43 protein-coding genes, 10 tRNA genes, 6 rRNA genes and 1 other annotated feature (2 of these 60 cut by a window edge) are annotated in these 57671 nt (G+C 45.6%); of the genes, 54 read left to right on the plus strand and 5 right to left on the minus strand.

The genetic code is table 11. The annotated features are described in order from the left end of the window. From ptsG to ERJ70_RS19605, 4 genes are all read left to right on the plus strand, one after another. Nucleotides 1-2040: the 3' portion of a glucose-specific PTS transporter subunit IIBC gene (gene ptsG, locus ERJ70_RS19590; protein ID WP_209366379.1), read on the plus strand. It extends 3 nt beyond the left edge of the window; only the last 2040 of its 2043 coding nucleotides appear in the window; its start codon lies beyond the left edge, outside the window; it ends in the stop codon at nucleotides 2038-2040. 197 nt (nucleotides 2041-2237) lie between these two features. After that, nucleotides 2238-3848: a putative polysaccharide biosynthesis protein gene (locus ERJ70_RS19595; RefSeq protein ID WP_209366380.1), complete on the plus strand. Its 1611-nt coding sequence runs from the start codon at nucleotides 2238-2240 to the stop codon at nucleotides 3846-3848. Next, the gene (yabN, locus tag ERJ70_RS19600) at nucleotides 3832-5277 is read left to right on the plus strand and encodes a bifunctional methyltransferase/pyrophosphohydrolase YabN (RefSeq protein WP_209366381.1); all 1446 of its coding nucleotides are present in this window, start codon (nucleotides 3832-3834) and stop codon (nucleotides 5275-5277) included. Before ERJ70_RS19595 ends, yabN begins: the two co-directional genes overlap by 17 nt. A 29-nt stretch (nucleotides 5278-5306) precedes the next feature. Then, a complete protein-coding gene (locus ERJ70_RS19605) occupies nucleotides 5307-5564 on the plus strand; it encodes an RNA-binding S4 domain-containing protein (RefSeq protein WP_026568993.1) in 258 nt (85 codons plus the stop codon). 51 nt (nucleotides 5565-5615) lie between these two features. On the opposite strand, the gene ERJ70_RS19610 is transcribed toward ERJ70_RS19605, so the two are convergent. Beyond that, nucleotides 5616-6275, minus strand: a complete 660-nt coding sequence (locus ERJ70_RS19610) for a type 1 glutamine amidotransferase domain-containing protein (protein WP_209369578.1) — start codon at nucleotides 6273-6275, stop codon at nucleotides 5616-5618. A 269-nt stretch (nucleotides 6276-6544) separates the two neighbouring features. On the opposite strand from ERJ70_RS19610, the gene rsgA reads away from it, so the two are divergent. After that, the gene (gene rsgA, locus ERJ70_RS19615; protein WP_209366382.1) at nucleotides 6545-7591 is read left to right on the plus strand and encodes a ribosome small subunit-dependent GTPase A; all 1047 of its coding nucleotides are present in this window, start codon (nucleotides 6545-6547) and stop codon (nucleotides 7589-7591) included. Between the two features lie 186 nt (nucleotides 7592-7777). Here rsgA and ERJ70_RS19620 read toward each other — a convergent pair whose 3' ends face one another. After that, the gene (locus tag ERJ70_RS19620) at nucleotides 7778-8329 is read right to left on the minus strand and encodes a DUF4871 domain-containing protein (RefSeq protein WP_209366383.1); all 552 of its coding nucleotides are present in this window, start codon (nucleotides 8327-8329) and stop codon (nucleotides 7778-7780) included. 342 nt (nucleotides 8330-8671) lie between these two features. Here ERJ70_RS19620 and yabP point away from each other — a divergent pair, with 342 nt between their 5' ends. The 4 genes from yabP (at nucleotide 8672) to ERJ70_RS19640 (ending at nucleotide 10436) form a co-directional block, all read left to right on the plus strand. Beyond that, a complete protein-coding gene (gene yabP / locus ERJ70_RS19625; RefSeq protein ID WP_209366384.1) occupies nucleotides 8672-8974 on the plus strand; it encodes a sporulation protein YabP in 303 nt (100 codons plus the stop codon). Then, entirely contained in the window at nucleotides 8971-9570 is a 600-nt protein-coding gene (yabQ, locus tag ERJ70_RS19630; RefSeq protein ID WP_209366385.1) for a spore cortex biosynthesis protein YabQ, read from the plus strand. The genes yabP and yabQ overlap by 4 nt, the downstream gene beginning before the upstream one ends. A gap of 8 nt (nucleotides 9571-9578) precedes the next feature. Continuing rightward, complete coding sequence (locus ERJ70_RS19635) at nucleotides 9579-9959, plus strand: FtsB family cell division protein (protein WP_209366386.1); 381 nt, start codon at nucleotides 9579-9581, stop codon at nucleotides 9957-9959. A 72-nt stretch (nucleotides 9960-10031) separates the two neighbouring features. Next, the gene (locus ERJ70_RS19640) at nucleotides 10032-10436 is read left to right on the plus strand and encodes a S1 domain-containing RNA-binding protein (protein WP_209366387.1); all 405 of its coding nucleotides are present in this window, start codon (nucleotides 10032-10034) and stop codon (nucleotides 10434-10436) included. Nucleotides 10437-11060: 624 nt separating this feature from the next. On the opposite strand, the gene ERJ70_RS19645 is transcribed toward ERJ70_RS19640, so the two are convergent. Then, a tRNA-Met gene (locus ERJ70_RS19645) sits at nucleotides 11061-11134 on the minus strand. A gap of 159 nt (nucleotides 11135-11293) precedes the next feature. On the opposite strand from ERJ70_RS19645, the gene ERJ70_RS19650 reads away from it, so the two are divergent. Beyond that, nucleotides 11294-11872, plus strand: a complete 579-nt coding sequence (locus ERJ70_RS19650; RefSeq protein ID WP_209366388.1) for a histidine phosphatase family protein — start codon at nucleotides 11294-11296, stop codon at nucleotides 11870-11872. A 118-nt stretch (nucleotides 11873-11990) separates the two neighbouring features. Here ERJ70_RS19650 and ERJ70_RS19655 read toward each other — a convergent pair whose 3' ends face one another. Further along, complete coding sequence (locus ERJ70_RS19655) at nucleotides 11991-13523, minus strand: DHA2 family efflux MFS transporter permease subunit (protein ID WP_445190369.1); 1533 nt, start codon at nucleotides 13521-13523, stop codon at nucleotides 11991-11993. Further along, nucleotides 13520-13960, minus strand: coding sequence for a MarR family winged helix-turn-helix transcriptional regulator (locus ERJ70_RS19660; protein ID WP_209366390.1), 441 nt, complete (start codon nucleotides 13958-13960; stop codon nucleotides 13520-13522). The genes ERJ70_RS19655 and ERJ70_RS19660 overlap by 4 nt, the downstream gene beginning before the upstream one ends. Nucleotides 13961-14375: 415 nt before the next feature. On the opposite strand from ERJ70_RS19660, the gene spoIIE reads away from it, so the two are divergent. The 44 genes from spoIIE to ERJ70_RS19880 form a co-directional block, all read left to right on the plus strand. Then, complete coding sequence (gene spoIIE / locus ERJ70_RS19665; RefSeq protein ID WP_209366391.1) at nucleotides 14376-16820, plus strand: stage II sporulation protein E; 2445 nt, start codon at nucleotides 14376-14378, stop codon at nucleotides 16818-16820. Between the two features lie 132 nt (nucleotides 16821-16952). After that, entirely contained in the window at nucleotides 16953-17687 is a 735-nt protein-coding gene (locus tag ERJ70_RS19670; protein WP_209366392.1) for a VWA domain-containing protein, read from the plus strand. Continuing rightward, complete coding sequence (gene prkT / locus ERJ70_RS19675; protein WP_209366393.1) at nucleotides 17656-18609, plus strand: serine/threonine protein kinase PrkT; 954 nt, start codon at nucleotides 17656-17658, stop codon at nucleotides 18607-18609. The genes ERJ70_RS19670 and prkT overlap by 32 nt, the downstream gene beginning before the upstream one ends. A 126-nt stretch (nucleotides 18610-18735) precedes the next feature. After that, nucleotides 18736-20127: a tRNA lysidine(34) synthetase TilS gene (gene tilS / locus ERJ70_RS19680; protein WP_209366394.1), complete on the plus strand. Its 1392-nt coding sequence runs from the start codon at nucleotides 18736-18738 to the stop codon at nucleotides 20125-20127. Nucleotides 20128-20138: 11 nt separating this feature from the next. Then, complete coding sequence (gene hpt, locus ERJ70_RS19685; RefSeq protein WP_209366395.1) at nucleotides 20139-20681, plus strand: hypoxanthine phosphoribosyltransferase; 543 nt, start codon at nucleotides 20139-20141, stop codon at nucleotides 20679-20681. A 125-nt stretch (nucleotides 20682-20806) separates the two neighbouring features. Continuing rightward, the gene (gene ftsH / locus ERJ70_RS19690) at nucleotides 20807-22786 is read left to right on the plus strand and encodes an ATP-dependent zinc metalloprotease FtsH (protein WP_209366396.1); all 1980 of its coding nucleotides are present in this window, start codon (nucleotides 20807-20809) and stop codon (nucleotides 22784-22786) included. Nucleotides 22787-23195: 409 nt separating this feature from the next. Continuing rightward, the gene (hslO, locus tag ERJ70_RS19695; RefSeq protein ID WP_209366397.1) at nucleotides 23196-24074 is read left to right on the plus strand and encodes an Hsp33 family molecular chaperone HslO; all 879 of its coding nucleotides are present in this window, start codon (nucleotides 23196-23198) and stop codon (nucleotides 24072-24074) included. A 309-nt stretch (nucleotides 24075-24383) separates the two neighbouring features. Further along, entirely contained in the window at nucleotides 24384-25313 is a 930-nt protein-coding gene (gene cysK / locus ERJ70_RS19700; RefSeq protein WP_209366398.1) for a cysteine synthase A, read from the plus strand. 139 nt (nucleotides 25314-25452) lie between these two features. Further along, on the plus strand, nucleotides 25453-26292 hold the full coding sequence (gene folP / locus ERJ70_RS19705) for a dihydropteroate synthase (protein ID WP_209366399.1): 840 nt from the start codon (nucleotides 25453-25455) through the stop codon (nucleotides 26290-26292). Then, nucleotides 26285-26650, plus strand: coding sequence for a dihydroneopterin aldolase (folB, locus tag ERJ70_RS19710; protein WP_209366400.1), 366 nt, complete (start codon nucleotides 26285-26287; stop codon nucleotides 26648-26650). Before folP ends, folB begins: the two co-directional genes overlap by 8 nt. Further along, a complete protein-coding gene (gene folK, locus ERJ70_RS19715) occupies nucleotides 26647-27159 on the plus strand; it encodes a 2-amino-4-hydroxy-6-hydroxymethyldihydropteridine diphosphokinase (RefSeq protein ID WP_209366401.1) in 513 nt (170 codons plus the stop codon). The genes folB and folK overlap by 4 nt, the downstream gene beginning before the upstream one ends. Next, nucleotides 27129-27377: a helix-turn-helix domain-containing protein gene (locus ERJ70_RS19720; RefSeq protein WP_209366402.1), complete on the plus strand. Its 249-nt coding sequence runs from the start codon at nucleotides 27129-27131 to the stop codon at nucleotides 27375-27377. The genes folK and ERJ70_RS19720 overlap by 31 nt, the downstream gene beginning before the upstream one ends. Nucleotides 27378-27714: 337 nt before the next feature. Beyond that, the gene (gene lysS / locus ERJ70_RS19725; RefSeq protein WP_209366403.1) at nucleotides 27715-29199 is read left to right on the plus strand and encodes a lysine--tRNA ligase; all 1485 of its coding nucleotides are present in this window, start codon (nucleotides 27715-27717) and stop codon (nucleotides 29197-29199) included. A gap of 402 nt (nucleotides 29200-29601) precedes the next feature. Continuing rightward, nucleotides 29602-31167, plus strand: a 16S ribosomal RNA gene (locus tag ERJ70_RS19730). 357 nt (nucleotides 31168-31524) lie between these two features. Further along, a 23S ribosomal RNA gene (locus tag ERJ70_RS19735) occupies nucleotides 31525-34442 on the plus strand. A gap of 384 nt (nucleotides 34443-34826) precedes the next feature. Then, nucleotides 34827-34942: ribosomal RNA gene (gene rrf / locus ERJ70_RS19740) — 5S ribosomal RNA — on the plus strand. 4 nt (nucleotides 34943-34946) lie between these two features. After that, nucleotides 34947-35022, plus strand: a tRNA-Val gene (locus ERJ70_RS19745). A gap of 3 nt (nucleotides 35023-35025) precedes the next feature. Next, a tRNA-Thr gene (locus ERJ70_RS19750) sits at nucleotides 35026-35101 on the plus strand. A gap of 46 nt (nucleotides 35102-35147) precedes the next feature. Beyond that, a tRNA-Lys gene (locus tag ERJ70_RS19755) sits at nucleotides 35148-35220 on the plus strand. A gap of 127 nt (nucleotides 35221-35347) precedes the next feature. After that, nucleotides 35348-35428, plus strand: a tRNA-Leu gene (locus ERJ70_RS19760). 5 nt (nucleotides 35429-35433) lie between these two features. Beyond that, nucleotides 35434-35508: transfer RNA gene (locus ERJ70_RS19765), tRNA-Gly, on the plus strand. 15 nt (nucleotides 35509-35523) lie between these two features. Further along, nucleotides 35524-35609, plus strand: a tRNA-Leu gene (locus tag ERJ70_RS19770). A 6-nt stretch (nucleotides 35610-35615) separates the two neighbouring features. Next, nucleotides 35616-35692: transfer RNA gene (locus ERJ70_RS19775), tRNA-Arg, on the plus strand. A gap of 4 nt (nucleotides 35693-35696) precedes the next feature. Next, nucleotides 35697-35773 (plus strand) — tRNA-Pro (locus tag ERJ70_RS19780). An 8-nt stretch (nucleotides 35774-35781) separates the two neighbouring features. Continuing rightward, nucleotides 35782-35857, plus strand: a tRNA-Ala gene (locus tag ERJ70_RS19785). Nucleotides 35858-35944: 87 nt separating this feature from the next. Beyond that, a 16S ribosomal RNA gene (locus ERJ70_RS19790) occupies nucleotides 35945-37510 on the plus strand. A gap of 357 nt (nucleotides 37511-37867) precedes the next feature. After that, nucleotides 37868-40785: ribosomal RNA gene (locus tag ERJ70_RS19795) — 23S ribosomal RNA — on the plus strand. A gap of 386 nt (nucleotides 40786-41171) precedes the next feature. Continuing rightward, nucleotides 41172-41287 (plus strand): 5S ribosomal RNA (gene rrf, locus ERJ70_RS19800). Together the 16S, 23S and 5S rRNA genes with 9 tRNA genes alongside form the textbook arrangement of a ribosomal RNA operon. A 270-nt stretch (nucleotides 41288-41557) precedes the next feature. Beyond that, nucleotides 41558-42208: an MgtC/SapB family protein gene (locus ERJ70_RS19805; protein ID WP_209369580.1), complete on the plus strand. Its 651-nt coding sequence runs from the start codon at nucleotides 41558-41560 to the stop codon at nucleotides 42206-42208. A gap of 187 nt (nucleotides 42209-42395) precedes the next feature. After that, nucleotides 42396-42854 carry a CtsR family transcriptional regulator gene (locus ERJ70_RS19810; protein WP_209366404.1) on the plus strand — a complete coding sequence of 153 codons (459 nt, stop codon included), beginning with the start codon at nucleotides 42396-42398 and terminating at the stop codon, nucleotides 42852-42854. An 18-nt stretch (nucleotides 42855-42872) separates the two neighbouring features. Further along, a complete protein-coding gene (mcsA, locus tag ERJ70_RS19815; RefSeq protein ID WP_209366405.1) occupies nucleotides 42873-43424 on the plus strand; it encodes a protein-arginine kinase activator protein McsA in 552 nt (183 codons plus the stop codon). Then, nucleotides 43421-44485, plus strand: coding sequence for a protein-arginine kinase McsB (gene mcsB, locus ERJ70_RS19820; RefSeq protein ID WP_209366406.1), 1065 nt, complete (start codon nucleotides 43421-43423; stop codon nucleotides 44483-44485). The genes mcsA and mcsB overlap by 4 nt, the downstream gene beginning before the upstream one ends. A 24-nt stretch (nucleotides 44486-44509) precedes the next feature. Further along, nucleotides 44510-46963, plus strand: coding sequence for an ATP-dependent protease ATP-binding subunit ClpC (gene clpC / locus ERJ70_RS19825; RefSeq protein ID WP_209366407.1), 2454 nt, complete (start codon nucleotides 44510-44512; stop codon nucleotides 46961-46963). Between the two features lie 214 nt (nucleotides 46964-47177). After that, nucleotides 47178-48551 (plus strand): DNA repair protein RadA, encoded by a 1374-nt coding sequence (gene radA, locus ERJ70_RS19830; protein WP_209366408.1) that lies wholly within the window; start codon nucleotides 47178-47180, stop codon nucleotides 48549-48551. Next, a complete protein-coding gene (gene disA / locus ERJ70_RS19835; protein ID WP_209366409.1) occupies nucleotides 48552-49628 on the plus strand; it encodes a DNA integrity scanning diadenylate cyclase DisA in 1077 nt (358 codons plus the stop codon). A gap of 219 nt (nucleotides 49629-49847) precedes the next feature. After that, the gene (locus ERJ70_RS19840) at nucleotides 49848-50948 is read left to right on the plus strand and encodes a PIN/TRAM domain-containing protein (protein WP_209366410.1); all 1101 of its coding nucleotides are present in this window, start codon (nucleotides 49848-49850) and stop codon (nucleotides 50946-50948) included. Nucleotides 50949-51089: 141 nt separating this feature from the next. Beyond that, entirely contained in the window at nucleotides 51090-51767 is a 678-nt protein-coding gene (ispD, locus tag ERJ70_RS19845; RefSeq protein ID WP_209366411.1) for a 2-C-methyl-D-erythritol 4-phosphate cytidylyltransferase, read from the plus strand. 30 nt (nucleotides 51768-51797) lie between these two features. Beyond that, nucleotides 51798-52280 carry a 2-C-methyl-D-erythritol 2,4-cyclodiphosphate synthase gene (ispF, locus tag ERJ70_RS19850; RefSeq protein ID WP_209366412.1) on the plus strand — a complete coding sequence of 161 codons (483 nt, stop codon included), beginning with the start codon at nucleotides 51798-51800 and terminating at the stop codon, nucleotides 52278-52280. A 93-nt stretch (nucleotides 52281-52373) separates the two neighbouring features. Beyond that, a complete protein-coding gene (gltX, locus tag ERJ70_RS19855; RefSeq protein WP_209366413.1) occupies nucleotides 52374-53843 on the plus strand; it encodes a glutamate--tRNA ligase in 1470 nt (489 codons plus the stop codon). Nucleotides 53844-53887: 44 nt separating this feature from the next. Continuing rightward, nucleotides 53888-54101 (plus strand) — a binding site (T-box leader). Between the two features lie 119 nt (nucleotides 54102-54220). Continuing rightward, nucleotides 54221-54874 (plus strand): serine O-acetyltransferase, encoded by a 654-nt coding sequence (gene cysE, locus ERJ70_RS19860; RefSeq protein WP_209369582.1) that lies wholly within the window; start codon nucleotides 54221-54223, stop codon nucleotides 54872-54874. Then, entirely contained in the window at nucleotides 54855-56255 is a 1401-nt protein-coding gene (gene cysS / locus ERJ70_RS19865; protein ID WP_209366414.1) for a cysteine--tRNA ligase, read from the plus strand. The genes cysE and cysS overlap by 20 nt, the downstream gene beginning before the upstream one ends. A 2-nt stretch (nucleotides 56256-56257) precedes the next feature. Further along, the gene (locus ERJ70_RS19870; protein WP_374099742.1) at nucleotides 56258-56656 is read left to right on the plus strand and encodes a Mini-ribonuclease 3; all 399 of its coding nucleotides are present in this window, start codon (nucleotides 56258-56260) and stop codon (nucleotides 56654-56656) included. 6 nt (nucleotides 56657-56662) lie between these two features. Continuing rightward, on the plus strand, nucleotides 56663-57406 hold the full coding sequence (gene rlmB, locus ERJ70_RS19875) for a 23S rRNA (guanosine(2251)-2'-O)-methyltransferase RlmB (protein WP_209366416.1): 744 nt from the start codon (nucleotides 56663-56665) through the stop codon (nucleotides 57404-57406). 2 nt (nucleotides 57407-57408) lie between these two features. Next, a protein-coding gene (locus ERJ70_RS19880) for an NYN domain-containing protein (RefSeq protein WP_209366417.1) crosses the window boundary here: on the plus strand, nucleotides 57409-57671 show its 5' portion. The gene runs 247 nt beyond the window's last position; only the first 263 of its 510 coding nucleotides appear in the window; it begins with the start codon at nucleotides 57409-57411; the stop codon falls past the right edge of the window.

Here is a 57671-nt window from a genome sequence, read left to right on the forward strand (position 1 = left end):
TTCAAAAATGCTTTTGGCACGTTGCAAAAAGTCGGTAAAGCACTAATGCTGCCGGTAGCACTGCTCCCAGCGGCAGGTATTTTGCTTGCATTTGGTACAAGCTTTGCCCAGGATACCTTTGTGGAGAAGGTTCCTTTCTTCGGGACCCCTTGGGTACAGGAAATTTTGGCTGTAATGGCTGAAGCAGGTGGTGTCGTTTTTGATAACCTGCCGTTGCTATTTGCGGTTGGTGTAGCCATCGGACTTGCCGGCGGGGATGGAGTAGCCGGACTAGCGGCGATCATTGGTTACTTAATCATGAATGTCACCATGGGGGTTTTCGGGGACGTAACACAGCAAATGGCAGAGGATAACCCTGCTTATGCCATGGTGCTCGGTACGCCGACTCTTCAAACCGGTGTGTTTGGAGGGATAATAGTAGGGTTATTAGCCTCCTATATGTATAAGAAGTTTTTCAATATTCAACTCCCACAGTTTTTGGGCTTTTTTGCTGGAAAACGGTTTGTGCCTATTGTCACTGCGTTTTCAGCCTTGATTCTAGGAATTATCATGTTATTCATATGGCCATATGCTCAGACAGGTTTGAATGCTTTATCCCATTTCATGCTGGAAACAAACAGGACACTGTCGACATTTGTTTTTGGTGTTATTGAAAGAGCATTGATTCCATTCGGTCTGCATCATATTTTTTATTCGCCATTCTGGTTCGAATTCGGTTCCTATACGAACGCGGCTGGCGAGATTGTCCGCGGTGACCAGACTATCTTCTTCGAGCAATTAAAAGATGGTGTCGATGAATTTACAGCTGGAACATTCATGGTTGGTAAATTCCCGTTCATGATGTTCGGTCTTCCGGCAGCTGCTCTGGCCATTTATCATACTGCTAAGCCGGAACGTAAAAAAGTAGTAGCAGGTATAATGGGATCTGCAGCTTTGACGTCTTTCCTGACGGGTATTACGGAACCTTTAGAGTTCTCTTTCTTATTCGTAGCACCCGTTTTATTCGGAATCCATACAATATTTGCTGGACTATCATTTATGACGATGCAATTACTGAATGTGAAAATAGGGATGACCTTTTCCGGTGGATTGATCGACTTCATTTTATTCGGGGTCATGCAAAATAAAACCCCATGGTGGTGGGTCATCATCGTCGGTCTGGTTCTTGCGGTCATCTATTACTTTGGATTCCGCTGGGCAATTCTTAAGTTTAACCTTGCGACACCAGGACGGGAAGATGAGGCCGCGGACGAGGACGATGGAGAAGAAATCGGAGACTTGCCATATGAAATCCTTTCTGCAATGGGTGGAAAAGAAAACATCACCCACCTTGATGCTTGTATTACTCGTTTGCGGGTCAGTGTCGATGATAAAAATGAAGTAGATAAAAACAGGTTGAAGAAGCTTGGTGCTTCTGGCGTGATGGAAGTAGGTAATAACATCCAGGCAATCTTCGGACCCGTTTCCGACAGTTTGCGCGGTCAGATGCAGGATATTATAGATGGAAAAACACCGAGATCAAAAGAAGACGTTTCGCAAATCATCGATAAAGCAAAAGATGCGGAAGAAGCACCTGTCGATTTGAGCAATCTGGAATTTGCCAGCCCGTTAAGCGGGGAAATTCTTTCCATCACCGAGGTGCCTGATCAAGTATTCTCCGGTAAAATGATGGGGGATGGCTTTGCAATCAAGCCTGACCAGGGAACGATTGTGTCACCGGTAAACGGGAAAGTACTGAATGTCTTTCCGACGAAGCATGCAATTGGCTTGCAGGCAGATAACGGAACAGAAATCCTGATTCATATCGGAATAGACACCGTGAAGTTAAAAGGAGAAGGATTTGAGGCCAAAGTCCAAGAAGGTGACTTTGTTGAACAAGGCCAGCCGTTGATGGAAGTCGATTTGGACTATATTGCAGAACATGCAGCTTCCACTGTTACACCAGTCGTATTTACGAATTTGGAAGAAGGTCAGGAAGTTACGTTGAAGGCTTCAGGTCAAGTGAACGCAAAAGACAAAGATATCGTGACGATACAGTAAGGAATATAACGAAAGGCTCCACCATGGTTATCGGGGTGGAGCCTTTTTTTTCCAATTACGTCCTTTACAAAAGCCGAAGGGTGAACGTAATCCTTTTCCATCTGTATGGATATGGGAAAGGATACCGCTATGCTATAATAGCAGAAGAATTTCTAATATGGGCATTAGCCATACTATATGATGCAAAGGACGAAATAATGGAAGAAATACAACCTACCAAGCAAATGTTCAAAGGAGCTCTCCTGCTTACTGCTGCAGGATTGATCAGTAAAATTTTGAGTGCAGGTTACCGTATCCCCTTACAAAATATAACGGGAGATGTCGGTTTTTATATTTATCAACAGATTTATCCTTTTTTAGGAATGGCTTTCATGTTGTCTTTATATGGCTTCCCGGCAGCTATCTCCAAATTGGTGGCGGAAGAACGAGAGCGTGGTTTCCCGCTTTCCTTCCGTTCTTTTTATGGCCCAATCATAAGTTTATTAGTCACCATCAACCTGCTGCTGTTTGGAGCGCTGTTTGCTTTAGCCCCTCAAATTGCAATGGCCATGGGAGACAGCCGGTTAACAGACCCGCTGCGGATCGCAGCCGTGCCGTTTTTATTTATTCCGTTTTCCTCTATTGGCAGAGGAGTTTTCCAAGGGCTGAATGATATGAAACCAACAGCTGTCTCACAGGTAGTAGAACAGGTAGTAAGAGTGACTGTCATTTTAGTAGTAGCGATCGTCCTGGTAAATCAAGGACGTAATTTGTATGAAATTGGTTCCGGAACAGCTGCGGGTTCATTGATGGGTGCTTGTGCAGCTGTTCTGGTATTGTCTTTTCTATTCATCCGAGAACGCCCTTGGCAGATGCCACAATCCGATGCTTCCGTTCCGTGGCGGAAATATATCCGGACGATTCTCCTCTATGGGATGTTTATCTGTTTAAACTATATGATGTTTTTGTTGATCCAATTCGCAGATGCTTTCACCCTTGTTCCGAATTTACTCGATTACGGGATGACGCGTCAGCAGGCGATGGAATGGAAAGGCGTTTTTGACCGGGGCCAGCCGTTAGTTCAATTGGGAACAGTGCTGGGTTCGTCGCTGGCACTGGCACTGGTGCCAACAGTAACAAAACAACAACTCCAGGAACGGCCAGGTGAATTATCCGATCATGTAAAAAGTGCCTGGAACTTCAGTTTACTCATAGCAGCTGGAGCGGCTGTGGGATTGATTACGATATTTCCTTACGCGAATATACTATTGTTTGAAGATACTGCCGGGACGGGCAGTCTGCAAATCTTAGCACTATCTATCTTGTTTACTTCACTGGCTTTGACCCTGTCCTCTATTCTGCAGGGACTGGGGGATATCCGACTGACAGCTGGTATCGTCTTGCTCGGTGTGGCTTGCAAATGGTTGTTGAATGAGCTGTTGGTGCCGATGTGGGGAATTGGCGGAAGTGCTGTTGCAACTGTATTGGCTGTGAGCATCATCCTGCTTCTGAATTTCTTTCAGTTAAAGCGTAGACTTCCGTGTGTGCGCCTACTGCACTTCAGGTGGTCCGCACTTGGCATCTCGCTTGTCGGAATGGTCTTATTTCTTTATGGATTGGACAGAAGTCTGGGGAAGATCATTCTGGGAGGTCCCCGAATTGATTATGTAGCGTATACGCTTATAGCCTGCTTAGGAGGGGCCGCTATCTATATCTTTTTGCTGATCAGGCTGCATGCATTTAACGAAAAAGAACTGGAAGCACTACCTTTGGGCAGGTATTTAATCGGCCTAAATAAAGGAGGAAATAAACATGGCAAACAACGTTGAAATCATTGGTCTGGGTGCAGGCGACATTAATCAGCTCCCCTTAGGGATTTATCGAAAACTGATAGACCATAAGGAGCAAATCTATGTGCGGACGCTTGATCACCCGGTGATCGAACACTTGAAACAAGAGGGTGTCACGTTTGCTTCTTTTGATGAAATATATGAGAAGAATCAGGAATTTTCTTCCGTGTATGAGGAAATTGCAGCTCTTCTTGCTGACGCGGCTGTCAAACACGATGTCATCTATGCGGTTCCCGGTCATCCGATGCTGGCGGAAAAGACAGTCCAATTGCTGTTGGAAAACGACAAGCTCCATGTAAGTGTCACTGGTGGGCAAAGCTACTTGGATGCACTTTTTACTACATTACGTATTGATCCCATTGATGGGTTTCAGTTTGTTGATGCAAACTCCTTTAAACGTAATGAATTGGAATATCGTCACCACATTGTTTTTTGCCAGGTGTACGATGCGTTTATTGCATCTGAAGTAAAATTGACCTTGTTGGAGGATCTTTCTCCGGAACATCCTGTTACAATCGTGGAGGCTGCCGGCAGCAGCCAGGAAAAAGTAGTGACCATCCCGTTGGTAGAGCTGGATCAGTCTGCCCGTTTGAGCAACCTGACCAGTGTTTATGTAGCACCAGTGGCGGATACAGCATTAAACCATCACTTTTTCCGATTAAGAGAAGTAATTGCGCAACTAAGAGGGCCAAACGGATGCCCGTGGGATAAGAAACAAACCCATGAATCATTACGGCAGTATTTATTGGAAGAAGCCTATGAGTTCATTGAAGCGGTGAATGCTAAAGATGATGAGGCGATGATCGAGGAAATCGGGGATGTCCTGTTGCAAGTAATGCTGCACAGTCAAATTGGAGAAGATGAAGGATTTTTTACCATTGATGACGTAATTAGTACATTGACCAATAAAATGATTCGCCGTCATCCTCATGTATTTGGAGAAGCTATTGCCGACACAGCTGAAGAAGTGGTGGATAACTGGCAGAAAATCAAAGCGGAAGAGAAACAGGCTGCACCATCCCTGTTGAGTGGAATTCCAATAGAATTACCGCAGTTGACCGCTGCCGAGGAACTGCAAAAGAAAGCAGCAAAGGTGGGATTCGATTGGGGAAATGCCGAGCCGATTTGGGAGAAGCTCCATGAAGAGCTCGAGGAATGGCGCGAGGCGATCAAAGAGAAAAAACACGAGGAAATCGAAAAGGAATTCGGAGATTTCTTATTTGCTATTGTGAATCTAGCCCGCTATTATAAAATCAACCCGGAACTTTCTTTAAACCGGACGAATACCAAGTTTCGCGACAGGTTTGCCTATATAGAAGAACAAACGGCTTTAAGCGGTAAGAATATGGGCGATATGACCCTCGAGGAATTGGATCATTATTGGAATGAAGCAAAGAAAATGGAATAACAATATATAAAAGGAAGTGACGAAGCTAGATGCGATTAGATAAGTTTCTTAAAATATCAAGGTTGATCAAGCGCCGGACATTAGCCAAGGAGGTCGCCGATCAAGGACGAATCACGATAAACGGCAATCAGGCTAAGGCAGCTTCGAATGTGGCAGTAGGAGATGAATTGACGATTCAATTCGGCCAGAAGCTATTGACCATCCAGATTGATTCCTTACGAGAGGTCGTGAGGAAAGATGAAGCTGCTTCTCTGTATACCGTAAAAAAAGAAGAAGCAGTAAACTAAAAAACAGCAGCCCTCCGGAAAAACCGGGGCTGCTGTTTTTTTGGACTTTCATTAGTCTTCCAATGCTTCAACCACTTTTTCGGCGGTGCTTTTGCTTGATTGAGGGTTTTGACCTGTCACTAAATTACCATCACGGACAGAGTGATCCGTCCAGTTTTCTGCTGCTTCAAATAGTGCCCCTTTTTCACGCAGTTTCGACTCGAGCAAGAAAGGCATGTGTTGGTCCAACTGCATTTCTTTTTCTTCGGCGTCGGTAAATGCGGAAACCCTTTTGCCTTTTACAAGAGGTGTGCCATCTTTGTAGGTGGCATTCACGAGTCCGGCTGGACCGTGGCATACAGACCCGATGATATTACCTTGTTCTGCGAATTGCTGTAGAACATACAAGAGGGTTTCGTTGTCCGGAAAGTCGAACATCGTTCCATGGCCACCCGGAAGGAAAATTGCGTCGAAACCTTCGGCGTCTTCCTTGCTGAGCTTGGCGGTATCCTTTAACACCTCTTCGGCCTCTGCCCAATCAGGGCTTTTTTCGTCAATACTGTTTGGGTCCAGGGCTACTTCCCCGCCAGAAATACTGGTGACTTTCACTTCATATCCCTTTTCTTTAAATACTAAGTAAGGGACAGCAAATTCCTCCAACCATAATCCGGTTTTATGATCATCTGTTATGGTTGTGTGATTTGTTACCACCATTAGAACCTTTTTCGTCATCATGCCAACCTCCTAATACACTTACTTTTTCTAAAACAGGTTTATCTTATACGATGGAATCCTTTTCACCCAAATTTTTTGCTTTCTCGATTTTTCGGGCTGGGGACGGAGGTTTCTTCCTCTTTTTTGTGGTAGACTATCGACAACTAACAAAAGGAGCGTGATGTTTTATGAGCATGGTATCTCTAATGACCAAAACAAGCAGCCAAACAATCAAGGAGGATGCAGCTGGCTAGCAGGCAGTCCTCCCAATAACAGGAGGAAATTATTTGTACAATTTACAAGCACTTGGATACAGGGAGTTTTATGCAGAAGAGCATGGCAGCAAGGAAGGAAAGGTTGGCCGGATTGCGACGGCTTCCAATGGTATTTATAAACTGTTTGCCGAAGATGGAGAGCTTAGGGCGCATTTGAGCGGCAGGTTTCATCATCTCGCAGAGCATACAAGGGACTATCCTTGTGTCGGAGATTGGGTATTATTCCAGGAGATCGAAGAGGAAGACAAGGGAATTATCCATGAAGTGTTACAAAGGAGCAGTTTGCTATCAAGGCGTGCTGCCGGACCAAAACAAGAAGAGCAGTTGATGGCGGCAAATGTCGATACCGTTTTCCAGGTCAATGCGCTGAATCAGGACTTCAATTTGCGCAGAATGGAACGTTATCTCATGCAAGTTTATGAAAGTGGCGCCTCCCCTGTATTTGTCTTGACAAAAAAGGATTTGTGCGGGGATAAGGAAACGGATGAAAAGGTCCAGGCTGTAGAAGAGATCGCGTTCGGCGCGCCTGTCCTAGCAATTGATGCATTACATGAAGAAAGCCTGACGTCCTTAAATGAATACCTTCATGAGGGGAAGACCGTTTCTCTGCTCGGTTCATCAGGTGTCGGAAAATCAACCTTGATCAATCGACTGCTCGGCCGGGAGGTGCAGAAAACCCAAATGATCAGGGAAGAGGATGCGAAGGGGCGCCATACCACGACCCATCGGGAACTATTTCTCCTTCCAGGAGGCGGCGTGATTATCGACACGCCTGGTATGAGGGAGCTGCAGCTTTGGTCCGGAGAAGATGCTGCCGGTGAAACCTTCCAGGATGTCGAAAGGCTGGCTGGACAATGCAAGTTTCGGGACTGCCGGCATGAACAGGAACCCGGTTGTGCCATCCAAAACGCGATTGAATCCGGCGAGCTTTCAGCTGATCGCTATAAAAGTTATGTAAAATTGCAGCGTGAAGCCAAATTCCTGGATTTGAAAGAAAAATACGGAGCACATCGTGCAGCCAGAATGCAGGTGGAAGGTTTGAAAAAAGGGACATGGTAAGCAATATTTATGGAAAAATTCTGTAATAGCATTCATGCAAGTACTGCAACTAGAGAGAATATAATAGAGGGCGGAACATCCCGAATTTAATGTAAGGCTGGCTGTAATAGTCTTAGATGTGGAAGTCCCGATTCGACATAATGTCTTCTTCAGCTTACTTACCTTTCAGTTGAAGAAGACATTTTTTCATACAACCTCTACAACGATTTTTTCATATAATTCCCCGTCCATATACATGAGGATTTTCCATATCCCTGCTGATGGAAAGGTTAAAGTAGAGGGCATATTCACACTATCAGGGCTTACCGCCGCATCTTCAAAAAAGGTACTTGGGCCAGAAAGGATATTAACAGGCTTCTTCGTCCCCTTTTTTATGGCTTTTACTTCGACTGGTTTATTGTAGATGTTTTCTTTTCCGAAATAAAACCAAAAATATTTCTGGCTATCTTTGGCTATAATGGGAAATGGTCCGGTAAAGCCGACCGTGTCTTTGTTTCCCACAATCTCGTAAGAACCTTCTTCACCACTTTCATATTCAACCGAATAATGAAAAGTTGAAGACAAGTCCCAGTCATCTTCAGCCGTTGTCTTCTCATCCTCATTAGTGCTTTCTCGGACTTCATTTTCTTCCTTTGATTCTTTCCATTCATTCGAGGTCTTATCATTTGGGTTAGAAGTACAAGCGTTCAATGTCCCTACTGTCAGAAACAGAGATAAAAACAGCATATGTTTTTTCAAACGGAACACTTCCTTTCACAAGTTAGGTGATGAGTACACTACGGATTTCATTTCTTATTGCTATTTTCAACAATCCAACTTCATTAATCCAATAAAACAAACTTTTTCCATTACTAATCACCCTTTTAGATGAAAAGGGCGATAGTAAAGAAACCCTCCTTAAAGCGAGAATAATATTCGCATATTTTATTACTTTCTTTAATCAAAGTGGATGTCCTTCTTTTAAATGACTAATTAAGCTCGGTAAAGCATGTACTTGTTTATTAGTAGGTAATTTATTGAACATGTTCTATGCCTGTCCCTCTCTTCATACACATATAACGATAAAGGGAGGGCTGTACAATGAATTATTATGAAAAGGATCCTTCAGTTCGTGCTCCTCAGGCGGAACACCATATCAAAATGAATAATAGAAGGAATTTGGAAATAACGGGTGTCAAGGAAGTCGACAGCTTCGACAACGAAGAATTTCTTTTACAGACAGTCATGGGCTACTTGATCGTCCGCGGAGAAAATCTGCAGATGAAAAACCTGGATGTCGGAGAAGGGAATGTATCGATCAAAGGCAAAATATTCGAGCTTTCTTATTTGGACGAACACCATGGAGAGAAGGCTAAAGGGTTCTTTAGCAAGCTGTTCAAATGACTCTATCTGTTCAATTTGCAGCGATCTTACTCATGATGGCGGGAGGAGTGTACGTCGGTGCTGCCATCGACACCTTCCGCCGATTTGAAAGAAGCTGGAAGCACCGTGTTTTATTTTCTTATGGAATGGAAATCAGTTTTTGGCTGCTCCAGACATTGATCCTATTTTATTTATTATACAAAGTAAACCAGGGAGAATTGCGTTTTTATATATTTTTAGCGCTTTTGTGTGGTTTTGCAACCTACAAGGCACTATTCGAACACCTGTACCAACGTTTGCTGGAAAAACTGATCGGCTTCCTCATTGCGCTTTATCGTTTTTTTGCCCGTTTATTTAATGGGTTGATCATCCAGCCGATTATTTGGCTTTTCCGTTTGCTTCTTATGCTCTTGACCGGAATCGGGACAGTTTTAATATGGCTGCTAACGGTAATAGGGAAAGTGTGTGTGTTTCCTTTCCGGCTCCTTTTACAATTGATATGGATGCTGCTTCCGAAGGCTATAAAAAAATACTTACACACACTTGCAGGATTTTATAGTAAAATAAAGAATATGTTAAGAAAATGGCGGCAGTTTATGCACAAAAAAAGGAGGTAGCTGAGTAAGTGGCAAGAAGAGCAAAATCCGTGGCAAAAATTGATTCTCCTTATATGAAGCAATATGATGCCCAAGTAGAAAGACAAAAGAAAAAAAAGAAGCGGCTTTTCCGCCGATTGCTGCTATTCTCTATCGTGGTAGTTGTCGTTGTAGGCGGATTGGTAGCCTATCAGGTTAAACAACGGACGTTACATGCAGAAAAGCAGGAGCAGTTTCAGAAGCTGGAAAGGAAAATGACTTCTCTTAAAGAAGATGAAAAAGACCTCCAGGAGGAAATCCGGTTACTTCAAGATGAAGATTACGTGTTGGAAATCGCCAGGACAAACTATTTTTTCTCAAATAAAGGAGAAATTATTTTTGAACTCCCGGAGGAGGAGCCATCTTATTGACACGCATTTTACAGCTTATATATAATATATAAGTAGGATACTTTTAAAATTCTAAGGAGGAGCATTTTTTTTATGTCAATCGAAGTAGGCAGCAAGTTGCAGGGTAAGGTAACAGGGATCACTAATTTTGGGGCTTTCGTTGAACTGCCTGGTGGTTCAACCGGCTTGGTTCATATTAGTGAAGTTGCCGATAACTATGTTAAAGATATTAATGAACATTTGACGGTTGGAGATGAAGTAACGGTTAAAGTCATTAATGTCGAAAAGGATGGCAAAATTGGATTGTCGATCAAGAAAGCAAAAGATAATCCGAATGCCGGGCGCCGCAGAAATAATCACAAAAGTAATAATAACCGCGACCGCACGGAAAATTTTGAATCCAAAATGAACCGTTTCTTGAAAGATTCAGAAGACCGGTTGGCTTCTATCAGGAAGAATACCGAGTCTAAACGCGGAGGTCGAGGTGCAAAAAGATAAAACTTGCTGTCTATCGAGAGAGCTGTTAAATGAACTCTGTTACTAATATATAAAACGGATGCCATGCTTGAATGTATGGCATCCGTTTTTATTATGATTAGGTTTCTTGTCTCATATCTTGTTGCTTGTTAGTCGTCGCGACAAACCTGGAGTGTGATTCTTAACACCTTAAACAGAATAAGGAGGACTACGGCGCTGCGGAAATACCCTGCGCTTTCCGCGGGCGGCTGGTGAGCTTCCTCGAGCTGACGCTCTGCGGGATCTCACCGAGGCCTTTCCTCCCGCAGGAGTCTCCGGGTTTTTCCTTCGCTGGGACCAGTTTGCTATTTTTAAAGGAGAGTACTACCCTTTCCCGGTTGGAACGTCGACTCTTCATTTTACCAACAAATATTAGGTGAGGCTGTCTCCTGCAATGGCTTGAATGGAAATTTTCCTCTAGGGGCAACGCGTTCTCTCTCTACCGAAAAAATTCTCGAATTAAAAATGTTAAGCATTTCTTCATTGATCAAGGGAGCAATCGATACCAAGCTGCGGAAAAATGCGGGACTCCTGTGAAAAACACGTGCTTTTAGAAGCCTTATTATACATAAAAAAGGCGGCCCAAGGGCCACCTTTTTTGTGTGATAGCGGCGGAGGGGATCGAACCCCCGACCTCACGGGTATGAACCGTACGCTCTAGCCAGCTGAGCTACACCGCCATAAAAATAGAAAAAAACAATTTGTCCTCTATTGTTGAGGCACAAGTGATATAATACAATAGCATTACGAGACTGTCAATAAAAAAATCACAAATGTGTTTTTAAAAGAATAATTGAACAAAAAAAGGCTGCACATAAAAGGAACGGGGGAACCGATGGATGATTTGCTTAGTAAGACATGGGGAAACAGATTGGAACTTACAAGGGAGGTTACAAGGAGAAACGAATATCCCGTTAAATGAAACAGGGATCCAGCAGGCAAAGGAATGCAGAGACTATTTTAAGGACATGCACATGGACAGGATTATTACAACTCCTTTGATAAGAGCGCAAAAGACTGCAGAAATCATCAATGAAAACTGGCAGAAACCGATAGAGATCATGGAAGCTTTTAAAGAAAGGTCATTTGGAGAGGCAGAGGGAATGCCTATGGAAGAACGGAACAAGCGATATCCTCACCGCAACTATCCTGGGCAAGAGCCTTTTGATGCATTTCGAGAACGGGTCATGCAGGGAATCGAAGAAATCTCTAACAAGTATATGGATGAAGAATTATTACTGGTAGCACATGGTGGAGTGATCAATGTGATTTTATCTACGGTTTCCGATGGAAAAATCGGTACAGGGAAAACAAAATTGATCAATGCGTGCATTAGTAATATTCAGTTATGGAAGGAAGGATGGAAGATACACAACTATAACCAAATCGACCATCTCTCCAAGTATACAAGTAAATAATTGATCGCACTATTTAAGAGAAGGGTAGAACGGTTTGCTTTTTGCTCATCAAAAACACCGAACGAATTGTGGAATCGTTCGGTGTTTGTTTTGGTCACGATGCTTTTGTCCCGATATCTTATTTTTGCGGAGCCGGAGCTTGATCAGCCGTGATGGCTGACTGGATGGACTCCTTGTTCGTATTCTGTTCTGCTTCCATTTCGTCTGCAGGACGTACTTGCTTTAAGAAAAAGGACAAAGCAAAGCCGATTACAGCAAATACTGTTGCCACCATGAAGGAATCATTGATCCCTTCGATTGTAGCGTGTTGGAATGCATACATTTGCTGATCCGCCGCATCGTTTGGCAGGAAATCGGCCATGTGTGCTGTACGCTGATTACTCATAACCGTTACAAGGAATGCTGTACCGATTGCCCCGGAAACTTGCCGCAACGTGTTCGCCATAGCAGTTCCGTGGGAGTAATAACGTCTTGGCAGCTGGTTCAAACCTGCAGTCATGATCGGCATCATGATCATGGAAATTCCGATCATCCGGGCACTGTAGATAATCATCATGTGCATATAGGATGTAGAATCCGTTAAATCGGTGAAAAAGAATGTCATGACTGCTGTGATAGCCAAACCGACCAATGCTAGCGGACGGGCGCCGATTTTATCGAAGAGCTTCCCGGTGATCGGTGACATGATCCCTGAGATAATCGCTCCCGGAAGTAAAAGCAGACCGGATTCCAGCGGTGTAAAGCCGCGGACGATTTGTAAATATAAAGGAACTAGAATCATGGAAGCAAACATTGCCATGGTCACGACTACATTGATAATCGTGGTGAGCGTGAACATGTTGTATTTAAATACCCGGAATTCAAGCATTGGATTGCTCAACCGAAGCTGACGAATCACGAAGATTATCATCGCCACACCGCCCACTGCAAGGGAAGCAATCACTTCTGTTTCTCCCCAGCCGTTGTTTCCGGCCGTACTAAATCCATATAATAAACCGCCAAAGGCGAAAGTAGACAGGATAATCGATGAAATATCCACTTTGGGATTGCTTAGCTTCGTAACATTACGCAACAGGAAGAAAGCCAAAATAACATCGATCACTGCGATAGGCAATACAATAAAGAATAGTAATCGCCAAGAATAGTTTTGCACAATCCAACCGGATAAAGTTGGTCCAATCGCCGGTGCGAACATCATTGCCAGACCGATTAGACCCATGGCGCTTCCTCGTTTTTCCAACGGGAAAAGGCTCAGGATGACATTTGTCAGAAGCGGCATCATAATGCCGGCGCCGGCCGCCTGGACGACCCGTCCAATCAAAATTAAAAAGAAACTAGGTGATATACCGCAAATCAAGGTACCCAGCGCAAACAAACTCATCGCCGTCAGGAATAACTTACGTGTACTGAATTTTTCCATTAAAAAAGCCGTAATCGGAATAAGAATACCGTTGACCAGCATGAACACAGTAGTTAACCATTGAGCTGTGTTCTCCGTAATATCTAAGTCTACCATCATGACAGGCAGGGCAATGTTCATTAATGTCTGGTTAAGAATAGCCACGAATGCTCCGAGCACCATAATAAAGATAATCGGTCCTTTCGCAACCTGTGACGCTTCAATAAAAGCTGTTCTATCTCGCACTTTCATTCATCTCCGTTATCTGAAATTTTATCTAAAATGAGGCTGTGCAGCTCCACGAGTTTTTGGACGTCTTGGTCGCTTACATCTTTTAAACCCTGCATCCTTTCCAGGTAGCTCTTGTAAGCTGCCTTTTTCTTTTTTGTCCCTGCATCGGTAAGGGTCAAAACAATGGCACGCCGATCATGTTCTGATCTTGTCCGTTCCACGTAACCAGCTTTTACCAATCGTTCGACAGTGCCGCTGATCGTGCTTTTGCTGTTGTTCAATTTATTCGCTATTTCGACAAGTCCGAGTTCAGGCTGTTCCTCTAACAACTTCAAAATTTGCAGCTGGAGAGTGGTAACTCCTAGATCATTGGCATTATGCCACATTTGTTTATAGAAAGCTTTACTGACTTCACGGAAAGAAGTAATGATGCTTTCTATTTTTTTATTATCTTGCAAAACAACCTCTCCTTTATGTTCCTCAGCTAGTAATGCATGGACATCTATAAAAATAGTTCCTATGCGAACAATTAGCACAAGAACTATTATAATCTTTTTGAAGAAAAAAGCAAGATAAAAATCACTAAAAATAAAAGTAAACGCCTACATAACGGCGTTTACGAGATGGTGAAAAAGGGATTCCCCTTGTGTATGTGCTTGTCCATACCTGCAGTGCATGAAAATCAGTTTCCTCTGGGGGGCAACCAGCATACGGATAAATCGACAGCATGGTGAGAGCTTGTTTTGGTTTTATGTTGAAAATCGCTCTCATCACTGGAATAGCGTCGAAGACTTTTTTGTATTTGACCCGTTGTTTTGACAAAAAAAGGAGACGGGATGTGTTTAAATAAACAACACGAAGGAGTGGTGTTTAATGATGGAGACGGCTGAAAGACAGCAAACGAAGCCAATATCATATAAGAAGGCTTTGGAAAACGCAAAGCGTAAGATGGGAGATAAGACGAAATTACTGCTATTGGAAAAAGGATGGCTGCTTTTGTTTGTCGGTTTCTTGCTAGGACGAGCTATTGTGTTATCTACTATGTCACCCTTTGCCCTTTCTTTCCTTGCTTCCGTATGGTTTGTCAGAAAGGACAAGTCCTTTCCTGTCATGCTGGCAGTCCTGGCTGGAGCGTTCAGTTTAGAGTGGCAGCATGGATTATTCACCCTCATGGCAATGGCAATGTTCATTTTCACAGCAGCAGTTTTTAAAAACATCAAGCATCAACAAAAGCTGCTGCCGCTGCTCGTGTTTGTATCCAGTATGTTGCCCCGGGTATTCAGCTTTTCCTTGTTAGATCAACTGACTGCCTATGAATGGATGCTTGCCGTGGTGGAAGGGATCCTTGCCGCTGTACTTGTTCTTATATTTATGCAAAGTGTGCCTTTGTTATCACCAAAAAGGTACAAACCTGCTTTAAAAAACGAAGAAATTGTCTGCATGATCATTTTACTCGCTTCGATTTTGACCGGTACCATCGGATGGGAGATTCAAGGGGCATCCATCGAACAAATCACTTCCCGCTACTTGGTGCTCTTGCTTGCTTTTGTCGGAGGTGCTGCAATCGGTTCGACAGTGGGGGTGGTCGCAGGATTGATTTTAAGCCTGGCCAACGTTGCGAGCCTTTACCAGATGAGTTTACTTGCTTTTTCAGGTCTGCTTGGAGGATTGCTGAAGGATGGGAAAAAGGTAGGTGTCAGTATTGGGTTGATTGTCGGCACATTGCTCATCGGAATTTATGGAAAGGGGATCGAGGCGCTGCTTCCGTCCTTATTGGAGACGCTCATCGCCGTCCTTCTGTTTATCTGTACACCTCAAAGTTGGGTGAAAAGACTTTCCCGCTACATACCCGGAACAATGGAACATTCGAAAGAGCAAGAGCAGTATATGCAAAAAGTACGAGATGTGACGGCCAATCGAGTGGAACAATTTTCCAATGTTTTTCAGGCTTTGTCGCGAAGTTTTGTCCAACAGCAGCAGACACCGCCAGAAGAAGAACACTTAAAAGAAACAGACTATTTTTTGAGCAACGTTACCGAAAAGACTTGCCAATCCTGCTTTAAAAAGGACCGCTGCTGGGCGGCAAACTTTGATAAAACCTATGGGCTGCTAACGGAAGTGAAAAATGATATGGAGGCAGGTGGAGGACCAAATAAAATACTGCAACGAAATCTGGAAGATCATTGTGTCAAATCGCAAAAAGTAATGGAAACAATGCGTCATGAGCTTTCCTTTTATGAGGCAAACCAAAAACTTAAAAAACAAGTGAGCGAAAGCAGACGGTTTGTAGCTGATCAATTGTTGGGTGTGTCGGAGGTAATGGATGATTTTGCCAAGGAAATCATGAAAGAGCGGGAGAACCATGAGCAGCAGGAAATGGAGATAGCTGCATCTCTTAAACAAATAGGCATGGAAATTGAAAAACTCGATATTTTTAGCGTAGAAAAAGGCAATATCGATATCGAAATGCATCTTACTTTCTCTCAATACCATGGCGAAGGACCGAAATTGATAGCTCCGATGCTGTCTGATATTTTACAGGAAACTGTGGTAGTGAAAGAAGAAGACATCTCCCCATTTCCTAATGGAGAATGCTTCCTGGCTTTCGGATCTGCTAGAAAATATGCAGTGGAAACAGGAGTGGCCCATGCTGCCAAAGGAGGCGGATTGGTATCAGGGGACAGTTACTCCACAATTGAGCTTGGAGCAGGAAAGTACGCGATGGCGATTAGCGACGGTATGGGAAATGGAGAACGGGCCCATGAGGAAAGCACCGAAACACTGCGCTTGCTTCAACAGATACTGCAATCCGGAATACAAGAACAAATTGCAATCAAATCCATTAATTCGATTCTTTCACTGCGGACGAGCGAAGAAATATTCTCTACATTGGATTTGGCAGTCATCGATTTGCACGATGCAGCGGTACGGTTTTTGAAAATCGGGTCGACCCCCAGCTTTATAAAACGGGGCCATACGATGCACAAAATCGAAGCGAGTAATCTGCCGATAGGCATCATTCGCGAGTTTGATGTAGAGGTCGTCACAGAACAGTTAAAGCCGGGTGATGTGTTGATTATGATGAGTGACGGGATATTTGAAGGGCCAAAGCATGTGGAAAACGTTGATGTTTGGCTAAAAAGAAAAATCAAAGAAATGGAGACGGATAACCCGCAGGAAATTGCTGATTTGTTGTTGGAGGAGGTTGTTCGCAACCGTGCTGGAGAAATAGAGGATGATATGACGGTTTTAGTGACAAAGGTCGATATCAATAAGCCAAAGTGGGCGGCATTTCCTGCTTACCGGCAGCATGCGTGAAAGGTTTTGTTCTTTTTCACAGGTATAATTTCCTCCGAAACGTCGAAAATGGTGATAATGAACGCAATGAATCCGATCCACATCAGAACTAAACATATACTAGTAGAATGGATATTCGAGGAGGAGTAGTCTATGAAAAAAGGAACGTTAAAGCAAATCTTGCTGATCACTGATGGTTGTTCCAACAAAGGAGAGAATCCATCGGCTGTGGCGGCATTGGCTTACGAGCAGGGTATCACGGTGAATGTGATCGGCGTACTGGAAGACAATCAGACAGAAAACGACGGAGGGCTGCAAGAAGTGGAGGAAATCGCGCTGTCCGGTGGGGGTGTCAGCCAAATCGTCTACCAACAAGTATTGTCAAAAACAGTACAGGCCGTTACCAAACAAGCCATGACACAGACACTTCAGGGAGTGGTTAATCAGGAGCTGAAACAAATACTCGGACCCAATCAAAGTCTGGAAGATTTACCGCCGGAACAAAGGGGAGAAGTAATGGAGGTTGTCGAGGATCTTGGCGAGACATGTGATCTGGAAGTGCTTGTCCTAGTGGATACGAGTGCAAGCATGACGGACAAGCTTCCGACGGTTCAGGAAGCGTTATTCGATTTATCAGTCAGCCTGAATGCAAGGATTGGCAGGAATCGATTCTCGATTTATGCTTTTCCTGGCAAAAAAGCTGCGATAAACAAAGTTTTGGACTGGTCACCGCGTCTTGATTCTATTTCCTCTGTTTTCCCTAAGCTTACTAGTGGTGGAATCACACCGACAGGACCTGCTTTGAAAGAGGCAATGTATCAGTTTGGCAAGAAGAGCTTGCTAAGGAGCTTTAGAAATGAAAATCGATCCGACATCGAAGAAGCGTGAGCATCATCTTCTTCCAGGAACGATTATTTCTGGAAAGTGGCATAAAAACCAGTACAAAATTGTTAAAAAGCTGGGAAACGGAGCGGTAGGAACCGTTTATCTTTGCGATCATCAAGGAATTCGGGCTGCATTAAAAATAAGTTCCAGTGGTTCTTCCATCACTACTGAAGTGAATGTTTTGAAAACCTTAAAAAAGGTCCAGGGAAACGGCAGCCTTGGGCCTTCTTTGTTGGATGTCGATGATTGGCTCCATCCTTCCGGTACCAGATACTCTTTTTATGTAATGGAATATGTAAATGGCCAGGGGCTAAGCAGCTTTATTCGTTCGAATGGAGATGAATGGCTGGGCACTTTCATGATTCAGCTGTTAGGAGATTTAGAACAATTGCACCGGTCAGGGTGGGTGTTCGGCGACTTAAAGACGGAGAACCTGCTGGTTGCATCTTCTCCGCCGAGAGTCAGGTGGATCGATGTGGGCGGAACAACACAAGTCGGTAGATCAATCAAGGAATATACCGAGTTTTATGATCGAGGTTATTGGAATATGGGCAGCCGAAAGGCAGAACCTTCTTATGATTTATTTGCTTTGGCCATGGTGATGCTGCACGTTTATCACCCGGGGAGATTTGATAAAGGGAGTCATCCCGAAAAAACATTAATGAATAAACTAGGCTCAACCAGGCAATTGAAAAAATTTCAGATTCCTCTTAAAAAAGCGCTTAAAGGTTCTTATACCTCCAGCAGCCAAATGAAACAAGAGATTGCCTCCCTGCTTATGTACCGGCCGCAAACTGCCTCAAAACAGACAAGGACAGCTGCCAGAAAAGCGACAACAGGCAATCGGGATCGTTCCCTGTTAGAAAGCATCAGTATTTTAATAGCTGCTGGTTTGTTTTACTTTTTTCATATTTTGTTAATCTAACCCTACCGCTACTTTTGCAGTAGAAAAACGGAAGTGATAGGATTAAAGTGGTTTGGGTGAACAAAAGCGGAAGCGACCGGTTAACGGTAGAGAAATTAAAGGTTAGCCGGTAATGGAGTGGGGAATATGAAAACCAAAGTTAAAGACTTTATTAAAAGAGAGAAGCTGCTTCACGGCGGGGCTACTGTGCTGATAGGTGTTTCAGGCGGCCCGGATTCTCTTGCGTTGCTTCACATTTTAGCTTCAATGGAAGAGGAATGGAACCTTCGGCTGATCGCATTGACTGTTGATCACGGATTAAGAGGTGATGAATCAAAACAGGATGTCGAGTATGTAAGAAGGATATGTAGTTTGTGGAATATCGAAATCGTTGAAACCTTTTTGGATGTGCCGGCGTATAAGAGACAGGAAGGTACAGGCACCCAGCTTTCCGCGAGAAATCTGCGGTATCAGTTTTTTGCTGAACAGATGGAAAAGTTCGGGGCTGCATATCTTGCATTAGGCCATCATGCCGACGACCAGGCAGAATCTGTTCTGATGGGTTTAACCCGGGGGGCAACTATTTCGGCGTTGCAGGGGATTCCATGTAAAAGACCTTTCGCCGGCGGAATGATCATACGTCCGTTCATGAGCTCATCCAGGGAGGAAATCGAGGACTATTGCAAGAAGCATGGGATTGTACCGAGAAGGGATCCTTCCAATGAAGAGGACAATTATACAAGGAATTATTTTCGATTACACGTCCTCCCGCTTCTTAAGGCAAAAAATCCAAACTTCTTACACACTATTCGCAGGTTGAGTGATGCTGCAAGGAGCGATGAAACTTATTTGACGGAGCAGGCCGAAAAACTGGTTCTTGCCCATGTAGAGTTTACTGACGACAATAAGCGGGCGGCATTTCAGATAGAAAGCTTTGCCAAGTTCCCCATTGCTTTACAAAGACGGGCCTTTCATCTAATATTGAATTATCTATATGATTCGACTTCACCTGACCTTTCATATGCCCATGAGGATCGATTCTTCAGCCTGATTTCAAGCAGTAGAGCAAACGCGTCGGTAGATTTGCCATTAGGATTGAAGATCATCAAGGAATACCACTCGATCACGTTTTCTTTTGCGGCCGAGTTCGGCGGCAGCTATTACATAGTTTTGCAAGGCCCTGGCAGTGTCGAACTGCCTGATGGATCCATCCTGTCTGCTTCGGTTGTCTGTGAACCCCTGGAAGATTCCCGCTTTGCTATTACATATGATTTAGCCGGAATAAACTGGCCGTTGTCCATCCGTTCTCGAAAACCTGGTGATAAAATGAGGGTTAAAGGAATGAAAGGGACAAAAAAGATCAAAGATATCTTTATTGATGAGAAAATACCGATTGGTTTAAGAGAGGGTTGGCCGATAGTCGAAGATGGAAAAGGCAACATTTTATGGCTGGCCGGACTAAGAAAGGCGGTTTTTCATTCCGGTGGTCATGATGGCAAATTTCTACGCTTGCATTACGACAAGAACAGTAACATCTAGGAGGATCAGGAATGAATAACGATATCGAAAAAGTTCTAATTTCTGAAGAAGAAATCAAACAAAAATGCCAGGAATTAGGGGAACGTTTAACAAAAGAATATGAAGGGAAATTTCCATTGGCAGTCGGTGTTTTAAAGGGCGCAATGCCGTTTATGTCAGATATACTCCGGGCAATGGACACGCACTTGGAGATGGATTTTATGGACGTTTCCAGTTACGGTGGGGAAACCAGGTCATCCGGAGAAGTAAAAATCGTCAAGGATTTAGATACAAAGGTAGAGGGAAGAGATTTACTGATCATAGAGGATATCATCGACAGTGGTTTGACGCTCAGCTACCTGGTTGATTTGTTCAAATACCGGAAAGCCAACTCCATTAAAATTGTTACACTGTTGGACAAACCCGAAGGCAGGAAGGTCGATATCAAGGCCGATGTTGTCGGGTTCCATGTGCCGAATGAATTTGTGGTAGGCTATGGTTTGGACTACAAGGAAAGGTATCGCAATCTTCCTTATGTAGGAGTATTGAAGCCGAAGATTTACGGCGGTGAATAATCTTGTTTGATTGACAGGTATGACTGTCGAAATATTGACATATCTTAAAAGGGTAATTAGTTGTATTGGTCCTTTTTCATATGGTACTATTTACTATAGTTTTCTCGCTTGGGAGGAGGTAGGCAATGAACCGAATTTTTCGTAATGTCATTTTTTATTTCCTGATATTCCTGGTGGTAATCGGAATTGTCGGAGTATTTAATGGACAAAACAATCAAGAAACAGAATATAATGTAAACGAGTTTATGCAGGCATTGAATAATGGTGAAATTTCAGATATGACCATGCAGCCATCTAATGGTGTTTATCGGATAACTGGAGAATTAACTGGCGAAGAAAACGAAACATTCATCACGAATGTTCCGGATAACCCTGACATCGTTGCCAGCATTACCGATACAGCGACCGACCAGGGCATACTGATTGTTGAAGAAGAGGAACAACCAAGCGGATGGGTAACATTTCTTACCACGATGATTCCGTTTGTTATTATATTTATCTTATTCTTCTTCCTGTTAAACCAGGCGCAGGGCGGCGGCAGCCGAGTGATGAACTTCGGGAAAAGCAAAGCCAAGCTGTATAGCGAAGAGAAGAAGAAGGTCAGATTTAAAGATGTAGCCGGTGCTGATGAAGAGAAGCAGGAACTGGTAGAGGTCGTGGACTTCTTAAAAGATCCCCGCAAGTTTGCCAATATCGGGGCAAGAATTCCGAAAGGGGTTCTATTAGTCGGCCCTCCAGGTACAGGTAAAACCTTGCTTGCACAGGCTGTTGCCGGAGAAGCTGGTGTACCTTTCTTTTCCATCAGTGGTTCCGACTTTGTGGAAATGTTCGTAGGTGTCGGTGCTTCCCGTGTTCGTGATTTGTTTGAGAACGCTAAAAAGAATGCACCGTGTATTATTTTTATTGATGAAATAGATGCAGTCGGCAGACAGCGTGGAGCTGGAGTCGGCGGCGGTCATGATGAACGTGAACAAACATTGAACCAACTTCTTGTCGAGATGGATGGTTTCGGTGAAAACGAAGGCATCATCATAATCGCTGCTACAAACCGACCGGACATTCTTGATCCAGCTCTATTGCGTCCGGGGCGTTTTGACCGGCAAATCACTGTCGACCGACCGGATCTTAAAGGGAGAGAAGAAGTCCTTAAGGTTCATGCCAGAAACAAACCGTTGGATGATTCCGTTGACCTTAAAACGATTGCCATGCGGACACCTGGATTTTCCGGTGCCGATTTAGAAAATCTGCTCAACGAGGCTGCGCTTGTGGCTGCGAGAAGTGACAAACAGAAAATTGATATGCTTTCCGTAGATGAAGCGATTGACCGTGTTATTGCAGGACCTGCCAAGAAGAGCAGAGTCATTTCCGAGAAGGAACGAAACATTGTTGCCTACCATGAGAGTGGTCATACGATTATCGGAATGGTCCTCGATGACGCCGACATGGTCCATAAAGTAACAATCGTGCCACGCGGCCAGGCTGGTGGATATGCAGTCATGCTGCCGAGAGAAGATCGTTACTTCATGACCAAACCGGAATTGTTGGACAAAATCACCGGACTGCTTGGTGGCCGGGTTTCGGAAGAAATTATCTTCGGCGAGGTCAGTACCGGAGCGCATAACGACTTCCAACGTGCTACTAGTATAGCCCGTAAGATGGTTACCGAATATGGCATGAGCGATAAAATCGGCCCACTGCAATTCGGCAGCTCGGGCGGACAGGTATTCCTGGGAAGAGATATGCAGAACGAACCAACTTACAGTGATGCAATCGCTTATGAAATCGACCAGGAAGTACAGAATTTCATCAACCAGTGCTATGCACGGGCAAAAGAGATTCTAACCGAAAACAAATCCAAGCTTGAATTGGTAGCTAAAACCTTGCTGGAAGTGGAAACACTTGATGCGAGCGAGATAAAATCGTTGTTTGAGGATGGGAAAATGCCTGATAAAGTAGTTTCCGAGCAAGATGGAAATGCACAAGACCAGGGAGAGAATTCCGACACGAAGGATATGAAAGTGAATATCCAAACAAAATCAGAAGAAGAAGCTTCTCATGATGATGCAGAAGACAATGCTTCTGACCAAAACAAAAATAACGATTAATAGTCACGCCCTCTTTAAAGTCAGACAAAGAGGGCGTTTTTCTATACAAAATGTAAAAGGCTCGTTTGATTCCTGACAAAAATCAAATGATGTGAATATGGCTGCAAAATCGATTATAGTAAGTAAGATGCGTGAGAATCCCAGGAGAAGTTTGCTGAATCCTGATTTTTGTTTTAAATGTGGGGAATACAAATAACGTATTGCTTTTAGGATAATGAAGCTTACTTATCAACGGTGTAATAAATAAAACAGACAGGCATATTTTCAGGTACACTTTCGTCCAGTTGTCTGGTGAATGAGTACGAGGCCGAGTTCCGTCTGCGAAATGGAGTCAGTGGTGACTGGCTATTTCAATACGATCAATTAATCGAACGCAAATAATTTATGCTTTAAAGGAGAATGATGCAACATGGGTGACTATTTAATCAAAGCAACAGCTTTTAACGGGACAGTGAGGGCATATGCTATTCAATCCACAGAAACGGTTGAAGAGGCAAGAAGGCGTCATGACACATGGGCAACAGCTTCAGCGGCGTTGGGAAGAACCATTACCGTTACCTCGATGATGGGAGCGATGATGAAAGGAAATGACAAACTGACAGTCAAACTCGAAGGCGACGGACCTGTGGGCCCGATTATCGCTGATGGTAATGGACAAGGAGAAGTCCGGGGGTACATTACCAATCCGCATGTCGACTTCGATTTAAATGAAAAAGGAAAACTGGATGTGGCGAGAGCTGTCGGAACGCAAGGAAGCTTGAGCGTAGTCAAAGATCTTGGGATGAAGGAGCACTTCACAGGCCAAGTCCCGATTATTTCCGGAGAAGTGAGTGAAGATTTCACTTATTACTTTGTAAATTCAGAGCAAATACCATCCGCTGTAGGAGCGGGTGTTTTAGTTAACCCGGACCATACAATCCTTGCCTCCGGCGGGTTTATCCTTCAGGTAATGCCGGGCGCCGATGACGGCACAATCGATCAATTAGAACAGCGAATCAATAGTATCCCGCCTATTTCCAGTCTTGTCAGGGACGGAAATACACCGGAAGAAATCTTAGAGAAATTGATCGGGGCAGAAAACCTTAAAATTCATGAAAGTCTGCCAGTCCAGTTTAAATGTGAATGCTCAAAAGAAAGAGTGGAGAACGCGCTGAAAAGCTTAGGAGAGGAAGAAATCGATCAAATGATCAAGGAAGACGGCGGGGCAGAAGCTACGTGCCACTTCTGTAACGAACAGTATCATTTTTCAGCAGATGATTTAGAGGCATTAAAAGCAGAAGAACAATGAAGAAAAGGGAGGGGCAGGAAGACTGCTTCTTCCTTTTTACAGTGGTTCGTTATTGCCAGGCATGACAATTGCTTTTTAGAAAATATATTTTAGCTATCCATACAGAATTATTACCTTTGTTGTTCCTGCAGAGGAGAAAGACACTGTCCGGTTTCCGGGTGCTTTTATGGGAGGCTGGTATATGACTTGCTTTCCATGAATAGTGTTAATTATCTGTCTATTGATGGCGGATTAGTTGACTTTTACCAGTGGATTCATTACATTGAGTATAAATCCAACAAATATAGTGGGAATTGGGAGTGGTAAAGAATGAAGGTAGCACAATCAATAGCAGAATTAATCGGCAATACCCCGATTGTAAAATTGAATCGGACAGCAGATGAAGATAGTGCAGAAGTATATGCCAAGTTGGAATTCATGAATCCCGGAAGCTCTGTTAAGGACAGAATTGCCCTTGCGATGGTCGAAGCGGCAGAGGAAGAAGGCCATTTAAAAGAGGGAGATACAATTATTGAGCCTACAAGCGGCAACACAGGAATTGGATTGGCACTCGTGGCTGCAATCAAGGGTTACAAAGCCATCTTGGTAATGCCGGATACGATGAGTATGGAGCGGCGCAATCTTTTGCGTGCTTACGGAGCGGAATTAGTACTTACACCTGGTGCAGACGGAATGAAAGGTGCTATCAAAAAGGCGGAAGAACTTCAAAAAGCGAACGGTTACTTCATGCCGCAACAATTTAACAATGTGGCAAATCCTGCCGTTCACGCCCGTACTACCGGAAAAGAAATTGTTCAGCAAATGGGTGATCAGCTAGATGCCTTTATTTCCGGTATAGGAACAGGCGGTACGATTACCGGTGCAGGGAAAGTATTAAAGGAAAAATATAAAGACATTAAGATTTATGCAGTCGAACCAGAAGCTTCTCCAGTACTTTCTGGCGGAAAGCCTGGTCCACATAAAATACAAGGAATCGGGGCAGGATTTGTCCCTGAGGTATTGGATACTGATGTTTACGATGAAGTTATCCAGGTTAGCAACGATGACGCCTACGCTACTGCGAGGGAAGCTGCTAAAAAGGATGGTTTGCTTGGTGGGGTTTCATCTGGAGCAGCTATCTATGCGGCAAAACAGGTTGCGAAAGAACTTGGAAAAGGGAAAAAAGTACTTGCGGTTATCCCTAGTAACGGGGAAAGATACCTTTCTACGCCGCTTTATCAATTTGAAGAAAACGAATAAACGAGCAGGAAGCACCTCCGCAGAATAAAGCGGAGGTGTTTTTATATTGTTGACACTGCTCTTTACGGCATGAAGAATTTCCTCATTTACGGTAGAATAAAGATAGATACCGTCAGTCCGTAAGAAAGAAGGAATACGTATGTCTTTTATCTTAAATACCAAAGTAAAGCAATATAACTTGAGCAAGCAGACAGTAGTAATGGGAATATTGAATGTAACGCCTGATTCTTTTTCCGATGGGGGGAAGTACAATGATGTTGCCACGGCCGTTGAACAAGCTGTTTTAATGGAAAAAGATGGGGCGGATATCATTGATATAGGCGGAGAATCAACACGGCCCGGTTATACTCCTGTAGCTGTCCAGGATGAAATTGATCGAGTGATACCGATTATTCAAGCAGTAAAAGAAGCAGTTAACATTCCGATTTCCATCGATACGTATAAACCAGAGACTGCAAAACAAGCTTTGAAGGCGGGGGCTTCGATACTAAATGATATTTGGGGAGCCAAAAGGGACCCCGAAATGGCGAAGGTCGCCGCTGTTTACGATGTACCGATCGTTCTTATGCATAATCGTGAAACCAGGGATTACAGTGATTTGATTGAAGATATGAAAAAGGACTTGCAGGAAAGCATTACTGTTGCTTTAGAAGCGGGAGTGAAAAAAGAAAATATAATTCTCGATCCGGGTATCGGATTTGCCAAAACGCCGGATGATAATTTAGTGGTTCTGCGTCACCTCGACCAATTCAAAGAGTTAGGATTTCCTTTGCTATTAGGAACATCTCGTAAATCGATGATTGGTAAAGTACTGGATGTTCCTGCGCCGGAAAGGGATGCGGGCACAGGCGCCACTGTTTGCTACGGCGTTAGTAAAGGGGCTGCAGATATTGTCCGTGTTCATAACGTCAAAATGATGAAGCATATGACGAAAATGATGGATGCTATGATGGGGAAAGGAGACAGTCGGGATGGATAGGATTTTTTTGAATAAGATGGAGTTTTATGGCTATCACGGCCTTTTTCCTGAGGAAAGAAAGTTAGGGCAGCGTTTTTACGTCGATTTAACATTGGAAATCGATTTAAAGACAGCCGGACAAACCGATAATATGGAAGAGTCCGTTGATTACGGGCAGATTTATCAAGTAACCAAAGCAGTTGTTGAAGGAGAGGCGAAACAACTGATAGAAAGTGTCGGTGAAAAACTTGCTGAAGCGCTGCTCGGGAACTTCACCCGAGTACAAGCCTGCAAGGTGAAAGTCATAAAACCCGATCCACCTATCCCGGGTCATTATGACTCGGTAGCAATCGAAATTTATCGGGAGCGTTCTTCATGAATACGGCGTATGTGGGATTGGGTTCAAACATCCCGCCAAGGGAAAACTATTTGACTGAAGCCATTCAAGCGTTGGGAGACCATAAGCAGATTTTGGTGACGAAGAAGTCGTTCATTTATGAAACCTTACCAGTGGGCTATACAAATCAGGATAATTTTTTGAATATGGTGGTGGAGATCCATACAAACCTTTCTGCGTGTGAATTATTGGCGTATTGCCAGTTTATCGAAGCGGACAAGGGAAGAAAACGGGAAGTGCGATGGGGACCGCGCACATTAGACCTTGACATTTTGCTTTATAATCAAGAAAATATTAGAACAGAGCAATTAGCTGTACCTCATCCAAGAATGCACGAACGAGCTTTTGTACTTATACCTTTGCAGGATGTAAATCCCGACGCAGTTATTCCTACGCAAAACAAAAGTGTTTCAACAATTCTTGATGGGCTGCCGACAACAGAGAAAAAGGGAGTTACGCGATGGCTGGGAAAGAATGGGGAAGAAGAGTAAAGGCTTATCGAAAACTGAAAGGATATACACAAGTTCAGTTTGCACAAGAGCTTGGTATATCAGTGTCCGTAATAGGGGAAATAGAACGGGGTACCCGCAGGCTGAGTAATGAATTACTTCACCAAATCACGAATGTGCTGGGTATCTCTGCTGAGGAGCTGGCACCCGAACAAGATAAGCATAAGTATCAAAATCCTAAAGAAGATATCCATGTATAACATAGGTGAGTCACTAAAAGACTGGACGCACAAACTAACGAGGAATTGTCCAGCAAGTAAACCATACAGCAGACAAACCTGTCATGGTTAATGCTGGGACTGACTTCACTTGGATAAAACAGAAGTAAAAATAAAAATGTGGTAAAAGTGTTCCAACGTTGACACTTTGCAGCACCTTTTCTATACTGAAAATAAAGTAAAAATGCTGCCAGTGCTTTGCTGGCAGTTTTTTCATTACCGTTAAAATACAAAAGAACGTTGGCTTCTACTGTATGGCAGTAAGGCAGCCAGGTTATGAATGAGAGATAGAGGATAAAAAATAAATGGAGTGAGACCAATGACAGAAGAGTTGAATGACCAGCTGCAAGTACGCAGGGAAAAATTGCAGCATTTACAAGAACAAGGGCTGGACCCATTTGGAACTAAGTTTGAACGGACCCACCTTGCTGAGGAAATCAAACAAGCATATGAGGGCTTTTCCAAAGAAGAACTGGAAGAAAAAGAAGCAGAAGCCACCATCGCCGGACGGATAATGACAAAGCGAGGGAAAGGAAAAGCTGGTTTTACGCATATTCAAGATCTCAGCGGCCAGATTCAACTGTATGTCAGGAAAGATAAGATCGGCGAGGAAGCATATGAGTTATTCACGACTGCCGACATCGGCGATATTATCGGCGTAACAGGTACTGTATTTAAAACCAAAGTAGGAGAGTTATCTGTTAAAGCAAATGAATTCCAAATGTTGACCAAGTCTCTGCGACCTCTTCCAGATAAATTTCATGGGTTAAAAGATGTGGAGCAACGTTATCGTCAACGTTACTTAGACCTGATTACCAATCCGGAAAGCAAGGAAACCTTTCTTACTCGTAGTAAAATCATTCAGTCCATGCGCAGATACCTGGACAGCAATGGCTTTTTAGAAGTAGAAACTCCAATGATGCATGGCATAGCCGGCGGAGCTTCCGCGCGTCCGTTTATCACGCACCATAACGCTTTGGATATTCCCTTATACATGAGAATCGCAATAGAGCTGCATCTGAAACGGCTGATTGTCGGCGGCATGGAGAAAGTATATGAAATCGGAAGAGTGTTCCGTAATGAGGGTGTTTCAACCAGACATAATCCGGAGTTCACAATGCTGGAGTTATACGAGGCATATGCTGATTTCCATGATGTAATGTCGTTAGTTGAAAACATGGTAGCGCATATAGCAAAAGAAGTATTAGGATCCACAACCGTCAAATATGGAGATAATGACGTGAACCTGGAACCGGAGTGGACAAGACTCCATATGGTGGATGCTGTCAAGGAATATACAGGAGTGGACTTCTGGAAGAAAATGAGCGATGAGGAAGCTAAATCGCTAGCCAAAGAGCATGGAATCGATATTAAGGACACCATGACTTTTGGACACATTGTCAATGAGTTCTTCGAGCAAAAGGTGGAAGAAAAGTTAATCCAACCTACCTTTATCTATGGTCACCCGGTGGAAATTTCTCCGCTTGCTAAGAAAAATCCTGAGGACGATCGTTTCACCGATCGATTTGAGTTGTTTATTGTAGGTCGAGAGCATGCGAATGCTTTCTCTGAGCTCAATGATCCAATAGATCAAAGAGAACGTTTTGAAGCTCAAGTAAAGGAAAAAGAACAAGGTAATGATGAAGCGCACGAAATGGACGAAGATTTCTTAGAAGCGCTGGAATATGGTATGCCTCCAACAGGTGGATTGGGAATCGGCATTGACCGGCTAGTTATGCTGCTTACTAACGCGCCATCTATCCGTGACGTCCTCTTGTTCCCTCAAATGAGAAATAGAGAGTAGTTCCAAAAGGCAGGTTGTCAGTGACAGCCTGCTTTTCTATACTTGTTTATCCATTGAGATGTTTCCATTAAATTCCTTGTATTCTTCCCTTGATTTACGCGAACAATCATGGTAAATTATTAAACGTTGCGTTATTCGCTAACTTGCTTACACAAAAGATAAAAAATAGTTGTTGACTTTTTTCGTGAGAGTTGTTAAACTAAATAAGTTGCCGTTTTGATTGAAGAGCAGCAAAGGCAACCAAACATTATAAAAAAACCTTGACTTGCGAGAGTTGAAGGGATATAATGTTTAAGCTGCATATGACGCAGCTATAATTTGATCCTTGAAAACTGAACAAAACAACCAGTATGTCAAGCAAGATATACAAGCTAGTTTTTGAACGAGCAAGCAAGCTCATCATTTATGGAGAGTTTGATCTTGGCTCAGGACGAACGCTGGCGGCGTGCCTAATACATGCAAGTCGAGCGCGGGAAGCAGGCAGATCCCTTCGGGGTGAAGCCTGTGGAACGAGCGGCGGACGGGTGAGTAACACGTGGGCAACCTGCCTGTAAGATCGGGATAACTCCGGGAAACCGGGGCTAATACCGGGTAATACCTTCCTCCGCATGGAGGAAGGTTGAAAGGCGGCCTTTTGGCTGTCACTTACAGATGGGCCCGCGGCGCATTAGCTAGTTGGTAGGGTAATGGCCTACCAAGGCAACGATGCGTAGCCGACCTGAGAGGGTGATCGGCCACACTGGGACTGAGACACGGCCCAGACTCCTACGGGAGGCAGCAGTAGGGAATCTTCCGCAATGGACGAAAGTCTGACGGAGCAACGCCGCGTGAACGATGAAGGTCTTCGGATCGTAAAGTTCTGTTGTCAGGGAAGAACAAGTACCGTTTGAACAAGGCGGTACCTTGACGGTACCTGACGAGGAAGCCCCGGCTAACTACGTGCCAGCAGCCGCGGTAATACGTAGGGGGCAAGCGTTGTCCGGAATTATTGGGCGTAAAGCGCGCGCAGGCGGTTCCTTAAGTCTGATGTGAAAGCCCACGGCTTAACCGTGGAGGGTCATTGGAAACTGGGGAACTTGAGTACAGAAGAGGAGAGCGGAATTCCACGTGTAGCGGTGAAATGCGTAGATATGTGGAGGAACACCAGTGGCGAAGGCGGCTCTCTGGTCTGTAACTGACGCTGAGGCGCGAAAGCGTGGGGAGCGAACAGGATTAGATACCCTGGTAGTCCACGCCGTAAACGATGAGTGCTAGGTGTTAGGGGGTTTCCGCCCCTTAGTGCTGAAGTTAACGCATTAAGCACTCCGCCTGGGGAGTACGGCCGCAAGGCTGAAACTCAAAAGAATTGACGGGGGCCCGCACAAGCGGTGGAGCATGTGGTTTAATTCGAAGCAACGCGAAGAACCTTACCAGGTCTTGACATCCTCTGACCCCTCTAGAGATAGAGGTTTCCCTTCGGGGACAGAGTGACAGGTGGTGCATGGTTGTCGTCAGCTCGTGTCGTGAGATGTTGGGTTAAGTCCCGCAACGAGCGCAACCCTTGACCTTAGTTGCCAGCATTCAGTTGGGCACTCTAGGGTGACTGCCGGTGACAAACCGGAGGAAGGTGGGGATGACGTCAAATCATCATGCCCCTTATGACCTGGGCTACACACGTGCTACAATGGATGGTACAAAGGGAAGCGAAACCGCGAGGTGAAGCAAATCCCATAAAACCATTCTCAGTTCGGATTGCAGGCTGCAACTCGCCTGCATGAAGCCGGAATCGCTAGTAATCGCGGATCAGCATGCCGCGGTGAATACGTTCCCGGGCCTTGTACACACCGCCCGTCACACCACGAGAGTTGGCAACACCCGAAGTCGGTGAGGTAACCTTTTTGGAGCCAGCCGCCGAAGGTGGGGCCAATGATTGGGGTGAAGTCGTAACAAGGTAGCCGTATCGGAAGGTGCGGCTGGATCACCTCCTTTCTAAGGATATACGAAAGGCGAAAGCACCCGGGTAGCGACGTACAAACTGGACTGAACCGAAGGAGATAAAGGAAACACAGCGAACAGCGTGAGCTGATGTTGACTTATCGTACGGAGGTGAGGGAAGTTGTGCTAGTCGCTGGGTGCTGGAGCTGGACAGGAATAGCTCTTACGAGCTAAACACAGGACATACTTGGTTGTTTGGTTCAGTTTTGAGGGATCAATTCCCTTAATTACTTGTACCTTGAAAACTAGATAAGATAAATAGGAAGTGAAGGCGACTGCTCAGCAGGAGCCGGAACTAGACTATGCAAGACATTCAACGACATTGAAGTAACACGTCATTCACGAACGATAAGTTAAGTGAAGAAGGGCGCACGGTGGATGCCTTGGCACTAGGAGCCGATGAAGGACGGGACAAACACCGATATGTCTCGGGGAGCCGTACGTAGGCATTGATCCGGGAATTTCCGAATGGGGGAACCCCCTGCCCGTAATGGGGCAGGACGCTTATCTGAATTCATAGGATAAGTGAGGCAGACCCGGGGAACTGAAACATCTCAGTACCCGGAGGAAGAGAAAGCAAATGCGATTTCCCAAGTAGCGGCGAGCGAAACGGAAACAGCCCAAACCAGAGAGCTTGCTCTCTGGGGTTGTAGGACACTCCATCGGAGTTACCAAGAAACAATTTAAGCGAATCGATCTGGAACGATCAGCCAAAGAAGGTAAGAGCCCTGTAGTTGAAAGATTGTTTCCTCCGGAGTGGATCCTGAGTACGGCGGAACACGAGGAATTCCGTCGGAATCCGGGAGGACCATCTCCCAAGGCTAAATACTCCCTAGTGACCGATAGTGAACCAGTACCGTGAGGGAAAGGTGAAAAGCACCCCGGAAGGGGAGTGAAAGAGAACCTGAAACCGTGTGCCTACAAGTAGTCGAAGCCCGTTAATGGGTGACGGCGTGCCTTTTGTAGAATGAACCGGCGAGTTACGATCTCCTGCAAGGTTAAGTCGGATAGACGGAGCCGCAGCGAAAGCGAGTCTGAACAGGGCGAATAGAGTAGGGGGTCGTAGACCCGAAACCGTGTGATCTACCCATGTCCAGGGTGAAGGTCAGGTAACACTGACTGGAGGCCCGAACCCACGCGTGTTGAAAAACGCGGGGATGAGGTGTGGGTAGGGGTGAAATGCCAATCGAACACGGAGATAGCTGGTTCTCTCCGAAATAGCTTTAGGGCTAGCCTCAAGAGTTGAGTACTGGAGGTAGAGCACTGATTGGACTAGGGGCCCTCATCGGGTTACCGAATTCAGTCAAACTCCGAATGCCAGCCACTCGATCTTGGGAGTCAGACTATGGGTGATAAGGTTCATAGTCGAAAGGGAAACAGCCCAGACCGCCAGCTAAGGTCCCAAAGTATACGTTAAGTGGAAAAGGATGTGGAGTTGCTTAGACAACCAGGATGTTGGCTTAGAAGCAGCCATCATTTAAAGAGTGCGTAATAGCTCACTGGTCGAGTGACTCTGCGCCGAAAATATACCGGGGCTAAACGTATCACCGAAGCTGCGGATTGTTCTTGCGAACAATGGTAGGAGAGCGTTCTAAGTGCAGCGAAGTCAGACCGTGAGGACTGGTGGAGCGCTTAGAAGTGAGAATGCCGGTATGAGTAGCGAAAAAAGAGTGAGAATCTCTTTCACCGAAAGCCTAAGGTTTCCTGAGGAAGGCTCGTCCGCTCAGGGTTAGTCGGGACCTAAGCCGAGGCCGAAAGGCGTAGGCGATGGACAACAGGTGGATATTCCTGTACCACCTCCTTTCCGTTTGAACGACGGGGGGACGCAGAAGGATAAGGAAAGCGCACTGCTGGTCATGTGCGCCCAAGCAGTAAGAGAGTCGGATAGGCAAATCCGTCCGGCAATCTCAAGCTGTGATGGGGAGGGAAATAAAGTACCGAAGTTCCTGATTTCACACTGCCAAGAAAAGCCTCTAGTGAGGAAAGAGGTGCCCGTACCGCAAACCGACACAGGTAGGCGAGGAGAGAATCCTAAGGTGATCGGGAGAACTCTCGTTAAGGAACTCGGCAAAATGACCCCGTAACTTCGGGAGAAGGGGTGCTTCTTTTGCGAGAAGCCGCAGTGAATAGGCCCAAGCGACTGTTTAGCAAAAACACAGGTCTCTGCGAAGCCGTAAGGCGAAGTATAGGGGCTGACACCTGCCCGGTGCTGGAAGGTTAAGGGGACGCGTTAGCCGCAAGGCGAAGCGTTGAACCGAAGCCCCAGTAAACGGCGGCCGTAACTATAACGGTCCTAAGGTAGCGAAATTCCTTGTCGGGTAAGTTCCGACCCGCACGAAAGGTGCAACGACTTGGGCACTGTCTCAACGAGAGACCCGGTGAAATTATACTATGCGTGAAGATGCGCATTACCCGCGACAGGACGGAAAGACCCCGTGGAGCTTTACTGTAGCCTGATATTGAATGTTGGTACAGCTTGTACAGGATAGGTGGGAGCCTTAGAAACCGGAGCGCTAGCTTCGGTGGAGGCGCCGGTGGGATACCACCCTGGCTGTACGGACCTTCTAACCCAGGACCGTGATCCGGTCCGGAGACAGTGTCAGGTGGGCAGTTTGACTGGGGCGGTCGCCTCCCAAAGAGTAACGGAGGCGCCCAAAGGTTCCCTCAGAATGGTTGGAAATCATTCGCAGAGTGTAAAGGCAGAAGGGAGCTTGACCGCGAGACCTACAAGTCGAGCAGGGACGAAAGTCGGGCTTAGTGATCCGGCGGTGCCGTATGGAAGGGCCGTCGCTCAACGGATAAAAGCTACCCCGGGGATAACAGGCTTATCTCCCCCAAGAGTCCACATCGACGGGGAGGTTTGGCACCTCGATGTCGGCTCATCGCATCCTGGGGCTGTAGTCGGTCCCAAGGGTTGGGCTGTTCGCCCATTAAAGCGGTACGCGAGCTGGGTTCAGAACGTCGTGAGACAGTTCGGTCCCTATCCGTCGTGGGCGTTGGAAGTTTGAGAGGAGCTGTCCTTAGTACGAGAGGACCGGGATGGACACACCGCTGGTGTACCAGTTGTTCCGCCAGGAGCATAGCTGGGTAGCTACGTGTGGAAGGGATAAGTGCTGAAAGCATCTAAGCATGAAGCCCACCTCTAGATGAGACTTCCCATCATTTTAAATGAGTAAGATCCCTCAGAGACGATGAGGTTGATAGGTCCGAGGTGGAAGCGTGGTGACACGTGCAGCTGACGGATACTAATCGATCGAGGACTTAACTTAAAACAAAAAGTGAAGGCGACTGGTCAACAGCGTATGGATAGATCAGCCAGATGGTAGTACGCCGCTTTGAGCGTACGAAAAGCTGGATGAACTATACACTAGCTGTTAGGAGCCGTAACTGGATTAAAACAAAAAGCGTCGCGGGCTTGGTCAGATGCGACACGCATAAGCCAGTCACCGAAAAGCCCTGCTTTATGGGCTTGTAGGGGAATGACTTATGACGCGAGCATCTAGCCCGCAGAGCTGGATTCAAACGTGTGAAGTTCGTTGATGTCTTCCTTCTTATCTAGTTTTGAAGGAACAAGTGTTAAATACATTTAAAAAAGGCTTGCTTTTTAGTCTTAATGTTTATATAATATATCTTGTCCTTAAAATTACATATTGTCTGGTGACAATAGCGGAGAGGCCACACCTGTTCCCATGCCGAACACAGCAGTTAAGCTCTCCAGCGCCCATGGTAGTTGGGGCTTTGCCCCTGCGAGAGTAGGACGTCGCCAGGCTTTTGGAGGATTAGCTCAGCTGGGAGAGCACCTGCCTTACAAGCAGGGGGTCGCAGGTTCGAGCCCTGCATCCTCCACCATTTGCCGGCCTAGCTCAATTGGTAGAGCAACTGACTTGTAATCAGTAGGTTGGGGGTTCAAGTCCTCTGGCCGGCACCAGTTTTTCTATGTACTAAATGATTTAATATTTCATTGGTTAATCCATGAGCCATTAGCTCAGTTGGTAGAGCATCTGACTTTTAATCAGAGGGTCGGAGGTTCGAATCCTCCATGGCTCATCAAAGAAGTTATGGTTTGGATTCTCACCTGTGGTTCCCCTTGCTTTTCATCACCATTCAGTGGTGCAAGGACTAGCCTGTGGCGTCGGAATCCTCCATGGCTCATCACTTCAAAATATTATAACGAGCGGGTGTGGCGGAATTGGCAGACGCGCTAGATTTAGGATCTAGTGTCTTCGACGTGGGGGTTCAAGTCCCTCCACCCGCATTAACGCGGAAGTAGTTCAGTGGTAGAACACCACCTTGCCAAGGTGGGGGTCGCGGGTTCGAATCCCGTCTTCCGCTCCAGTTCTTTCATGCCATGCCGAGGTGGCGGAATTGGCAGACGCACAGGACTTAAAATCCTGCGGTAGGTTTCTACCGTGCCGGTTCGAGTCCGGCCCTCGGCACTTAGGGCGCCCGTAGCTCAATTGGATAGAGCGTTTGACTACGGATCAAGAGGTTAGGGGTTCGACTCCTCTCGGGCGCGCCATTATCGGGAAGTAGCTCAGCTTGGTAGAGCACTTGGTTTGGGACCAAGGGGTCGCAGGTTCAAATCCTGTCTTCCCGACCATCTATAAAGGGGCCTTAGCTCAGCTGGGAGAGCGCCTGCTTTGCACGCAGGAGGTCAGCGGTTCGATCCCGCTAGGCTCCACCACTTTTGATCCTTGAAAACTGAACAAAACAACCAGTATGTCAAGCAAGATATACAAGCTAGTTTTTGAACGAGCAAGCAAGCTCATCATTTATGGAGAGTTTGATCTTGGCTCAGGACGAACGCTGGCGGCGTGCCTAATACATGCAAGTCGAGCGCGGGAAGCAGGCAGATCCCTTCGGGGTGAAGCCTGTGGAACGAGCGGCGGACGGGTGAGTAACACGTGGGCAACCTGCCTGTAAGATCGGGATAACTCCGGGAAACCGGGGCTAATACCGGGTAATACCTTCCTCCGCATGGAGGAAGGTTGAAAGGCGGCCTTTTGGCTGTCACTTACAGATGGGCCCGCGGCGCATTAGCTAGTTGGTAGGGTAATGGCCTACCAAGGCAACGATGCGTAGCCGACCTGAGAGGGTGATCGGCCACACTGGGACTGAGACACGGCCCAGACTCCTACGGGAGGCAGCAGTAGGGAATCTTCCGCAATGGACGAAAGTCTGACGGAGCAACGCCGCGTGAACGATGAAGGTCTTCGGATCGTAAAGTTCTGTTGTCAGGGAAGAACAAGTACCGTTTGAACAAGGCGGTACCTTGACGGTACCTGACGAGGAAGCCCCGGCTAACTACGTGCCAGCAGCCGCGGTAATACGTAGGGGGCAAGCGTTGTCCGGAATTATTGGGCGTAAAGCGCGCGCAGGCGGTTCCTTAAGTCTGATGTGAAAGCCCACGGCTTAACCGTGGAGGGTCATTGGAAACTGGGGAACTTGAGTACAGAAGAGGAGAGCGGAATTCCACGTGTAGCGGTGAAATGCGTAGATATGTGGAGGAACACCAGTGGCGAAGGCGGCTCTCTGGTCTGTAACTGACGCTGAGGCGCGAAAGCGTGGGGAGCGAACAGGATTAGATACCCTGGTAGTCCACGCCGTAAACGATGAGTGCTAGGTGTTAGGGGGTTTCCGCCCCTTAGTGCTGAAGTTAACGCATTAAGCACTCCGCCTGGGGAGTACGGCCGCAAGGCTGAAACTCAAAAGAATTGACGGGGGCCCGCACAAGCGGTGGAGCATGTGGTTTAATTCGAAGCAACGCGAAGAACCTTACCAGGTCTTGACATCCTCTGACCCCTCTAGAGATAGAGGTTTCCCTTCGGGGACAGAGTGACAGGTGGTGCATGGTTGTCGTCAGCTCGTGTCGTGAGATGTTGGGTTAAGTCCCGCAACGAGCGCAACCCTTGACCTTAGTTGCCAGCATTCAGTTGGGCACTCTAGGGTGACTGCCGGTGACAAACCGGAGGAAGGTGGGGATGACGTCAAATCATCATGCCCCTTATGACCTGGGCTACACACGTGCTACAATGGATGGTACAAAGGGAAGCGAAACCGCGAGGTGAAGCAAATCCCATAAAACCATTCTCAGTTCGGATTGCAGGCTGCAACTCGCCTGCATGAAGCCGGAATCGCTAGTAATCGCGGATCAGCATGCCGCGGTGAATACGTTCCCGGGCCTTGTACACACCGCCCGTCACACCACGAGAGTTGGCAACACCCGAAGTCGGTGAGGTAACCTTTTTGGAGCCAGCCGCCGAAGGTGGGGCCAATGATTGGGGTGAAGTCGTAACAAGGTAGCCGTATCGGAAGGTGCGGCTGGATCACCTCCTTTCTAAGGATATACGAAAGGCGAAAGCACCCGGGTAGCGACGTACAAACTGGACTGAACCGAAGGAGATAAAGGAAACACAGCGAACAGCGTGAGCTGATGTTGACTTATCGTACGGAGGTGAGGGAAGTTGTGCTAGTCGCTGGGTGCTGGAGCTGGACAGGAATAGCTCTTACGAGCTAAACACAGGACATACTTGGTTGTTTGGTTCAGTTTTGAGGGATCAATTCCCTTAATTACTTGTACCTTGAAAACTAGATAAGATAAATAGGAAGTGAAGGCGACTGCTCAGCAGGAGCCGGAACTAGACTATGCAAGACATTCAACGACATTGAAGTAACACGTCATTCACGAACGATAAGTTAAGTGAAGAAGGGCGCACGGTGGATGCCTTGGCACTAGGAGCCGATGAAGGACGGGACAAACACCGATATGTCTCGGGGAGCCGTACGTAGGCATTGATCCGGGAATTTCCGAATGGGGGAACCCCCTGCCCGTAATGGGGCAGGACGCTTATCTGAATTCATAGGATAAGTGAGGCAGACCCGGGGAACTGAAACATCTCAGTACCCGGAGGAAGAGAAAGCAAATGCGATTTCCCAAGTAGCGGCGAGCGAAACGGAAACAGCCCAAACCAGAGAGCTTGCTCTCTGGGGTTGTAGGACACTCCATCGGAGTTACCAAGAAACAATTTAAGTGAATCGATTTGGAACGATCAGCCAAAGAAGGTAAGAGCCCTGTAGTTGAAAGATTGTTTCCTCCGGAGTGGATCCTGAGTACGGCGGAACACGAGGAATTCCGTCGGAATCCGGGAGGACCATCTCCCAAGGCTAAATACTCCCTAGTGACCGATAGTGAACCAGTACCGTGAGGGAAAGGTGAAAAGCACCCCGGAAGGGGAGTGAAAGAGAACCTGAAACCGTGTGCCTACAAGTAGTCGAAGCCCGTTAATGGGTGACGGCGTGCCTTTTGTAGAATGAACCGGCGAGTTACGATCTCCTGCAAGGTTAAGTCGGATAGACGGAGCCGCAGCGAAAGCGAGTCTGAACAGGGCGAATAGAGTAGGGGGTCGTAGACCCGAAACCGTGTGATCTACCCATGTCCAGGGTGAAGGTCAGGTAACACTGACTGGAGGCCCGAACCCACGCGTGTTGAAAAACGCGGGGATGAGGTGTGGGTAGGGGTGAAATGCCAATCGAACACGGAGATAGCTGGTTCTCTCCGAAATAGCTTTAGGGCTAGCCTCAAGAGTTGAGTACTGGAGGTAGAGCACTGATTGGACTAGGGGCCCTCATCGGGTTACCGAATTCAGTCAAACTCCGAATGCCAGCCACTCGATCTTGGGAGTCAGACTATGGGTGATAAGGTTCATAGTCGAAAGGGAAACAGCCCAGACCGCCAGCTAAGGTCCCAAAGTATACGTTAAGTGGAAAAGGATGTGGAGTTGCTTAGACAACCAGGATGTTGGCTTAGAAGCAGCCATCATTTAAAGAGTGCGTAATAGCTCACTGGTCGAGTGACTCTGCGCCGAAAATATACCGGGGCTAAACGTATCACCGAAGCTGCGGATTGTTCTTGCGAACAATGGTAGGAGAGCGTTCTAAGTGCAGCGAAGTCAGACCGTGAGGACTGGTGGAGCGCTTAGAAGTGAGAATGCCGGTATGAGTAGCGAAAAAAGAGTGAGAATCTCTTTCACCGAAAGCCTAAGGTTTCCTGAGGAAGGCTCGTCCGCTCAGGGTTAGTCGGGACCTAAGCCGAGGCCGAAAGGCGTAGGCGATGGACAACAGGTGGATATTCCTGTACCACCTCCTTTCCGTTTGAACGACGGGGGGACGCAGAAGGATAAGGAAAGCGCACTGCTGGTCATGTGCGCCCAAGCAGTAAGAGAGTCGGATAGGCAAATCCGTCCGGCAATCTCAAGCTGTGATGGGGAGGGAAATAAAGTACCGAAGTTCCTGATTTCACACTGCCAAGAAAAGCCTCTAGTGAGGAAAGAGGTGCCCGTACCGCAAACCGACACAGGTAGGCGAGGAGAGAATCCTAAGGTGATCGGGAGAACTCTCGTTAAGGAACTCGGCAAAATGACCCCGTAACTTCGGGAGAAGGGGTGCTTCTTTTGCGAGAAGCCGCAGTGAATAGGCCCAAGCGACTGTTTAGCAAAAACACAGGTCTCTGCGAAGCCGTAAGGCGAAGTATAGGGGCTGACACCTGCCCGGTGCTGGAAGGTTAAGGGGACGCGTTAGCCGCAAGGCGAAGCGTTGAACCGAAGCCCCAGTAAACGGCGGCCGTAACTATAACGGTCCTAAGGTAGCGAAATTCCTTGTCGGGTAAGTTCCGACCCGCACGAAAGGTGCAACGACTTGGGCACTGTCTCAACGAGAGACCCGGTGAAATTATACTATGCGTGAAGATGCGCATTACCCGCGACAGGACGGAAAGACCCCGTGGAGCTTTACTGTAGCCTGATATTGAATGTTGGTACAGCTTGTACAGGATAGGTGGGAGCCTTAGAAACCGGAGCGCTAGCTTCGGTGGAGGCGCCGGTGGGATACCACCCTGGCTGTACGGACCTTCTAACCCAGGACCGTGATCCGGTCCGGAGACAGTGTCAGGTGGGCAGTTTGACTGGGGCGGTCGCCTCCCAAAGAGTAACGGAGGCGCCCAAAGGTTCCCTCAGAATGGTTGGAAATCATTCGCAGAGTGTAAAGGCAGAAGGGAGCTTGACTGCGAGACCTACAAGTCGAGCAGGGACGAAAGTCGGGCTTAGTGATCCGGCGGTGCCGTATGGAAGGGCCGTCGCTCAACGGATAAAAGCTACCCCGGGGATAACAGGCTTATCTCCCCCAAGAGTCCACATCGACGGGGAGGTTTGGCACCTCGATGTCGGCTCATCGCATCCTGGGGCTGTAGTCGGTCCCAAGGGTTGGGCTGTTCGCCCATTAAAGCGGTACGCGAGCTGGGTTCAGAACGTCGTGAGACAGTTCGGTCCCTATCCGTCGTGGGCGTTGGAAGTTTGAGAGGAGCTGTCCTTAGTACGAGAGGACCGGGATGGACACACCGCTGGTGTACCAGTTGTTCCGCCAGGAGCATAGCTGGGTAGCTACGTGTGGAAGGGATAAGTGCTGAAAGCATCTAAGCATGAAGCCCACCTCTAGATGAGACTTCCCATCATTTTAAATGAGTAAGATCCCTCAGAGACGATGAGGTTGATAGGTCCGAGGTGGAAGCGTGGTGACACGTGCAGCTGACGGATACTAATCGATCGAGGACTTAACTTAAAACAAAAAGTGAAGGCGACTGGTCAACAGCGTATGGATAGATCAGCCAGATGGTAGTACGCCGCTTTGAGCGTACGAAAAGCTGGATGAACTATACACTAGCTGTTAGGAGCCGTAACTGGATTAAAACAAAAAGCGTCGCGGGCTTGGTCAGATGCGACACGCATAAGCCAGTCACCGAAAAGCCCTGCTTTATGGGCTTGTAGGGGAATGACTTATGACGCGAGCATCTAGCCCGCAGAGCTGGATTCAAACGTGTGAAGTTCGTTGATGTCTTCCTTCTTATCTAGTTTTGAAGGTACACTTTCTAAAGTTGTACACAAAGGAAGTTCTGTTAAAACCGTTCACGTCCTGTGAACAACACAGAACGACCTGCATCCTGCAGGTCTGGTGGCAATAGCGGAGAGGCCACACCTGTTCCCATGCCGAACACAGTAGTTAAGCTCTCCAGCGCCCATGGTAGTTGGGGCTTTGCCCCTGCGAGAGTAGGACGCCGCCAGGCAAACAAAGACATCCTTGAATGAGTCAGTCTCGTTCAAGGATGTCTTTTTGTGTTATATAAATCGGCCTGCTTTTCGGAAGGAAAAACGAAGAAAAAGTTTTAAAAAGAGTCGTTAGAATTTAAAATAGAAACAATCATTCCCATTCATCGTTCCTACATAAGATAAAAGAAAGCCCGATTTCAATTAGCCAGTAAAGGGTATTTAGTTCATTAGAAGAAGGGGGAAGTATAGTGCAATTATCTAGTTTAATTCATGAAGATTTTACTTTAATGATAATCCGTTTATTTGTAGCCCTGCTGCTGTCCGGCCTCATCGGATTTGAAAGAGAGTGGAATAACCATGCCGCAGGCTTTAGAACCCATATATTAGTGGGGGTAGGGTCCTGCTTGATGATGCTTTTATCCATATATGGGTTTGAAACATTTATGGAGAAGTATGATAATGTTCGATTTGACCCTGCACGTATCCCCTCTTACGTGATTAGCGGAATAGGATTTTTGGGTGCCGGGACGATTATGGTTCATGGAATTAATATCCGAGGTTTAACAACAGCAGCATCCATTTGGGCGGTTGCTGGTCTTGGCCTTGTAGTAGGTGCGGGGATGTATAGCCTGGCTGCAGTAGCTACGTTAATTATTTTGCTTAGCTTAGTATTTCTGCAACAGGTGGAGAGAATATTTTTAAAAAAACGGGCAAATCTTCATTTTGAATTGATTGTCGAGGAAGGGTTGAAAATTGAAAGCCTGCTTCGTATTTTTGAAAGATATCAATCAAAAATTGAAAAAATGGAAGTAGAAAGAGCAGAGGATGATGCAAGAAGTCTGTTTATCGAACTAGAAAATAAAACACAAATTGATAAGTATCAATTGATCGAAGAAATGTCTTCCCTCGAACATTTAAAAAGGGTAAAGGAAATTTGAAGGGATTATTCATTCATAAGAAGAATTCATATAAAACAAGAACAAAAAATCAAATTACGGAAGTTTATTCATTCTTTTTAAGGAAAAGATATTTACTGAACTTTTTTATTTGCATCCCAGGAAAAGATGAGTATAATAAAAGTAAAGTCAAAGATAGTCAAAGTCAAAGCTGAGGAGGGGAGGGCAAATGAGTAACATATCTGATGTAATTGAGCGTTACTTAAAAGAGATTCTGCGTGAGAATAATAAAAATGCGGTTGAAATTAAAAGAAGTGAAATAGCGAACCAATTCCAGTGTGTGCCTTCTCAGATAAATTATGTGATTAAAACCCGCTTTACTGTGGAAAGGGGCTATATAGTCGAAAGTAAACGTGGAGGCGGAGGCTATATTCGCATCATTAGAATTGAAAATGAAGATAAAGCAAAATTGATCGATGATATTATTAAAATGATTCAACCTGCGGTAACACAGCAGGCTGCTGTGGATATATTGGAGCGAATGCTGGAGGAAGAGTTGATTACCAAACGTGAGGCAAAGATGATGGCAAGTGCCATCGATCGCAGCACTCTTGCCTTTCAACTGCCGGTTCGTGATGAGGTGCGGTCCCGCATAATGACCGCAATGCTTGCAACTCTAAAATATTAGGCAGAAGGGGGAGTTGGCATGGAGTGCCAAGAATGCCATGAACGTCCAGCTACCTTGCATTTTTCAAAAATTGTCAATGGTAATAAAACAGAAATCCATGTATGTGAATATTGTGCGAAAGAAAAAGGGTATATGGGATATGAAGACGAAGCATACTCTTTGCATAATTTATTGTCCGGTTTGTTTAATTTTGATGCTGGATCAGGTTTTAGTGAACAGCATACGAGCAGTGTACCTTCTGAAAAGGGGCTCACTTGTCCGAAATGCGGCATGACCTATCAGGAGTTTGCCAGAATAGGTAAGTTTGGTTGCGCACATTGTTATCAAACCTTTTCTGATCGGCTCAATCCGGTGTTTCGCCGTGTTCACAGTGGGAACACAACCCATCATGGAAAAATACCTTCCAGAATTGGAAGTGGTATTCAACAGAAACGGAAGTTAAGCGAGTACCGTGAACAACTGAAGCAGTTAATTGCCAACGAAGAGTTTGAAAGCGCTGCTGAGGTGAGAGATAAAATTAAACAATTGGAAAAAGACCTTAACCGTGACGGGGAAGGTGAGGAAGAATGAGCTTACAGCAATTTATGAATGAAGCAATCAGTCCATGGATGAAGGAAGAAGGCCCGGATAGTGACATTGTGATGAGTAGTCGTATTCGCCTGGCAAGAAACTTTGAACAAGTTCCTTTCCCGATCATTGCCGATTCGGCTGATTTGGAAAAAGTGCTTTTGTTTTTCCAGAAGGAATATGAGCATCAATCTTTTTCCAACTATAATGACCTGGCGCTCGTTAAAATGCGTGACTTGAAGCCGATTGAGAAAAAAGTTTTAGTTGAAAAACACCTAATCAGCCCTCATTTGGCAGAGAACGATGAAGAGGCTGCCGCCTTGATATCGAGCAATGAGCAAGTATCGGTAATGGTGAATGAAGAAGATCACATCCGGATTCAATTGTATTTTCCGGGTTTTCAACTGGAAAAAGCACTTGAACAGGCATTTACCTTTGATGATTGGCTGGAAGAAAGAATCAATTATGCGTTTGATGAAAAGCGTGGTTACTTGACGAGCTGTCCGACAAATGTAGGAACCGGGATGCGTGCTTCTGTCATGATGCATTTACCGGCCCTGGCTCTTACTCAAAAAATCAATCGGATGATTCCGGCAATTAGCCAGTTGGGCTTGGTAGTTAGAGGTATATATGGCGAAGGAAGCGAAGCTATCGGGAACATTTTTCAAATTTCTAATCAGATTACCCTGGGAAAATCGGAACAGGACATCGTCCAGGACTTGCGGAGTGTCGTCAATCAACTGATCGATCAGGAACGCAAAGCTAGGCAGTTACTGGTAGAACAATCAGAGTTACAGCTTGAAGACAGGATTTTCCGTTCCTATGGCATCCTTCAGCATAGTCGGATCATTGAATCGAAAGAGGCTGCGAAATGCTTGTCAGATGTGCAGCTAGGTATCGATGTTGGTTATATAAATGATATCTCGAAAAGCATTCTCAACGAGTTAATGATCCTGTCCCAGCCCGGATTTTTACAGCATTATGCAAAAAGAATGCTGTCAGCAAAAGAAAGAGATGTGCTTAGGGCTTCATTGATCAGAGAGCGGTTTAAACTGGAAATTTAACTAATGTAAGGAGGAAGACCTGATATGATGTTTGGTCGATTTACCGAAAGAGCACAAAAAGTTTTGGCCTTATCCCAGGAAGAAGCGGTCAGGTTAGGGCATAACAATATTGGAACAGAACATATTCTATTAGGATTGGTAAGAGAAGGGGAAGGTATTGCTGCCAAAGCATTAAGCTCTCTCGGACTTGAAACGGAAAAAATCCAGGAAGAAGTAGAACAATTAATTGGACGCGGACAAAAAGTGTCACAGACGATTCATTATACGCCGCGTGCAAAGAAAGTCATTGAACTCTCGATGGATGAAGCTCGAAAGCTGGGGCACTCATACGTAGGAACGGAACATATTCTATTGGGCCTTATCCGAGAAGGGGAAGGTGTCGCTGCAAGGGTTTTAAACAATCTTGGAGTCAGTCTGAACAAGGCAAGACAACAAGTATTGCAATTGTTGGGCAGCAATGAATCGGCGGCTGGCCAGCACGGCCGTAATGGTTCTCAATCAACTGCCGCCAATACACCGACCTTAGATTCACTGGCAAGGGACTTAACTTCGATTGCCAAGGACGGAAACGTAGATCCGGTTATCGGACGTGGAAAAGAGATTGAACGTGTCATTCAGGTGTTAAGCCGTCGAACCAAAAACAATCCTGTATTGATAGGGGAGCCTGGAGTCGGTAAAACAGCTGTGGCTGAGGGGCTTGCCCAAAAAATTGTGAATAACGACGTGCCGGAAATTTTGCGTGATAAACGAGTCATGACTTTGGATATGGGTACGGTTGTAGCTGGTACCAAATACCGCGGTGAATTCGAAGATCGTTTAAAGAAAGTAATGGAGGAAATACGCCAGGCCGGAAATATTATATTATTCATCGATGAACTTCATACGCTAATTGGAGCTGGCGGTGCAGAAGGCGCCATAGACGCTTCCAATATTCTGAAACCGTCTCTTGCCCGTGGAGAACTGCAATGTATCGGAGCAACAACCCTGGATGAATATCGTAAGTATATTGAGAAGGATGCAGCACTGGAACGACGTTTCCAACCAATCCAGGTTGATGAACCAACGATGGATCAATCGATGCAAATTTTGCGGGGACTGCGTGATCGTTATGAAGCCCACCATCGTGTCACCATTACCGATGAAGCCATCGAAGCTGCCGTTACATTATCTGATCGTTATATCACCGATCGCTTTTTACCAGACAAAGCCATCGATTTAATTGATGAAGCAGGTTCGAAAGTACGTCTACGCTCTTATACTGCTCCGCCAAACCTGAAAGATTTGGAGCAAAAGCTGGAAGAAGTTCGTAAGGAAAAGGACGCAGCGGTTCAAAGCCAGGAATTTGAAAAAGCGGCATCTTTAAGAGACAGCGAACAGCGTTTGAGAGATGAGCTGGATCAGACAAAAGAAGAATGGAAGGAACAGCAGGGTCAGGAAAGCTCGGAAGTGACGGTCGAGGACATTGCCAGTGTCGTTTCGACATGGACGGGTGTCCCGGTTTCCAAGCTTACCAAAGACGAAAGCGAACGCCTGCTTAATATGGAAGAAGTATTGCATGATCGGGTAATCGGGCAGGAGGAAGCGGTGAAAGCCGTTGCGAAAGCCATTCGTCGTGCCAGGGCCGGATTGAAGGATCCAAAACGTCCAATCGGTTCCTTTATCTTCCTGGGACCTACAGGCGTCGGTAAGACGGAGTTGGCTCGTGCTCTGGCTGATACGATGTTCGGTGATGAGGAAGCGATGATTCGCATCGATATGTCCGAGTATATGGAAAAACACTCGACATCCCGTCTTGTTGGTTCGCCTCCGGGTTATGTCGGTTATGAAGAAGGCGGACAATTGACAGAAAAAGTAAGAAGGAAACCATATTCCGTTGTGCTGCTCGATGAAATAGAGAAAGCACATCCTGAAGTCTTCAATATTCTCCTACAAGTACTGGAAGACGGAAGATTGACCGATTCAAAAGGAAGACTGGTCGATTTCCGGAACACGGTGTTGATTATGACTTCCAACGTAGGTGCCAGTGAATTGAAGCGCAACAAGTATGTAGGTTTCAATCTTGGAGACGAGGATCAAGGTTATAAAGGGATGAGGGATAAGGTAATGGATGAATTGAAAAAAGCATTCCGCCCAGAATTCCTTAATCGGATTGATGAAACAATCGTCTTCCACTCTCTGGAAAGAAAGCACATGAATGAAATTGTCACCTTGATGGCGAATGAACTGCAAAAAAGATTGGCAGACCAGGACATTGAGTTCACCTTATCCGATAAGGCGGTAGAAAAAATCGCAAATGAAGGATTCGATCCGGAATATGGTGCACGTCCTCTCCGTCGTTCCATTCAGAAGAATGTCGAGGATTTACTGTCCGAAGAATTGTTGAAAGAAAAGATTCAAAAAGGGCAAAAAGTGAAAATCGATGTCAACAAAAATGATGAGTTTACCGTTACGGCACAAAAAAGCAAGGCAGTCGATTAAGTTTGAAAAACGGAAGGTTAAATCCCTTCCGTTTTTTTCATTTTAAAAAGTAGAAGTTCAGTGATAATACTGACATGTCGGAACAAGTATAGGCATTCATGGTGTCCCTGCGCTGTTTATCCTTTTAAAGGAATCTATATTTTTTAATAAATTGATAGAAGTCTGTAACTTGTTCGTTATCTCATTCGTATACAATAGGTGAGGAGAGATTATTTTGGCAAAAAGAAAGACAAAGTATGTTTGTCAGGAATGTGGGTACGAAACACCAAAGTGGATGGGGAAATGTCCCAGCTGTCATAATTGGAATACTTTTGTGGAGGAGATGGAAGCTTCTTCTTCCACGAGGCACACATTTCAAGTACAATCTGGAACCAAATCAAAACCAGAAAAAATTACTGCTATCCAGTCAGAAGAAGAACCGCGGGTTACAACGAAAATGCCGGAATTCAACCGGGTGCTTGGCGGAGGAATTGTCCCTGGCTCGTTAGTCCTAATTGGCGGGGATCCAGGAATCGGGAAATCGACCCTCCTATTGCAGGTATCTTCCCAACTGGCAAGAAAACAAATGAATGTATTGTATATATCGGGTGAGGAATCGGCTCGCCAGACAAAGCTGCGGGCAGACCGTCTCGGCGTAACATCGGACAACCTTTACGTGCTGGCCGAAACGAATTTACTGGATATATCCAATCAAATCGAGCAATTGAACCCGTCCTTTGTGGTCATTGATTCGATTCAGACCATTTATCGGGAGGAAGTCACCAGTGCCCCCGGTAGTGTTTCACAAGTGCGGGAATGTACGAGCGAACTCATGCGTATAGCTAAGAGTAAAGGAATACCTATTTTCATAGTCGGCCATGTCACCAAAGAGGGATCAATAGCGGGTCCGAGGCTCCTTGAGCATATGGTGGACGCTGTCCTTTACTTTGAAGGGGAACGTCATCATACTTTTCGTATCTTAAGAGGGGTGAAAAACCGCTTTGGAAGCACGAATGAAATGGGTATCTTTGAAATGAAAGAAGAAGGCTTGCGGGAAGTAAACAATCCATCGGAAATTTTTCTCGAAGAACGCTCGCAGGGAGCAGCAGGCTCCACCGTTGTTGCTTCCATGGAAGGAAGCCGGCCGGTACTGGTGGAAATCCAAGCACTGATATCTCCCACCAGCTTTGGTAATCCAAGGCGAATGGCTACAGGTATCGATCACAATCGCGTCCCGCTTTTAATGGCTGTTCTAGAAAAACGAGTCGGTCTGATGCTGCAAAACCAGGATGCCTATGTGAAGGTTGCTGGAGGGGTGAAATTGGATGAACCCGCCATTGACCTGGCAGTTGCTGTTAGTATTGCATCCAGCTTCCGCGACCAGGTTTCCAGGCCGGATGACGTGTTGATCGGCGAGGTGGGACTGACCGGCGAAGTTCGAAGGGTAGCGAGAATTGACCAAAGAGTCCAGGAGGCAGCGAAGCTTGGGTTCCAGCGGGCAATAATTCCAGCGAAAAATCTTGATGGATGGACGACTCCGAATAATATTGAAATCATCGGGGTGAACACGGTTCAAGAAGCCTTAAAAGTGACGCTGGGAGGAAACTAAATGGAATGGCAGGGTAGAAAAGAAGCAAAGGTATTAGAGGCAATGCTGAAGTTTGTAGCTCCTGGTACTCCTATGAGACAGGGGATTGATAATGTATTGAGAGCAAACACCGGGGGCCTGATTGTCGTCGGCAGTCCCGATAAACTCAAGGGGGTTGTCGATGGCGGATTTGCGATAAATGCTTCTTTTTCCCCTGCTAATCTATATGAACTGGCAAAAATGGACGGAGCTATCCTTCTCAGTGAGGATGCGTCGACCATTCTTTATGCCAATGTTCAATTGATGCCGGAGCCGACCATTCCTTCCAAAGAAACAGGAATGCGCCACCGGACCGCTGAACGAGTGGCAAAACAGACAGAAACGCTAGTGATTGCCATTTCAGAACGAAGGAACGTCATCACACTTTATAACGGCGGTATTCGTTATGCGTTGAAAGAAATGGGCGTCATCCTAACAAAAGCGAACCAAGCAATGCAGACATTGGAAAAGTATAAAATCGTTCTTGATCAGACTTTGACAAATTTAGGCGCACTGGAATTCGAGGATTTGGTGACATTAACAGAGATTGTGCAAGTCTTTCACCGGATAGAAATGGTGCTGAGAATCAAAACAGAGATACTAAAATATATTACGGAGTTGGGGACGGAAGGACGTCTAATCCAATTGCAATTGACTGAGTTGGTTGCTGATATCGAAGTAGAGGCTGCCCTCATTATCAGGGATTACAGCACGGATTCAGGCTTGTCACCAGAAGAGATGCTGCTGAAAATGCAGGAAGTAGTTTCAGCTGAGCTTACCAGCGAGGAACACATCATCAAAATGCTGGGATATAGTCTCGACTTTAAACGCGATGCTATCATTTATCCACGGGGATACCGGGTTCTAGCCAAGATACCGCGTCTTCCTCACGTAATCATCGATTATCTTATTGATCATTTTGGAATGTTGAATGAAGTAGCCAATGCGTCTACTCAAGAGCTTGTTTCCGTTAATGGAGTCGGAGACATAAGGGCCAAAAAAATCAAGGACGGGTTGAACAGGCTGCAGGAGCAGCTTTTCATCGACAGGACTATTTAAAATAGTTTGACTATGAATACTTACTGTGATAAAATCTTTATTTTTGCTCATTTGACTGATTTTGTCAAGTATGATACTTTAAATTTAGAAACCTGCCTATTAAGCGATTCGGCGAAAAGGCGGTTTCCACTGGAAAATGAGCTTTACACTACGAAGAAACAATTATTCGGGGATAAAATTTATATATTTGGAGATACTGACTCATAGGAGGTGACCTTGGTGCTAAAAAGAATTGTACAGCTGTTCATCATTATAGCTGGCGGAACTATTGGATATTTGTATATACCAGATCTATTGGAATTAACAGGCCTTACGAATGGAAACTGGGTTGAGTCACCATATGCAGGTCTAGTATTTGGGGCAATCATTTTATACTTACTATCATTTTGGGTGGTAGATTACATCGTAGACTTTTTGCGGTGGGTTGAAGAGACGCTTGTCAAAGCTCCAGTCGGAGACTTGTTATTCGGCAGTCTCGGATTGATTCTCGGGCTGGTAATTGCCTATTTAATAACCATACCAATTTTGGATATTGAGATTAAGCTTGTTTCCCAGGTATTGCCGATATTTGTGACGTTTTTATTGGGATACTTCGGTTTCCAGGTCGGTTTTAAACGAAGAGATGAATTTTTGAATTTACTGACGCTTGCCAGGAAGGAAAAAGACAAGACGGTCGTAGAGGAGAACGAGACAGAATCGAATCGGCAAATGCCTAAGGTGAAAATCCTTGATACCAGCGTCATTATTGACGGTAGAATTGCAGATATCTGTCAAACCAACTTTCTGGAAGGTACGGTATTAATTCCGCAGTTTGTATTGGAAGAACTGCAGCACATTGCTGATTCTTCAGATGTCTTGAAACGAAATCGAGGACGGCGCGGACTGGATGTTCTGAATCGGATGCAGAAAGAGCTGCCTGTGAATGTGGAGATTTATGAAGGAGATTTTGAAGAAATCCAGGAAGTAGACAGTAAGCTTGTCAAACTTGCTAAAGTGATCGACGGGATTGTCGTTACCAATGATTTCAACTTAAATAAAGTATGTGAATTCCAGCATGTCCAGGTATTGAATATCAACGACCTGGCAAATGCCGTGAAGCCGGTCGTCCTTCCGGGAGAAGAGTTGACTGTCCAGGTCATTAAAGACGGGAAGGAACAAAACCAGGGGGTTGCATATCTGGACGATGGCACGATGATTGTTGTCGAAGAAGGCAAGGAATACATTGGCAAAACAATTGAGGTGTTAATCACCAGTGTTCTGCAAACTTCTGCCGGCCGTATGATTTTTGCGAAACCAAAATTACTTGAAAAAGCACTATAAAAAAGGTATAACTTATAGAGGAAAACAAAAGTGATAACAGTTCTGTTATCGCTTTTGTTATGAGAGGGCCTTTTATGATATCAACATATAAACAGAATGAACAGGGAATGTTCCTTAGATTAAAACTAGGATGATACAATAATGAGGAGTTATCAGGCTATTATACTGGCAGCTGGTCGGGGAAAGCGGATGAAGACCGGAGAAAACAAACAGTTTATCAACATCAGTGGAAGGCCGCTGATCCTTCATACACTCGATGTGTTTTTGCAGGATAGCTGGTGTACTGCGATTACGTTGGTAGTGAACCCAAAGGACGAAGAGCGGATGAGAGGGCTGCTTGAATCGGTCTCCTCCCATAAGGATATCCGTCTGGTCATGGGCGGAGAAGAACGTCAGCAAAGTGTGTTTTGCGGTTTGAAAAGCATGAAGGGGTACACAGGCATAGTGTTTATTCATGATGGTGCCCGTCCGTTCGTAGCAAACGACCACCTTCACGCGTTGGCTGAAGCGACTGTGGAAAACCGGGCAGCACTGTTGGCGGTGCCTGTAACGGACACAATCAAGCAAGTGGTGAACGGGCGTTTACGGACACTGGACAGAAAAACGCTCTGGGCGGCACAAACACCGCAAAGCTTCGATTTTGAGCTGATTTATCAGATACATCAACAGGCAGCTGGACAAGGGATTCTGGGTACAGACGATGCTTCTTTGGCGGAGCATTTTGGCTATGATGTAGGGATTGTACAAGGAAGCTATCATAACATTAAAATCACAACACCTGAAGACTTGGGGAAAGCTCAAGCTTTTTTTGGGAAGTAAACAGAATAACAAGTAAAGGGGATAACGGTCATGTTCCGTATAGGACAAGGTTTCGATGTCCACCAGTTTGCCGAAGGGCGTCCTTGCATTATCGGTGGAGTGGACATTCCTTATGAGAAAGGACTTTTGGGCCATTCCGATGCAGATGTACTGCTCCATACAATTGCGGACGCATGCTTGGGAGCAATAGGGGAAGGAGATATCGGCAAGCATTTTCCGGATACAGATCCGTTGTTTAAAGATGCGGATTCTGAGCGTCTGCTGGCCCATGTTTGGCAATTGGTCGAGGAACGCGGGTACCAACTGGGTAATCTTGATTGCACGGTCATTGCGCAGGCTCCCAAAATGGCGCCATACATTGAAGCGATCCGGGGCAACATCTGCCGGATCCTGGCGGTCGATGTCTCGCAAGTAAATGTAAAGGCGACGACGACGGAAAAGTTAGGGTTCCCGGGGAGAAAAGAGGGAATTGCTGCGCAAGCGGTAGTGTTGTTGCATAATAATCTACAATGAGCGGTATTAGTGGTAGAATGGGTACAGACATGAATGCATGAATGTAGGCAGTGAAAAAATAGATTGGTTCATAAAAGGAAGGAGCTCGGCAAGATGACGAACGAAGTAAGGGTGCGCTATGCGCCCAGCCCAACCGGACATTTACATATAGGGAATGCCCGCACGGCTTTATTCAACTATTTATATGCCCGTCATTTGGGCGGTAAATTTATTATCCGTACAGAAGACACGGATGAAAAAAGAAACGTAGCGGGCGGTGAAGAAAGCCAGCTTAGTTACTTGAAATGGCTTGGAATAGAATGGGACGAAGGTGCAGATATTGGCGGCGATTACGGTCCATACCGGCAGACAGAGCGGCTGGAATTATATCAAAAGTACGTAGATGAACTGCTGGAAAGAGACCTTGCATACAAATGTTATATGACAGCTGAAGAACTGGAGCAAGAGCGGGAAGAACAAAAAGCTAACGGACAGGTTCCGAAATATTCCGGTGCCCATAGCAATCTCTCAGAGGAAGAGATTCAGCAGTTCGAAGCGGAAGGTCGCCAGCCGAGCATTCGTTTCCGTGTGCCGAAGAATGTTACGTATAAATTCAATGATATCGTCCGAGGAGATATTACTTTTGATTCCAGTGATTTTGGAGATTGGGTAATCGTGAAAAAAAACGGGATTCCTACTTATAATTTCGCTGTCGCAATTGATGACCATTTAATGAAAATCTCCCATGTGCTTCGGGGAGAGGAGCATATCTCCAATACACCAAAACAGATGATGATTTACGATGCGTTTAATTGGGAGCCGCCAAAGTTCGGCCATATGACACTGATTTTGAACGAAAACCGTAAGAAGCTGAGTAAGCGGGATGAACATATTCTCCAATTTATCGAACAATATAAAAATCTTGGCTATTTGCCGGAAGCATTGTTCAATTTTATTACGCTATTGGGCTGGTCGCCGGTAGGAGAAGAAGAATTGTTTACCAAACAGCAGTTCATCGAAATGTTTGATCCGGATCGTTTGTCCACGTCCCCGGCGATTTTTGATCCGCAGAAACTGAAGTGGATGAATAACCAGTACATCAAAGCGGCCGATTTTGATCATGTCGTGAAACTGGCATTGCCTCATTTGATTCACGCAGAAAGACTGCCGGCAGACATGGAGAAAGAACAGGAAGATTGGGCACTGGAACTGATTGGGCTTTATAAGGAGCAATTGAACTACGGAGCGGAAATCGTAGAATTGACGGAGCTTTTCTTCCGTGAGGAAATTCAGTACAGCGAAGAAGCGCTGGAGGTTCTTAACGAGGAGCAAGTTCCAGAAGTGTTATCTGTTTTCGCTGACAAGCTTGAAGCGAGTGATGATTTCACACCGGATGCAATCAAAGCAGAAATCAAAGCGACTCAAAAAGAAACGAAACAAAAAGGGAAAAAATTGTTCATGCCGATCCGTGTGGCGACAACCGGTCAGGTTCATGGACCGGAATTGCCTAATTCGATCCATTTGTTAGGGAAGGATACAGTCCTGGCGAGACTGCGTTCCGCCATTGAACAAATCAGCAAGTAAAGCTTCACATTTTCATCGTTTTGTAATATAGTAATACTACAAAAAATCGAGCGTTGAAGAGGAGAAGTAAAAAGCGGCAGGCTTAGAAAGAGAGAATCACCACCGGCTGAAAGTGATTTTAAGCATCCGTTTTTGAAATGCACCTCTGAGTCCCTTATTGAAACGAGTAGGTAAGGGCGGCTGCCTGCCGTTAACCAGGAACTTGAGTTGGGGGATTTTTTCCCAAACAGAGTGGAACCGCGCTTAAGCGTCTCTGTGTATCTATACACAGAGACGCTTTTTTGTTAGGTAAGGAATGAAGCTTTTCCATTTTTGACGATTTGGGAATCAGGGATGACAACAAGGAAGGGAGGCGGTCTTACGTGGGTTTTTTCAGAATGCTGAAAGAAGATATTCTAGTCGTGTTTGACCAGGACCCGGCTGCCCGTACTTATTTTGAGGTTATTTTAACGTACGCAGGGTTACATGCAATCTGGGCACATCGGGTTGCTCACGCTTTTTATAATAAGAAGTTTTATTTTATTGCCCGGGTAATTTCACAATTCAGCCGTTTCTTGACAGGGATTGAAATTCACCCTGGGGCAAAAATAGGAAAAAGATTTTTTATTGACCACGGAATGGGTGTGGTAATCGGGGAAACATGTGAAATCGGGGATAACGTTACCATCTTCCAGGGAGTCACCTTAGGGGGCACTGGAAAAGAGAAGGGAAAAAGACACCCAACGATTAAAAATAATGCTTTAATCGCAACCGGAGCAAAAGTGCTCGGTTCGATTGTGATTGGTGAGAGCTCTAAAGTAGGGGCTGGATCGGTGGTCCTCCATGATGTTCCTGACCACTCAACAGTAGTTGGAATTCCCGGACGAGTGGTCATTCAAAACGGAGAACGTGTACGAAAAGATCTTGATCATCATAAGCTGCCTGATCCCCTTTCGGAGGTAATGAAAGAGATGGATGCTGAAATAAAAGCTTTGCGGAAAGAATTGGATAAGTTAAAAGGAGTGAAGAGTCATGACAATACAACTTTATAATACATTGACCCGGCAAAAGGAACCCTTCGAAACCATAGAAGAAGGAAAGGTAAGAATGTATGTCTGCGGTCCAACTGTCTATAACTATATTCATATAGGGAATGCACGCCCTGCGATCGTATTCGATACGGTAAGAAGGTATTTGGAATATCGCGGATATGCGGTCAACTATGTATTGAATTTTACGGATGTCGACGACAAAATAATCAAAGCGGCAAATGAACTTGGGGAAGAAGTGCCGGATATATCGCAGCGGTTTATCAATGCTTATAAGGAAGATGTCGGTGCTCTGGGGGTAAAACAAGCTGACCATCATCCCCGCGTAACAGAAAGCATGGAGGAAATCATTGAATTTATCTCCTTGCTGATAGAAAAAGGGCACGCATATGAAGCGGACGGTGATGTGTATTTCCGCACCCGCTCCTTTGACAATTATGGAAAACTATCCCATCAATCGATCGACGAGCTTCGTTCTGGAGCCAGAATTCAGATAGGAGAGAAAAAAGATGATCCACTGGATTTCGCTTTGTGGAAACAAGCCAAGGCAGATGAAATCTCATGGGATTCTCCCTGGGGAAAAGGCCGTCCGGGATGGCATATAGAGTGCTCGGCCATGGCGAAAAAATACCTAGGTGACACCATTGACATTCATGCCGGAGGCCAGGATTTAACTTTTCCGCATCACGAGAACGAAGTAGCCCAATCGGAAGCTGGAAATGATAAACAGTTTGCGAACTATTGGATGCATAATGGTTATATCAATATAAATAATGAAAAAATGTCCAAATCGATGGGGAACTTTGTTCTGGCTCATGACTTGATAGAACAGCATGATCCACAGGTAGTACGATTCTTCATGTTGAGCGTCCACTACAGGAACCCGATCAATTTCAGCGAGGCATTACTGGAAAGTGCTAAAAACAGTTTGGACCGGATTAAAAATGCCTATTTAAATCTGGAGCACCGCAAACAGTCCAGTACTAATCTTGACGGAAACGAGGAAGAATGGCTGGAAAAAGCGGAGGGTTATCAAAGAAGATTCGTGAAGGAGATGGACGACGATTTCAATACGGCCAATGCAATAGCTGTATTGTTCGATATAGCAAAAGATGCCAATGTTTATTTGCAGTCTAAGCAAACTTCCGAACGGGTCATCAACAGACTGATGGAACTGATGGAACAGCAGACAGGCGTCCTTGGCATTCAGTTGAAACAAGAAGAGGAATTGCTGGATAAAGAAGTAGAAGCATTGATCAAGCAAAGGAATGACGCAAGGAAGGACCGTGATTTCGCGTTGGCGGACCAAATCAGGGATGATCTGAAGGAACAGGGGATCATTCTCGAGGATACACCGCAAGGTACGCGGTGGAAGCGGGGATGAACATGGCGGAAATAGATGTAAAACAAATGAAGAGCCTGAATCTGGCTTATATGGGGGATGCCGTTTATGAAATCTATGTAAGGCATCATCTTATTAGAAAAGGAAATGTAAAGCCAGATCAATTACACCGGTCTGCAGTCGCGTTTGTCTCCGCTAAGTCGCAAGCCAGGGTGATTACTGATTGGCTTGAGAAGGAACGGTTGTCTATGGAGGAAGAAGGTGTCGTCCGGAGAGGCAGGAACGCCAAATCCGGAACGGTGCCGAAAAATACAGATGTACAAACCTATCGGTATAGTACTGCTTTTGAAGCGCTGTTGGGCTATTTATACTTGGGAGGAAATATAGAAAGGCTGGAACAATTAGTTGCGGAAGCCATCGCATTCGTAGAGGAAAGGGGTTGATTGATAATGGCTGAAGAATGGATCATTGGCAAAAATCCGGTTACAGAAGCATTGAAATCCGGACGATCGATCAATAAAATTTTGATTTCAGACCAGTTGCAAAAACAAGCATTTCATAAAATTCAGTCACTAGCCAAGGAGAATGGCGTGACAGTACAGCAAGTGCCAAAGCGAAAGATAGACCAGCTGGTGGAAGGCAATCATCAGGGGGTAGCTGCAGCTGTCGCTGCGTATGCATACAGCAGCCTGGAGGATTTATTCGAAGCTGCCGAACAAAAGGACGAGCCTCCGTTCTTTATGATTTTAGATGAAATAGAAGATCCGCATAATTTAGGATCTATTCTCCGTACCGCTGACGCGGTCGGAGTACACGGGGTCATCATTCCGAAACGCCGATCGGTTGGCTTGACCGCAGTAGTAGCCAAAACTTCGGCAGGAGCGATTGAGTATATCCCTGTCGCCAGAGTAACTAATATCGCAGCCACGATCGATGAATTAAAGGAAAGAAACGTATGGGTGGTCGGTACTGCTGCAGATGGTTCAGAGGATTATCGGGAACTGTCGGCAGATATGCCGTTAGCCCTTGTCATCGGCAACGAAGGGAAAGGAATGAGCAGGCTTGTGAAAGATAAGTGCGATTGGACAGTAAGGCTGTCAATGAAAGGGGAAGTTTCCTCGTTGAATGCCTCTGTTGCTGCGGGACTGCTTATGTATGAAGTTTTTAGAAAACGGAATCCGCTTGGTGAATGACAATGGATGTATTAGTGGTGGACGGATACAACATCATCGGTGCCTGGGATGAATTAAAGAAATTAAAAGATCATGACCTGGCTCAGGCTCGTGATCTTTTAATTGCCAATATGGCAGAGTACCAAGCGTACAAAGGAATGAGGGTAATCATCGTATTTGACGCTTATTACGTCCAGGGCCTTGCGAAAAAACAACAGAATTTCAAGGTGGAAGTAATTTTTACGAAAGAAAAAGAGACGGCTGATGAATGTATCGAAAAATTAAT

Origin of the sequence: Sediminibacillus dalangtanensis (assembly GCF_017792025.1) — a bacterium.
GTDB classification, from domain to species: domain Bacteria; phylum Bacillota; class Bacilli; order Bacillales; family Amphibacillaceae; genus Sediminibacillus; species Sediminibacillus dalangtanensis.

Bases quoted from the DNA above. Each gene is read 5' to 3' on its own strand.
- mcsA (WP_209366405.1), top strand. From the start codon at position 42,873: ATGGAGTGCCAAGAATGCCATGAACGTCCAGCTACCTTGCATTTTTCA.
- disA (WP_209366409.1), top strand. From the start codon at position 48,552: ATGGAATGGCAGGGTAGAAAAGAAGCAAAGGTATTAGAGGCAATGCTG.
- ERJ70_RS19640 (WP_209366387.1), top strand. From the start codon at position 10,032: ATGTCAATCGAAGTAGGCAGCAAGTTGCAGGGTAAGGTAACAGGGATC.
- lysS (WP_209366403.1), top strand. From the start codon at position 27,715: ATGACAGAAGAGTTGAATGACCAGCTGCAAGTACGCAGGGAAAAATTG.
- folK (WP_209366401.1), top strand. From the start codon at position 26,647: ATGAATACGGCGTATGTGGGATTGGGTTCAAACATCCCGCCAAGGGAA.
- spoIIE (WP_209366391.1), top strand. From the start codon at position 14,376: ATGATGGAGACGGCTGAAAGACAGCAAACGAAGCCAATATCATATAAG.
- ERJ70_RS19655 (WP_445190369.1), bottom strand. From the start codon at position 13,523: ATGAAAGTGCGAGATAGAACAGCTTTTATTGAAGCGTCACAGGTTGCG.
- rlmB (WP_209366416.1), top strand. From the start codon at position 56,663: ATGGCTGAAGAATGGATCATTGGCAAAAATCCGGTTACAGAAGCATTG.
- ispD (WP_209366411.1), top strand. From the start codon at position 51,090: ATGAGGAGTTATCAGGCTATTATACTGGCAGCTGGTCGGGGAAAGCGG.
- ERJ70_RS19810 (WP_209366404.1), top strand. From the start codon at position 42,396: ATGAGTAACATATCTGATGTAATTGAGCGTTACTTAAAAGAGATTCTG.
- folB (WP_209366400.1), top strand. From the start codon at position 26,285: ATGGATAGGATTTTTTTGAATAAGATGGAGTTTTATGGCTATCACGGC.
- ERJ70_RS19670 (WP_209366392.1), top strand. From the start codon at position 16,953: ATGAAAAAAGGAACGTTAAAGCAAATCTTGCTGATCACTGATGGTTGT.
- gltX (WP_209366413.1), top strand. From the start codon at position 52,374: ATGACGAACGAAGTAAGGGTGCGCTATGCGCCCAGCCCAACCGGACAT.
- cysS (WP_209366414.1), top strand. From the start codon at position 54,855: ATGACAATACAACTTTATAATACATTGACCCGGCAAAAGGAACCCTTC.
- yabP (WP_209366384.1), top strand. From the start codon at position 8,672: ATGAATTATTATGAAAAGGATCCTTCAGTTCGTGCTCCTCAGGCGGAA.
- ERJ70_RS19610 (WP_209369578.1), bottom strand. From the start codon at position 6,275: ATGACGAAAAAGGTTCTAATGGTGGTAACAAATCACACAACCATAACA.
- ERJ70_RS19650 (WP_209366388.1), top strand. From the start codon at position 11,294: ATGATTTGCTTAGTAAGACATGGGGAAACAGATTGGAACTTACAAGGG.
- clpC (WP_209366407.1), top strand. From the start codon at position 44,510: ATGATGTTTGGTCGATTTACCGAAAGAGCACAAAAAGTTTTGGCCTTA.
- yabN (WP_209366381.1), top strand. From the start codon at position 3,832: ATGGCAAACAACGTTGAAATCATTGGTCTGGGTGCAGGCGACATTAAT.
- ERJ70_RS19605 (WP_026568993.1), top strand. From the start codon at position 5,307: ATGCGATTAGATAAGTTTCTTAAAATATCAAGGTTGATCAAGCGCCGG.
- ERJ70_RS19805 (WP_209369580.1), top strand. From the start codon at position 41,558: ATGATAATCCGTTTATTTGTAGCCCTGCTGCTGTCCGGCCTCATCGGA.
- prkT (WP_209366393.1), top strand. From the start codon at position 17,656: ATGAAAATCGATCCGACATCGAAGAAGCGTGAGCATCATCTTCTTCCA.
- cysK (WP_209366398.1), top strand. From the start codon at position 24,384: ATGAAGGTAGCACAATCAATAGCAGAATTAATCGGCAATACCCCGATT.
- folP (WP_209366399.1), top strand. From the start codon at position 25,453: ATGTCTTTTATCTTAAATACCAAAGTAAAGCAATATAACTTGAGCAAG.
- tilS (WP_209366394.1), top strand. From the start codon at position 18,736: ATGAAAACCAAAGTTAAAGACTTTATTAAAAGAGAGAAGCTGCTTCAC.
- mcsB (WP_209366406.1), top strand. From the start codon at position 43,421: ATGAGCTTACAGCAATTTATGAATGAAGCAATCAGTCCATGGATGAAG.
- cysE (WP_209369582.1), top strand. From the start codon at position 54,221: ATGCTGAAAGAAGATATTCTAGTCGTGTTTGACCAGGACCCGGCTGCC.
- ftsH (WP_209366396.1), top strand. From the start codon at position 20,807: ATGAACCGAATTTTTCGTAATGTCATTTTTTATTTCCTGATATTCCTG.
- yabQ (WP_209366385.1), top strand. From the start codon at position 8,971: ATGACTCTATCTGTTCAATTTGCAGCGATCTTACTCATGATGGCGGGA.
- hpt (WP_209366395.1), top strand. From the start codon at position 20,139: ATGAATAACGATATCGAAAAAGTTCTAATTTCTGAAGAAGAAATCAAA.
- ispF (WP_209366412.1), top strand. From the start codon at position 51,798: ATGTTCCGTATAGGACAAGGTTTCGATGTCCACCAGTTTGCCGAAGGG.
- hslO (WP_209366397.1), top strand. From the start codon at position 23,196: ATGGGTGACTATTTAATCAAAGCAACAGCTTTTAACGGGACAGTGAGG.
- ERJ70_RS19720 (WP_209366402.1), top strand. From the start codon at position 27,129: ATGGCTGGGAAAGAATGGGGAAGAAGAGTAAAGGCTTATCGAAAACTG.
- ERJ70_RS19870 (WP_374099742.1), top strand. From the start codon at position 56,258: ATGGCGGAAATAGATGTAAAACAAATGAAGAGCCTGAATCTGGCTTAT.
- ERJ70_RS19595 (WP_209366380.1), top strand. From the start codon at position 2,238: ATGGAAGAAATACAACCTACCAAGCAAATGTTCAAAGGAGCTCTCCTG.